The organism is Vibrio sp. 1069 (assembly GCF_033340555.1).
The window spans coordinates 1-55,257 of sequence record NZ_JAWOWP010000021.1 but is presented as its reverse complement, the minus strand read 5'-3'; the positions used below and the strand labels follow the sequence as shown (position 1 = coordinate 55,257).

Below are 55,257 nucleotides of genomic sequence, written 5' to 3'. Positions count from 1 at the left end.
GTCGAGATCGTCAGCATGGACATGTGGAACCCCTACCGGGCAGCGGTCAAGGCTGTGCTGCCCCAGGCCCGTATCGTCGTCGATAAGTTCCATGTGGTGCGTATGGCCAACGATGCGCTGGAGAAGGTACGCAAGGGCCTCAGGAAGGAGCTGAAACCTTCCCAGAGCCGAACCCTCAAGGGAGACCGGAAAATCCTGCTGAAACGCGCTCACGAAGTCTCAGACCGGGAACGCTTCATCATGGAGACCTGGACAGGCGCATTCCCGCAACTGCTGGCCGCCTACGAGCACAAGGAACGCTTTTACGGCATCTGGGACGCCACCACACGACCCCAGGCAGAAACCGCCCTGGACGACTGGATAGCCACCATTCCGAAGGGCCAGAAGGAAGTCTGGAGCGATCTGGTCAGGGCTGTGGGTAACTGGCGCGAAGAGATCATGACCTACTTCGAGACGGACATGCCCGTCACCAATGCTTACACGGAGTCCATCAACCGACTGGCCAAGGACAAGAACCGTGAAGGGCGAGGTTACTCCTTCGAGGTGATGCGGGCACGAATGCTCTACACTACGAAGCACAAGAAGAAGGCTCCGACTGCGAAGGTCTCTCCGTTCTACAAGAAAACCATCGGTTACGGACTGCCGGACTTCGCAGAGGAACTCAACTACGGGGTCGATCTATCAACCATCTGAGGGTGGTATCAGGTTGGTGGGGTGAAGGTGCCCCATCAACCATTAAATCCGTATACCCTTTCTTTATAGCGTTATTCGCTATACCTGCAATTGCAGAACACCCCACATCGTTCAGTCAGGCAAAACGATTTGCCCGAGAAATTTACCAAGACAACCAGAGTACGTTTTACTGTGGATGTAGCTATAGCAATGATGGTGCGATTGATGCTGCATCTTGCGGATATGAACCAAGAAAGCAACCGAAACGAGGTGAACGCTTAGAGTGGGAACATGTAGTCTCAGCTTGGGAAATTGGCCATCAACGCCAATGCTGGCAAAATGGTGGTCGTCGGAACTGCGAAAAGAATGATCCTGAGTTTTCTAAAATGGTTTCGGATCTCCATAACCTCGTACCATCTGTAGGAGAGCTCAATGGGGATAGGTCAAATTTTCGATTTGGCATGATTCCGAATGAACCAAGATCCTATGGTCAATGTGATTTCGAAGTTGATTTCAAAGACCGTCGAGCAGAACCACCAGCTAACCGTCAGGGTGATATTGCTAGAATTTATTTCTACATGCGAGATCAATACGGCCTAAGACTCAGTAGGCAACAAACTCAGCTATTTGAAGCTTGGTCAAGAATGGACCCTGTTGACGAATGGGAAAAAGTGCGTGATTTTAAGATTAAAACTATTCAAGGTAACTCTAACTGCCATGTGTCAAATAGCTGTTAATTGAAACTAGCTGAGACAAACTTGTTGGACAAGGTTCTTTTAGCGAAAATCAGATTAACATTACTAAAATTAATCTGATAGTCGGCAACTGCCAAAGTGGACGTTCGGATCTGACTCGCTTTTGAACCATCATCAGCTTTGTCGAATTAAGTCGAATTTTCAATCAATCGTAATTCCCCCAAATTTCTCTCGTATAGCGTCGTTAATATCTATGCATTTAATAAATTGTCAGAAAGGAACCCTAAGTCACTTTGGAAAGTACCCGTTTATCGAAATTAGCGTAATAGCCTATTGATTCGCACACCACTAATAGTTCACGCCACTCATCGCTTTGGAAAAAATGCGCCATAGAAAGTTAATCTTATTCGTATTGTTAAGCATCTATTTGGCGCTAATTTGGCTGGTAAATTAATCTCTGTTTTGCCATTCTTCAACGATTGGCTGCCAGTTTACTTCACGAGGCTCACCTGTGGAGTTAGACCATACGTCCCAAAAGTCAGGATCATCAGACTGAGGCCTTTGCTCTTCACTAAGTTCTTTCATTCGAACTAACACCGGTAGTTCTGAAGCCCATCCGAGTAAAATTGCATGTCGAGATGGTAGCGATGGTAGCTCTCTTAATAGCCCCCTCATGTTATCGGGAACAAGCCTATGAACTTGTTCTTGGTCTCTATCATTGCTAATTCTGTGCAGTAAAAAAGTATTACATTGAGAAAGAACAGTAGGAGATAACTCAGAAGGTCGTTGGGATGATACTACTAGTCCCAAACCAAATTTACGCCCTTCGCGAGCGATTTTTTCAAATACTTTGCAGCACACATCAGAAACTGATTGACTCTCACTTTCTTCTTTGTATCGTTTGATAAATGTATGAGCTTCCTCTGCAACCATTACTGTTGGTAATGGTTTTCCATTCATCTTCCGATATCGTTGAAGAGCTTCAAAAGTCACTCTAGAGATTACTGCTGTTACAAGATGGATAATTTCATTGGGAACTAGTGATAGGTCGATAACAGTGATAGCACCATGAGTATCCTTCCCAAGAAAAGTATCTAGCCAATCAGTTAAACTTATTGGTTCCTCAGAATCTTTAGTAACTGCACTAATTCGGGTGTCACCTAGCATTGTGCGAATTCGAGTCAAAAGAAATTCCATGAACTGCTCAGTTCCCGTTTCTTGTGCTAAAGCTTCGAGATAGGCGACGAAGTCATCACCTTCAAAGCGAATAGGCGTATCTTCACTTTTCGGGAGAAGTTCTTGTTCATCACCACCAAGTGCAACATGAGCTTCTTTTAACTCAGAAATCAACTTATCAGTATCACTGACTTCAGGCTTAGCAGGCCACTGTGCTCCTCTTCTGGAAGATAGGTAAGTATTTATCGTGCTTATTACACTATTGAAAGGTTGGTTGTGGATTTTTTCGTTTAATGTTATGAGGCTAGTTTCCCATGACGTTAAACTTTCAACTAAGCCTTTGGCATGACCACCATTCACATATATCTGCCCTTGACTTGCTAGTTGCCTTATTGAAACTAAAAGTATTCCGCAAAAATGTTTTGCTTGAATTGTCACATCATCTTCTGACAACACATCATTTCTCATCGCCCTCAAAGCTCGTCGTAGTAATGGGAGTTGAACTTTTGAACTTGCCTGAGTGAACGCCCCCCATTCTGAACTGTTCCATAGCCATGATGGTACTTTAAGTTCTAACTCACCATAATCAGAGTTAGCCTCTACGCGCAATAAATTCCCCTTATATTTTGACTTTGGACCAAATGCTCGGCTGTACTCCCCGTTAGGATCAAGTATTATAAATCGAGCGTTCGGAGTTTGGCCCTGTTGTAAAACTGCGTCCAGTGACCATTGAATTAGTCCCGCCACAGAGCAAGATTTACCACTACCTGTGTTGCCTAAAACAGCTATATGTCGCCCAAAAAGCTTATCGGGGTCGATTTTTATTTCTGCATTGTTAGCTAGAGGACTATCTCCTATTTTAACCCTTCTGTTTTCACCTGATTCGATTATTGAGTTTAATTGTTGGTCAGTAGGTAAAAGCACTGAATCACCAACTGAAGGAAATGCATCTGTTCCTCTGGTGAATTTGAAACCATCGTTTTTTCTATCGCTTCTCAATGTACCAACGGGGTTGATACTGAGCTTTTTTAGAGGAAAAGGTAAGTCTATCAAGCCAAAATCTTGCAAGCCTCTTCTTTTGGGGTATGGCGAGTGTTCTACTGCGATCCACTCAACTTGACCAACTAGAAATCCATCATCACTGTTTATAAGCACATAACTGTTGATTCGAGGAAAGTTGCGAGGTGAGCCTCCTTGAAGAGAGACTGAGTCTGGGGAATCAATTTCTAAGGAAACTCTAATTTCACTAGGCGATACAAAACCAACGGTTCCGATTCGTAACTGTTCCAGTCTTTCTATAGGCAAGTAACTCATGATGTTACCTCGGTGGTAGTTGCATTACCTGAGTGTTCTGACTGGATAAAGCCTCGCTGTTTTAGTAATTCGGCCATCTTTATTGATGCTTTATCTATGGCTGGTTTAGGTAGATAGTTATCAACCAAAGTTTTTAGATCCCCCAAATGGTCACCCATTAGTAAAGTGATTTGAGCTTTTCTTCCACTTTTACCAATGAAGTTCATAATTCTTTCTAGCGGATCTCCGAAAGCAATGATGACTAGATGGGTAGATGGAACGGTAAGCATATCTTCAATTACTCTGTTTATATGCTCATCACCAAAGCTATAGCCATACGTGACTAATGTACTGTTTGGACGGCTAGTCGCTGCTGCTAAGTCTCTAAATAACTCTACATAGGGGTACTCAGCGGTTTCTCTATCTTTGACTGAATTAGGGTAAATCATAAGTTGTTCATAACTATCGCTTTCGTGCCCCTCTGCTTCTAGAAACGGTTCAACAGAGCGAGCTCCAAAAGGTAGGCCAAAGCGCCTAATCGCACCATCTTGTTCGTGCCAATCTAGAGAACCGTGAAGTTTGGTAAAACGTGCCACTCCTTCCAAATATCTTGGTTCACCACGTATTCCCGGAGGGTTATAGTGATAATCAACTTCTAATCTTGAGGATCTAAAAACGGGAGCAATACTTCCAACAAAACGGTCTATGAGTCTTAAACCAGCAAGTTCAGCACCAACCTCGATAATTCGGTCATAGTTCGTTGTAAAAATATGCAATCTGTCGCGTGTAGCGGTTCTACTTGCAAAGCTCATTAAGAAACTCACAAGATAATTGAAAGTTTCCTCTTTTCGTTTTTTTTCAGCACTTTTAATTAAGTGTTCTCCTGTACTGACAGATTTTGAAAACTCACCTAGACATCGAGACAATTCCCCCTTAATTGCAGCTAAATCAGCTTTTAGGTCTCTATAGGCTGCATATGGAGCCGGGGGGTTTTCAGGTTGCGGGCTATCCAACACTGTTAAAATTTCAAGACCTTTGATAAGTTCATTAATAGCTCTAATTTGATCTTCTATATTTCCTTGTGCGCGACCAGCCGATTTGGCAGCTTTTGTAGCGAATTCATTTATTTCGCTTTGACAGACCGCTAGATCACTGATCCACCCCATTCCAACGGGTGGCACGCCTGTAGCCGACATTTGAATAGACGTACTTAAACCCGCACCGATCAATAGATTTAAATGTTCGGATTGAAAAAGTGCTGTTAACCAAGGCTCAATATTTTGGCGTAATTTCTCTATTGATATTTTAGAACCCTGTTCTCCCCATGAAGTATTCGTTGATAGGATAAAAGGATAAGAATCACTTTGCTCATTGGAGTTTGGTGTTAGCTCAATAATATCAGGAACACTGCCAACTTTAATTTGCTGAATAGTCATAAATACACTTCTCATATTTGTGTGAAAGATATAGCGTTGGGGACACAAACGTCTGCCATGAATATTTACAACTTAAGCCGTTGGCATTGAATCATCCGTCACAACTATCTGAAATCCTTAGTACATCTTCAATCTCGACACCAAGGTGTTCAATCGTGCTTTCGAGCTTAGCATGACATTTTACAATACAGAACGTTTGCATACATATTTGAGGTATCCAAGCCCAAATATGTATGAATTAAAAATGAAGATATTGAGAAAAGTGGCTTAGCTGGGTTGGTCGATTTTGGTTGGCCACGTCAGTTCCTCGCTCATAGCTATCTGTCCGATGTCCAACTCTATTTATCGAAACTACTACAAACACATTTTTGCAAATTTGTCGCAGTTACATAAATGCATATTGATTATTTTTTCTGCTCCATTAGTCCTGCAAAACGGGGCTAACGGAGCAATTTATTCTAATTGTTCCCCGAGACTTCTTCCGTTGCCTCCTGGCGAAGTTTCTGGGCATCCATTCCGTTTAGCCGTTCAATGGCTCTATCTGCGGCACTCTGACGATTTCCATCAACGTTTAGCGTACTTCCTGAGCCTGTGAGTCGTTCCAGATCCAGTGACGGTACTTCGGGTAGGTTGCCTGTTATCGACAAGATACCTATCCATTCATCGAGATTGACTTGGCTCCAATCTACCTGGTTTAACTGACTCGCGGTCAAACCTTCACAGTTTGGTGACTTGGCACTGCCCCAACCAAGGCCCAATTGAGGGCGTACTTGTTCTTGAATGATCCGTGAAAGTGGCGAAGTAAAACAGCAATATGACTGCCGTTTTTCAACACAGGCACCTAAGAACTTAGACTTGCAGTAAGAGCCTACATAGTGGCAACTCTTCAATACCCGCTTGGCGTTCATTTCAAACTCGCTCTGCTCACATTTCCAGATAAGCTGAATGAGGATCATAGTGACTGAATAAATCATGTAGGCCGTCATAACCGTACTCAGAACCGCGCCCGCAGCGCCCCCCAGGGCAAAGTTACCACCCGAAACGACACCATCGGCTCCAACCGCACCACCAACGTTACTAAACAGTGCCGATTGCGCCCCCGAACCAAACGTAGAGCCTACCCACTCAGCCGTTTTGTTGGTCAACACCTGCATAAAGCCAGTCGCAGCTTGCTCCGCTCCCGCGCCAGCAGCCGTTGATGGCCCAGCCCCCATGAGAGAGTCCCATGCAGACACAAAAGGCTCTTTAACCGCACTCCAGGTACTGGTGATTGGTTCCCTGAGCGTATTCCACGAACCATAGATTGCCGAAGACGGATTCATGGCCATGACTGCCGTATCAAGCTTGTTGACCGCAACTATCATCGTGATGTAATCCGATAGCGACACGCCACTTGGCTTTTCACAGCAATCCACTATGCCGCCAACGGCTTTTTTGCACTGGCCAGCATTACCTTTAAAGACCGTACACTCGACGTTATCTTGGCCATCAGCTCCTGTGCATGACATATCATTGGTCATAAACTGCGCCGCATTAAGCATCGCAGCGGCCTCTGCAAAGTTAGCCTGCTTGATTGACTCTGGCTCTAAACAATCTGTGCCCATACAGCGAACTGGCCCCTCACAGTTGTATTGAGTTTCCATTCGAGCGTTTTGCACTTCAACGCTTTGTCCGCAGTCATACACCAAACTTTGGATATAACAGAAGCCTTCATGACCAGCCCCGCCCTCAGTACATTCGGTTCTGACGTACTGGCAGGCCGGATTTTGCTCTAGCGCGGCACACGTATTGGTGGTCGTGTTTTGTCCGTTATTGACGATGGTTTGTGTATTACCATTGGCATCTACCCAGCTATCTGAGCTGCCCATGTTGAACTCTGGGTGAGCAGTCGAGGCATTATAGGTCGCTTTTGCCCTCCAGCATGAGAGCCCCAGTCCATCAGAGCTGCCACGACTGGTTAAATGAGCAGGAGACGAAACAACAGCCGGATAAAGACTTCCAAGCTTCGCCAACTCGCTACTACCAACCGTTAACCCGTCGATTCGTTTTGTGCCCGTATCCAAACACTGCCACTGCACCGCAGTAAACTGATCCGTTTGCATCAAGCATTGGTCTATGCCCGGATCACTTGATTGATGAACAACGTCTTGCTCTAAGTACTTGCCGGAGAAGGTCAAGGAAGCACTCAGTTTCGCAGGAGCCAAACACTTCTGAACTTCTCGGCTGCAAGTGTCGAAATCGACTTTGTTCCAGCCGGAATCGCATCTGGAACGAGTGACCTCCTGGGGTTCATGCCACGAAATAATCGAACCATTGACGACTTTACACAATGAGCCAACCAAGGTTCCTTTTGGACAGGTCATTTCAGGGTATTTAATGGACGGTTTCGTCTCAGTCACCGTCTCCTTATTGCCCGTCAATGAGAGTGTCGTTTTCCAGCCATTTGCCTTGGATGGCGACTCGGTGATTTTTATCTCAGTATTTTGATTATCAAAAATCCTCAGCGTAGCGTTTCCAGTTTGCATAGTACTGCTGTGCTGTGGAACAAAACTGAGCGTTTCGGAGCTAAAGCAACCACGCTCAATGGACCAGCTTTGTTGATGGGTTTCAGCGGATACACGTCGCTCTAACTGACACTGAGTAAGCGTGCTGATCTTCTCGCACACCTGGTAATCGGGTACATGCTTGGTTTCAGTAAATGGCGTAATCGTCTGAGTAGGCTCACAGGCCTCAAAACTACTTGGCATAAGGTTAGATACCACACACTTTGGATCGCTGGTTTGCAATCCACAGTCATAGGTATCGGTAAAACGAATGCATTCACCTTTATCATTGGTCTCGGCACATTCTGACGACATGAATCCACAGGAAGGATTCGCTTCAAGCACTTGGCAGGCCTGATTTTCAATCCCCTTATAGCTTTCATCATCCACACTGACTTGTACACGCCGACACAAAGGCGATATGCCAGCCACAGGGCTAGGGGCAAAGTAGGATTCACAAACTGAAACACCATTGACCACCGTACATCCGTTGGTTGAAGAAGGCTGATCCGTGCATTGAATGCTGTAGTCTGAAAACTTCGTCGGGATATCCGCTGCTTGTTCGATACAGGATTGTGGCGACCAACTATCATTCATCACCACCTTGGTTGGATCAAAGCGCACCTTGATGCGTGCATACCCCTCACCACTACCCGTAACCGATACGCGAATTTTTACCGGCACTTCTAAACCGGGTTCTACCGCTTTTAGCCTGGCAGTGAGATCGGTATTTGGATTGCGCTCCCAACTGGTACTGAGCTCGCAGCGACCTGACGTTTCTGGTGGAAAGTTATTGTTCGGCCCAGACCAGACTTTCTGATCGCCAAGCCAAACTTGCATGTAGTCATCCCATTTGGCGTATTCAAGAACGGCTGAGGTAATCGCATCGGGGTTCACGACTTTGAGTGTGATGGCCTGTTCAAACACTTTACAACGGCCACTCCAGTAGTTGTCGCCAATTCGTCCAATCCAAACTTCAAGACACCCCTCACCACAAGAGCGAAGGTTCATCGGTCCAGAAACATGCTCAATAATGCCTGCCGTGTAATCGTGAGTAATAGTGCAGCTGTTAACCGCTGTATTGAGCCTGTCACATTGCTGGTAATTTGGGCTGCCTTCACCTTGAGACTCACAGCCGGGGAAGCTTTGGGTTAATAGATTGGGGTCAGTTTGAACCGCATCAGTTAATGCCCAAAGCGGATCATTGACCATATCTGGCCGAGACCTGTCTTTGATTTGCTGTAGCGAACGAAATGCTTCACCCGTAGCGCCACTTTCGGATGCCATGCTCTCTTGGCGCTGTGTCCCCAATTGATTCATGCTGGCATCAGAGCCATAAACGCCCGTTAAGACATCCAATGAGCCCTGATCCATACCAGGGAAAAGCTCTTGCAAGTTAATGGACTCATTACCACTGCCATTCGGCACCGACAATGTATTGCCATTGAGTGCGGGCATCGTCCAGTTTTGCAGCAATTGCTTACCTTCTTGTTGTCCGCTTAGGCCGGATTGGCGCTGCACATCAGCGGCCACACCATGTAAGGGCAGGCACGCCATAGTGATTGATAAAATACCCGCTAAAACTCGGGTAAAAAGTGTTGGTTTCATGGTTAACCTCCCGAGTTACAGCAGTCTTGCCAGCGCCACAAAATGTAGAGCGCATCTTCACCGGCACCGGGGATCGTTCGCCACTCTCCCCATTTCATGGTGCTTTCACCGATGACATGCGCACTTTCAGTTTCCGGTACAGGGAAGAACATACTCATCTTGTATTGGGATTTCGGCAGCATGGGTTCGATAACAGGTCGGCATAGCGCACTGTTCCCCATTGTTCGCCTAGCAAGACCACGCCTGTGTTGAGCCGCGATTGCACGCGCCGCTAAATGGCTGGTGTTTTCTGCTAATGAGCCAAAGGCTAAGGTGTGGCCAGATAACGGGTAGAGATGGCCCCAACTGCCAGCACACCAAAACAACTGATCGATGGGTTTACCAAGCGTTGATGAAGCAGCGTCAGCGGTACAAGCCGAAATAGCCAATGGATTAGCAACAGCAGCCGCTTCAGGCTGAGTAAAAAAGGCCAGTTCATCGTTAAGCCATGTTGGGTCCAATTCCGACAAATACATCAAGTCAAAGTCCATGTAACCATCAGCATTGCAATTGCCATCCATGAACAAATCGAGCATGACCAAAAGCGGAAAGGCGTAATAATGGTAATGGTAGAAAGCAAGATCACCGGTATCGTATTCACCCTCGCCATGACCACCTTGCAGTCGTCTATCACCTAACGGTAAACGAATCCCTCCCAGGGAAGGCGAACAACCTGGCGTTCTGACCAGTTCAATCAAACGCGCTGGCTCCCACATGCTGGTAACAATACCTGGCCTTGGCACACCTAAGTTGTCTTCACATAAGCAAAATGACTTGTTTGATGCGCCGCTTGGGACATTGCCAGAGCCAAGAGGAAGACCGGCAACCCGGATAGGAAAAATGCATGACCAGCAAACATCCGTCAGCAACTTGCCGGACAATAACCCCGCGTCTGGGCAAGTCAATTCGGCTTTTGCAGGAATAAATGCGCTTAGGGCAAACATGACAACGAGAGTCCGCATCAGACGATACGTATTATTGAGCTTTTTCATGAACAAGCTCCTTTGCTGGAATTTCTTCTATTTCAAACGCGAGCCCCTTTGCTTGAACAAACGATGGGGTGACTTGCAAATCAAAGCGCTGCTTTAGCGAGGCATTGAGAAGATAAACCGGACTGTCCAATGTCTTTTCGATCGCATTGAGGCGATTCCAACCTTGAGCACGGTCGAGCTGCGTGGTGATAAGCGTAATGCGGCGCAGCGTCCTATCTTGGCCCTCAAGCCAATGCGCTACTGCGTCCACTTCTTCAGCGTTCGACGCATTAAACACCACGAGCTGCTGAGTAAATGGCAAGGCTTTTAGCGGGTTAATACGCGTTCCTGCTGGGATCAATGTTCGGCCATTGGCATCCAATAGTGGCCGCTGCATGACGATGGTTGGATCAACCGTTCTTATCCGATACTGCGTGGCTTTGGGTAACTCAGTAAATGTTTGGCGAGACCAGAAACGCTCAATGGCTTTTTTCTTTAACGCGCCCAAGTCAATCGACTGTAAACGCTGCATCGCTACTTGCACCAAATCCGGTTCTAAAATCGAATGAATAGGACCGCGTTGACCCAATGAACCGGTATTGCCTGTTTCAATTTGACGCTGCAACCAGTCCTTGCTGTAAACCCCTAGTGCACTTGCAGTCACCTTGTCATCTTCTATGCGGAAAATAGCAGGCACGCTAGTCACCCGCCAGTGCACAAAGGCTTTCGGATCGATTCGAACCTGAGGAACAGGATCAAGCCCCGTCATCAGCGTATGCCAATCACGGATAGCCGCCCCCAAGGTCTTTCCTTCAGGAATTCCCCGAAACAACACAATAGCGCCGGTAGCACTGGCCTCTTTAAATAGCTGCTTCAGTGAGGAATCTCCCAGTGAAGACGACGCAAAAATCAACCATTCATCGTTATGTTTGAGCGACGCAGGTTGTTCAATCGGTGAAAAAGGCTCGATAAATTCAGATGAACCATCCACAGCACTTTGTAAAATGCTGCGGCTCATTTCAACGATCTTTTTGTCCTCATCAGACAACGGATAAGGCTCTTGTGCCCAGGAAACTTGAACCCAAGCCAATGGAGCAACCAACAAAAATAAGAGGCATAGTCTTCTCATCATCCACCTCCTACCAAAGCGGCCAAGCGCGACCGACAATCTGCTCGCGCTTAACGGCATTCCAATAGCGGGAGTCGAAACTTGTTGCAGCCTCACCGGAAAACCAATATTCGTTTTCTTGCAGCGTCAATGAGCGGCTAAATTGTGATTCCGCCACACCAAGACGCTGGGCTAATGCCATGCCGGTAGAGACTTCAGCACCGTTCACCAGCACATGCTCAGGCGTCACATTGACTTCATCCCCAGGCATCCCTGTTAGGCGTTTCAGCATACGAGTACCGTCGTTATATAACGGAGCAAGTCCTTTTGAGTGGAAGGCATACAAACCATCCTTAACGGGCTCTTTATTCCATAGGTCAATCAGATACACCGTGGTATCAGGCAGGCAGCGCTCTTGCTGGGTATCAATACCTATTCGGTAGCGCATCATGGCGTAGGTGCCTACCAAGGCCATGATTAACGCAAGAACGGTCAACCGAATGAGATATGGCCGCCAAGGCATTCTTTTACGGAGTATCTGCATGAGACACCTCCTTTGAGCCTGCTGGCACAAATACGGAATCATCAGCACCCACCACCGCTTGGGCATCCAGCACGATAAAACCGGCTGCTTTTAACTTTTCAATTTGCTGATTGGTCTGAAGCAACCTGGATTCGATGTCTTGTTCGCTGGCATTGGGGCCCAGTGACAACACCGCCTCCCCAAAATCGACGACTGCAATGGGCGTACTTAACGCCAACTGGCTGTGGATGGGTTCGAGTGTTTTCATTAAGAGCCAGCTGGTCATTAAACCGCTACCAGCAATAGACAAAGTAATAGAGGCCATAAATGGCCAAAGCGTGGTCTTATTCATAGCCTCGCTCCTTCAACAACTGAGAGATGGCATCAGCAACAGAAAGGCCTTTGCGCGTTAACTGTTTAATCGCGTTTACATCTTCTGCACGGGACGAGTACAACAGCTTGTGAAACGGATCGACAATGAGGCGGCCAATCCCGGTACCCATTTCGGTAATAAAGAAAATTTCGGAATAGACACCCGTGACGGTATGAACCGTTTTTAGGTACTCATAACCGCCTTCACCTAGTGGCAAGCGGCCTTCTTTTTTGAGCGCGTTGATGGTTTCAGCTTTTTGACCAAGCAGGTACATATTGGCCGAGTTTTCAGCGATGGCTTTACCTGTAGGGCTGTCATACAAATCGTTGACCGACTGCGTTACCGTTACAGCACTGCCGCCATATTTTCGAAATCGACGGTAACCCGTCTCGATGAACTTACCGACATCACCTTGAGTCAGCAGATCCCAGGCTTCGTCAATGAACACAATCTTGCGACGATCACGCTCACCTAAGTACATCTCTTGTTGGATTTGGTAGATAAGCTGAAGCAACACCACTTGTTGCAGGTGCTTGCGTCCCTTGAGCTCTTCTAACTCCAGAACGGTGAAACGGTTTTTGAAGCGAATATTGTTGTGGCCATTAAAGAAACGGCCATATTCGCCCTGTGTCGTAAACGGATAGAGCTGCTCACCCACGTCCTGCACACGTCGGTCTTCATGATTTTTTAAAGCCTCTGCCACATCATCAACCAACATGGCACGACCTTTTTTCTCCCACAGTTCACGGGTCTGACGCTTTAGGTTGGCCATCTGAAAATCAGTTAATGACTGCGTAGGCGCGGCCATTGCGGCCAATAATCCAACCAGTACATCCGCTTCTTCGTCATAGTCCTCAACGATTTCAAACGGGTTTAAGCAAATGCCACTATCCCGCCCGAACTGTAAGAACTCTCCGTCATAAACTTCACACAGCTTTTCATAAGAGCGGCCAACATCAATCACCCAGCATTGCCCGCCTTCAGATAAGTAGGAGGAGATGATTTCGTTCACCAGGAAAGACTTGCCCGACCCCGATTGCGCCGCGATGCAACAGTTGTAATTACTGCCCGAGTCATAAAGGGACACACTCATGATCTGACCATTACGGGAAACAAAGTTAATCACTGGCGTGCCCGTGCCTTTCCAATCCGCAAATAAAGGCAACAGAGGGATGACATGCCGTGTCGCCATGGTCTTGAATCGAAACAAGTCGTTCATCGCCTGGCGGTCAGCACCAAATGGCAAGGCATTCAGGAAAATGGGCAAACAGAAGTACTTGTCTTCCATCAGCTCAAATCCGAGCTCTTTGAAATAAGTTCGAGCATTTGAAACAGAGCTGATGGACGCCTCTTCCGTCGGGGAAAACAGCGTTAAGGTCATATTTGCCCGAATAGGACGATCACCTTCTTGCAAAGCTTCAAAAAGAACATCAAACCCCTTTTTCTTGGCTGCAAGCACCGGCACAAACTTGAGCATCGGGCCATAGGCCTGATTGACCGCCCATTGACGCTTCGTCTCTAACCGAGATCGCATCGCCTCAGCTGAGGGAAAGTGAATGGTGACATTTAGCAAAAAGCTGCCGCGTAAACCGCGACTGCCCGTCATCATATCGCCCGCAAAACTTGCGGCATGACCAAACCAGATCCGCTCAGGCAAGCGCTTAAACGATAAGGTTTTAACTCGGTAATCACCCAACATCAGACCTTGGCTATCCACCTTGATAGCTCGGTCATAATCCAACACTTGCTCTCGAAGTGGTTTATCAGCCTCACTGCGGATTGGTGATGGATTGCGCCAGGAAGCATCTTTTCCCCAGTTAAGCTGCGCACTTAATGCTGCGAGCCAATTTCGGTCAGTCATCTCAGTGACGCGAAAACCAACCGTTGCCAGCGCTTGCGAGAAAGAAGCTCGAAGCGCGGATGCTCGACTCAACTCACGCTCCGTCGGAATAGGACTTTCCAAAGGCAATTTGCAGGTGACGATCAGTTGAAAGTTGCGTACCTGAGTCTGGGTCGATTCTTCTATCGGTTGAACCGTGCCCCCTTCGAGGAAATCCGCACGTTTGCGTATCGACGCCCTAAGCAATGGATCGGATTGACGATGCCGTAAGCCCATCATGCGCTGAAGGTCGGTTTGAATATCAGGGGATGCGTACAGGCCAAATTGCAGCAAAGTGTCTTTTGGCCAGTCGTTATTGAGAAGAACATTAACCCTGTCTGCAACAGACTCATCACCACCCGGCAATGGGTCACATAGAAAACCAAAGCCAACACTCTGGTCTTCCATGAAAAAAAGTTGCTCATCGTCTGAATAGGCCAATACTGGCAATAGCTCAGAAGCGCGTTGCCCTGAATACAGAGAGGCTTTCATTAACGCCCCTCCAACCAAGCAGAAAGATCATAAGGACGGCCTCGGCTGATGCGACCATCATTGGCGACGATGAAAGGCACACCTTGAATTCCAAGAATTTGAGCCGTCACCAAGGTACGCTGCATTGGCTCTAAGTTGCAGGCATCATCCTGCTCTAGGTTACCAATCCGGCCATTGAGCAATGCATCGGCGGCCGCTTTCTTGTCACGCGCACAGCCAAGCTGGCGAACCTGACGCTCTGAATCAGGACCAAGCACTGGCACAGGGAGAATTTGGAAGGTGTATTCCTTGGTTAGCGGTAGGGCTTGTTTCAAAAGCTCATGGCAATGCGGACACCGGGGATCAACAAAGACCACCACTTTCTTTTTGCCTTCACCCAGCGTCAGTGGATTCAAATCATCCATTTTTAAGCCAAGACGACTTAAGTCCAGCGTGTTACCCGCTTCACGAATTTCTTCAAGGCTGGTAAGCGGCTTTTTCGACCAGGCATCATAGAGCGTGCCATCAATGACGAACCGGCCACTGTCTGACATGAAAACAATACGGCCATTGCTTTCGACCGCTTTCATACCGGTGACCGGCAAAGAAACCATGCCGTCAATTTTGCCAACGGGCGACACTTCAGACACAGGTTCAGCTTGAACCAAAGGAGACAGCGCAAGCGCCAGAATAATTGGAGATAGTTTTCGCATGAGGAGTCCTCGTTAATGTAAATCGAGGCTCCAGTCTATGCAGTTGTCCTATGTGGACTCGGTTAGATAGATTGAAGAAATCGCAATCTAACTAGGGGGCTTATAGCTCGTTTAGGTTTGTTATAAACGAATTACTCGGCGTTTGCGTTAACAAGCCAATCATCAAGCACTTGCTTCAATTTATCTAATTGCTCTTGATGTTTTGCTTGATTCTTTGCCAATTTGTTAATGTTCTGCAACTTCCAACGAATCGCTGGCAAGTCTGCTGCATTAGGATAGTCAAACAATGCCCAGTCAGGTTGCCCTCTTTTGAATGACATAAGGAAAGCATGATCCCTTTCTGTGAAATGTTTTTGAAGTTCAATTAACATCATGGGCCTAACAGAGGCTAAGTCTTCGCATTCAACTTTTTCAAAAGTCATTCCGTCAAATTCTGCCTGAAATTTCTCATTCAGAGGCTGCCAGTTTGGCGACATGACTTCATTAATAGGCCGAGGGTGACTTAATGTATAGGTTAAAAAACCCACCAAAATCTCTCTCGAAATCCCTTCACTACCAAGTAACATACGCACATCAAATAAGTCGCGAGGATGTTGGCGATCCATTGCAGCACACAATTTCCCACCATACAGATCGGGAAGACTGACTACCTGAATCTCAGCATAACCAAACTCGTCTTCAACAGACTCTTGAACTGGCATTATTTCTGCACTATGCAATGTACCTCTGGCGACGGGCGACACTTCAATTTTGATCGTCGCAACCTGACTTGATACAACTATTCTCAGTTCATCAGCTTTATTATCCTGAAATGCCGCTCGGATATCTGGTTGAGTATTGATTCTGTCTGTAATCCGTTGCAATGCAGCCCTGACATTAATCAAAGCCTCATCTCTTGGTTCAAGTGGAAGATAAGCAAGATCAATATCTACAGATAACCGAGGAAAATCTCTCACAAATAAATTAATGGCGGTGCCACCTTTAAGTGCAAAAACCGTCTCTGTTGCTACCACAGGCAGCATTCTTATGAGCAAAGAAACCTGTTTGTAATATGGGCTATCTTTATCCATTATGTTGTTCACCTTTTTTGACGCTTAATATCTCTGGCACTGTGATTTGATATCGCTCATCAAAACGTCCTTTTTCGACAACCTGCCGCTTTCCTGCCCCCAATTTAATTCTTGTTTCATCTATGCGATTGACCCACTGGTGATCGTAGTATCGACCCAGAAATAGAAATATTCGGTTTGCCTGAACAGAGCTGCTTCGTTCAAGAATATCTTGTACTTTTCTAGGGCTAAGATTGACTAAACCCTGAAATAATTCTGCGACATGCTCAAATGAAATCAGCTTTCCAATCGCATCTACCACTTCATAGGCAGCAAGTTCTGCACAGCTGACAGTGAGTTCTTTCTCTTTAACCGTGATCCTTTTCAAATCTTTCTCGGGATTCACTTCAAGCTTATGGTTTCCACAGTAAAACCAATTCTGATAAGGGAATTCACGAAACCATTTCGGTAAGGACGACTTGTTTTTAACGCAAATCCAAACTTGCTCTTTGTTCAGCTGTAAATAGTGACTCAGTCCCTGGTGAGTTAAGCTGCTCAATCCAGCCAAATGAACTGAAACGCCCAATTGCACATCCAATGCTTGAATGGCATCAACCCAAGTTGGCTTTATATCGCCCTGCGCATTTGGACGATAGTACACACCAGAACTAAGCTTCTTTAGCCAACCGTTCTGCGCGTACTTTTGAGCCAACGAGTAGCTCACACCGTTTTCAGTCAGCCATTGCTGAAGTACTAGCGCACCAGGAGAAGTATGAGCAACAAGCCAGTTTATCTTAGATGACATTTTAACACCCCAAGTGTGAATATCACGAACAGTATAAACCATTTAGTTTATTACGATAGGGATTTTAACACTTTAGGTGTTAATATACCTAATACTGTAAACCAAGATCGCTAATGTGGCGTTGTTGAAATGAAAAAGTCTACCCAACATCACCAATAACCCGATGTTGTGTAGACCTAAGTTTGATTGCCTTAAGTGAACTGACTACTATGGCTCACATTCAGGTGCCCAGTAAAACGGCGCTGATTGCTGGAACGGTTGTGCCAATGACTTCTTGAGTGCTGGCAACGACAGGTAAGGTTGCAGACATAACACTTTCAACGACTGTTGGTGTGTTGTAGAGACCCATACCGCCACCAATGCCCAGAGCGAAAGCCATCAAGCTTTGGCGAGCGATACCGCCCACAATACCCACCAGAACCATGGCTCCCGCTACGATCCGTCCCAAAGTACCTTGGGTCCAATCTTTTAGGGTATCCCACACATCAGTGAAAGCATCACCGCCGGTGCCCGCAAATGAGGGCTCCGAAATCATTAACGCCATCAAACCAAGCGCACCAATGGTCATTAGGCGCTGAGTTTGAATGGTGCGAACTGCATTTGTCATTCGTTAGTTTCTCCGTAGATACTCAAGTTATCGCGCTTACCATCAGCTCCCGCTGAGGCAGAATCGCTTTGAGTCTGAAGTGGACGTAGCACTGGCGAAACCGTTCGAGGTGCTGACACCCCAATATCCCACCGGCGCGGTTCAATTTCGGTAAACACGTAGCTGGATAAATTCAGATCTCCACGGTCATCCTCCCAAGGCGCAATCCAAATTCGCATCACTCTTGAAGGAATGCGAAGAGGTGCAGATTGCTGCGTCTCAGGTAATGCTGGATGGCTCAGCAGTCCTGTCTCTAAATCAGATTGTGAATACCCAGAGGGAGAACCAATTCGAGTCGCCACAGCATCAATCGTCTTGGGTGCAGCCCCATTACTTGTAAGCTCATAGACTTCACGAGCGGATAAACAGCGCACACCGTCAGGCATACCTGGACATCCATATTCACTACTCCCAAGACCCAATGAACTACAGCCAGACAATAAGGTTGAGCCGACTGCCAATAAAAGTAATCCAGCTTTAGACCACTGTTTTGAATGGTGCTTTGGGTTGTTCTGCATTGATGTCGTCATGGTTAACTCTCCTCTGGATACACATCTTATTGTCTGAAACGGACTTCGATCGGTTAGCAACATGCAGGATTTTTTCATCTTCTTGCACCTCCCCCTTGCGAAGTGGCCAACGACAACGAGGCACCACGAGTGACTATGACTTCAATTTTCCTGGCAGCGTCTACCTCTATGACTGGGAACATATTTTCAGCCATGTCCAAATAGAACTTGGCCACTCGATCCAATGCTTTACCGGTGCCTTTAATCGCAGCACCTTGTAATGCTTCTTGGCTCATGACTTGCTGGTAAAGCTGAGTATCACCGGCATTACCCGTCTGAATCGTCGGAACAGGATTCACATCAAATGCGCCTGCCAAGCCCTGAAGGAATCCGGCCATCATTGATTTGGCCACCAGTTGGCCTTGTTTCGACACTAATCGGCCACGAATACCGGCTTTGCCGTCTTCACCCACGGCATAAGAATCCAGTCGCGTTTCAATGACGCCACCATCTTCTCTCACACATGAAATGGTCTCGCCTCGCAAATAGGCACGCTCAGAGCTCAAATCACCGTAACCTGCGGCGATCAAGAAACACTCTTTGATATCCGCTCTAAATCGGTTAGGTAAAATGGCTTCCTTTTGAATCCTCAGCAATGCAGGAAAAGGTTCGCGTCTTGCGGACTCGTGAGTAGGAGCATCCAAACCCGTGATCAAAGTACCCGAGATGATGCTGCCTGCCGGTAGGTACAAAGGCGGCGCTTCTTGCACAACAACCTCTGGTTCAGCAACCACTTCAGGCTCAATCATACGAATCGTGATTGGCGGCAATGGAACATCTCGTGCTCGTGTGCCTTGGCCATTGGCTGGCTGCTGATAGAGCGGATCAGGCAGCGGCGCATTGGCAAAATAGTCGTCTGGGTTAGACGGCAGAGGCTTTTCTTCTTTAGGCAATTCCATGGCAGATAAAGGCACGTCGAAACGGCTATTTGTGCCTTCAACTGCTGCATCACCTCCAGCGCGAACATCATCAAGTTCCGCTCGAAGGCGAGCCAACTCCGCATTGACCTCACTTGGTATAGAAGGCGAACCTGGGCTTAGCCGTCCTGAATCGACGTCACGACGCAAGCGCTCAACTTCACGACGTAACTGTTCATTGCGCTCACTGAGTAGTTTTACGTTCGCAGCCAAACTATCGACCCCAACATCACGAGTATTGGTATCCGTAAGAATGTGCCGGATCGTTTCCTGTCGGTTCCGACTGCTTGAGCCATCGTCAGGAGTAGGTGAAAACACCATCACCATAAAGATGAGACCACCAGCAATACCGGCAACCGATAGGCCCCGCTTCATGTTCGGGCTCATTTGTTCCCATTGTGCTTTCATCGTTATTCACCTCCCACAAGAAGCGAAGGTCGCTGACTTTCCACCGCTTCTTCACGATGATTGCGAACAACCACATACAACTCAGTCTTTTCACCCGGCAACAAGATATTGCGAGGCCAGTAGGCGCTTGCCACTATATCTGGTGCATGACAGGCTATTTCACTGGCTTCTATCGGCTCATCGGCAAAGCTTTCAACCAGTCCTACATAGACGGTGAAGTAATGTCCCGTCACAATTTGCCCCTGCTTAAAACCAAAATTTAAGCCCGGCTGAAAACATTTCGGGCTTGTGTCAGTTTGGCCAGCTAAACGGATGTCATGGCCTTGTGGTAACTCATTTAGTGCAAGGCGTCTGAGTAAATCACGTAAGCTATCGACGTATGGCTGAGCCGTTTCCCAAGTGGCGGCTTTTCGGTTCACGACGCCCTTAATAGGCCACTGCTGACCATCAATAGCTAAGGTGATTTCACGCGGTGGAATACGACGAGGTACTAAGGTGACAGATAATGCGGGCGCTTCCTGACCAGGCGGAGTGATGTAAAGTGAAACCGGTGATTCTTTGTCCGTGGCCACATATACAACATTCCCCTTTATTTGCGTCTGAGCATCACTGGTTGTTCTCACCTGAGGCGATTCAAACGGCGTCACAATCCGGTTCAGATGACCAATACCTACAGGGATCAGCTCATTAACACCCGGTGTCATCAGCAGCGTTGTTGGCACATCCGTTGAAGCCGTATTGGTTTGAGTCGGTGGATTTGCAGTAGCAGACTGCTTCATTACACTGGCAGGCACAATCGGCAATTCCACGTCTGCATACGACGCTTGAGATAATAGGACGCCACTTAAGCTCATTGCGATTAAGCTTGGTGTTATCCATCGACTAATTTTGGTTCGCATCATTCACCCTCCGGTTTTGCTCTTGGGTCAACTTTTCACGAACTCGCTTCGTTCTAGCTTGCCCCTCATACGTATCCATCCAACTGAGCTTTGGACGGTATTGCTCAATATCGATGTCAAACTCATAGGTGCGAGTTTGGCGCTGTTCATCTCCAGATGGCCCAGAGACCAAGGAATAACCGGTCACAAAGACATGGCCGGTTTCATATTCATACTCCACTTGTCTGGGTTGGAATTTGAGCGTGACTCGGTCTTCGCGGATTTGCCTTGCCTGAATCTCCAGTGCATCGACCACTTGCTGGTACACCGCTGGAGAAAGCAGCGGCTCGATAGCAACTCGGATGAAAGACACATTACCCGGCGTCACGTTGCCCATAAGCTCAGCCAGGTAGAGTCCCCAGGATTCAAGGTAAGGCTGAGTGGCCTGGTTTCGTGACACTTCAGCCGTTTCAGACAAAGTTGGTGGTTGAATGGCTACCACGGTATTGCGAGAAAATGCCGCAACCGCAAGCAGCAAGTTAGATAGCACCAGCACTGCAATCAGAAACCGTTGCCATCGGTTCTCTAATTGCGTGCCTTGCCATGATTTTAAAAACACGTCGAACTTCACGGCAGATAGCTCCTGATAAATGGGTTAGGGATCGTCTTGGCTTTGGTTGGCAACAGCCCAGCCCAGTAGATGGCGTGAAGAATAAAACCATCAGGGCGACCATCACGAAAACGCCGATAGAGCTTGGTTGTCACCAACCCCAACAGGCATAAAACCAAGGCATTACCGGTAAAAATGCCGATCACTAGCCCCAACAGAATGGGAGCCATCTCATCGGCACTCCAAAGCAGGAAGTGCGGCGGGTCATCGATATAGGATGGAATACTCACAGGTTCCATAGTCACTCCTCGTTGTTTGAATTGAGAAGTGAAGAATGCCTTGGGATTGGCAGGTTCAGTGGTCAGCTAGATGCCGAATTCTTGAATGTTTTGAGGGTTCTATTCAGACAATACTAACAATTGATCTTTTTGATGCGGTTGATATGATGAGGATATTGGTCGTGTCGAGACCAGCTGCCCACTTTAGCAAACCCGGACGGGACGACATGCAAATCAAATTTATTTTTTGCTTAGGTTTTTTCTGCGACCTCGGCAGTGGGCACCGTATTCGCTAATAGGAGAAACTCAATGCAAATTACTAAAATCATTTCCTCTGCCACGGTTGAACGTTTAAAGCAAAAAGCACGAAAGCTTAAACGTGAAAAACCCATTACACACACTCAAGCACTTGATGAAGTTGCAGTATCTGCTGGTTTTAATCATTGGCATCAAGTTGTGCAAGCTAATGACTTACTTAAACCATCAGAAGTGGCGTTATCTTCTGGATGTATCATGGCTTTTGATGTCAAAGATGGTATGGATGTCGATACCAGTGATGGGGTCTTAATTGAAGACCACTTCTTGGAAATGCTCACTGAAAAGCAGCTATTTGAAATTTATGCCAATTCCCCTGATGAGGAAGATGAGCAAAACAGGCCACTAAAAGAAACGCTATCGGATTCAGAGCTTTATGAGTATTTTCGAGATGATTGCTCATTCATGTACTTTCGCCTAGCCGAGTCTCATGCAAACAAACCGTTAAAAGAAGTATTGACTCTTATACGACAGTACTCGTTTTGGATGCCGCAATATATTTGGCTTCAAGGTCACCTTATTGATACTTATCATTTGCCAGCGGAAGACGAGAATGGCAATACCGTAGGCGTCAGGTTTTAGCTCTACAAGATGAGGCCTAACTGGCCTCATATCTTCTTCTGCAAGTGACTTAACGCCAACCCCGCCATCAATGCCAAACCGATGATCAGCGACGGTAACACCACCGGTGGAATAGCCAGCGGGGCGAACAATCCCATAAACAGCAAAATGACACCTGAGCCCAGGATAATCATGCTGTAGCGGTGAATGATTGGGCTCGAAAAATCAAAGGTTGTCTTCTTAATCTTCCAGGTCATCAAGCCGTCCCACAGCGCCGGTAACATGAGAATAAGCGCAAAGGGCAACCAGACCATCAGCAAAGCAAATCGAGTGAACACTTGGTACAACACATCAAAAAATGCCTGAATACGGTCTTCTACCCACACAAACCAAAAGCCTCCCATGTTCTCCATCCCTTTAGAGCGCAGTCGTTGCTCTTCAGTGGGGATTAGAAAATCACGCACAGATTGCTCCATCTGTGTATCCACAATCCATGACTGATACCAGCCATGGCTAGTTTGACCAATCCAATAGCTTGTTTGTGCGCCCAATTGGTTTTGAATCATCTGCTTCTCTTTATTAATAACCCGGCCAGTCCAATCACCGGGCACTAACACGCCAATGGCAATAATCTCCAGCATCAGTGCCAGACACAGCAGCCAAACCGACTTATGCTTGCTCATGCCAAACATCCTCTTCTACTCGCGCCAGCATGGCTGCAACGGTTGGCGTCATAATCCGGGCTTTAATCACTTGTTGAAGCCGCTTTGTCGTCGTATGGCCACTGACATAACGCACATCGATGCGTCCTTCAGCCAGATACCCCATTCGATTTGGACGATTACGAATCCAGGAGTAGAAATACACACCATCCACGGCGGCCCACTCGAAATGGTCAGGATCACGCAGGCGAATCCCCGTTAAAGCACTGGCGGCAGTCCAGGTCAGTGCCTCAATGAAATGCCACAGGCGTACACTGTCATCATCACAACTGACTTCTTCATAACTGCCCAAGCCATTACACAGACACAAATCAAAGATGGAATGGCCATCTAACGTGAACGCATCCGTTAAGTAGTCCGCCAAGCAATACACCGAGGCCAAAGCATGAGGCCAGTCGGTTTCAAGCAGTCTTAAGGTTTCCTTGAACTGGGGGTTATGTTGCTGCCACTGAGCGAGCATTTCTTTACTGGTAAGTGTTGTCATTTTCAGACAGACAGAATGATGCATACAGACTCCTTATGCTGCCTGTGTAGAGCTGGTTAAAATAGGAATGCGGCCTTTGATCACGCGGCCACCTGAAAGCTTGGCGATGTACTCCAGGTTGGGAAGCTGGCCTAATAACTGCGGTGGAAACATATCGCCTTCTTCCTCCATCAAGCGTTCGCCATGATTGCCGGTAAACAACGCGGGGCTGTCCGAGTTGGACGACATACCTTGAGTTTGCATGATGTACTGCAACCGAGTCTTAGGCAGATTGTCGGTAATGTACTGCTGCGTTTCGGCATCCATCACCCGAAGAGCTATCAGGTTGTTGATGTTACCTAACACCTGACGGGCCTTAGCTTCGCTGCCTGTACGAGCTGAAAAATCAGCAAAGGTCTGAGTAGCAATCACACAACGCATTTTTGCGCCACGGCCTTTGTTGAGAAGTTGAATGAAGGGATCGTTGACGACTTCAGCCGCCTCATCGATGAAGATATTTACGGGACGATTTTCAACACCATAGTTATAGCGGTCACCGGCCACAGCAGTGAGATCCGATAAAAGCAACGAACCAATGGCGCTGCCAACCATGGCGTCGGTTAATGAATCCAAGCCGATATACGCCACTTGGGCATTGTTGATAATTCGACCAGAATCCGTAATTAACCGGCTGTCATCCACATCGTTTGCAATCGGTGATAACAGTGGGCCTAATTCACTTGAGGTGAGCATATTGAGCACCGGCATCAGTGAAGCCACCATCTTGGAATAGTGGGTTCTGTCATGCTCAAACATACTCAATAGCCCTTCCAAATCGGTATTGGCGGCAACGGGCTGAATGCGTTCGTAATAAAAAAGCAGCATCGCCATGGCTTGTTTTGCCAAGGTATTGGCCTTTTCGGTAAAGCGCTTAATCTCCACACTAAAGTTCGGATATACCTGCTCACCCCAAGCCGTGACGGCTTTTACTACCAAACCTTCTGGGCCACCTTCCAAGAATCGTCTCAGTGTTTTCAGATCAGGACGTTGTGAAGTAAGCAACAAACCTTGCACGATGTTATTCAGTGCCATTTGGCCAAAGGCTTTAAATGGATCAGCACCGGTTTCGGATGGGATTAAGGCCGCAATTCGGCTGGCAATTTCAGTGCCACGGTTAAAGTTTCTAAGAGGATTAAGACGTACAGAATGCTCAGGAAAACCCGGATGAAAATACACAAAGCGCTCAGGACTACCGGCGGCAATACAGGCTCGCTGTGCATTATCCTTAAGTTCCTTGTCTCCCTTAGGGTCAATAATAATCACGGCTTCATTACGCAAAATGGCCTGAGTGATCATCGCATCAAAGCATCGGGTTTTTCCGGCACCGGTCGTACCGACAATTAATGTATGCCCCTCAGTGTGACCAACTGGCTGGTACACATCTTCTTCTTTGGGCTCAACACCATGAATCCAGGTCGAACCCATTTGGCTATTCTTTCGATAAGAGGCGTGACCCTGGTTAAGCAAGGTTTGCTTATCCCGCTTTAAGATTTCATAAGCACGTTGGGCATGACGTTGGTCCCACTCAAAGCCATACCCTAACCACAATTCATCAGGATGTTTTGCCATCACCTTTTGCAAATGCGACAGCGCCATAAATGCCAATGGTTTGCCTTTTAGCCCCATCTGCAACTTATAAAGGCGATAAGCCTCAGGAAGGCGATACAACGCCATGCCCGAGGAAATCCCTGTCATCCACCAAAATGGTTCGGGCGGTAACTCTGTCAGCATTTCTGCGGCAATCGCCCCAGTGGCTCCAACCAGCCAACCAGCTGCTGCCATGGCTTCATAGTTCGTGCGCCAGGGCATCTCATATGCGTTTTCTTTCATTCATGCTCCGCAAAATAACCGTTTGCAATCCGATTAATTTCAAATGGATTAACGCTTAGCGTGAGCGGTAAACAGAACCGTTTCCCCCTCATCAAACTGGCATTGGTCACTGGCCGAGATCCCCCGAAGCAGCTGTCCGGCTGGAATACCATGCTCATTGGCGACTTGGCGTAAGGTTTGAATCGTGACGCGAATACCATCGGCACTATGATCCACGTCTGGGTAATCACCATCGGTCAGTAAGATGGGCAAATCTTTCACAAAATTAACCATCTGTTGCCGCTGCGCGTGTTTGGGGTCGGTACTTGAGTTCGCATTGGCCGCAATCGGCTTTTGCTTTCGCTCCGTTCTTGTGGCGGGTTCTTTTGCTTGGGCATTGGTTGTCTCAGTTCGACTCGGTCGCGGTGAAGCCTCTTCGTTCTGAATTGCTGCCGCCGGTTCTGCGTCTTGTTTGGGAAGGTCAATCAGTGCAGTAAGCCCTTTAGAAATCGATATTTTCAGCAGCAACCCTTGCTCCTGAACGCCATCTTTCGTAGTAATAGTTCTAGCCTTACGTGTCGGGTTTGCGGGATCTAGTTCAAGCCAATCTAATCGACTGAGTTCAGCAAGCAGTTTTCGGGGAGCACACCAAGGTCTTACGGCATCGGGATAGCGGATCAGTATCTGTTCACCAACCACAACCAGCGCGCTACTGGCCTCTGGGAGCCATGCCAAAGATTCAGGCAGATTCAATGCTTCTGCATCGTGCTGGTTTACGTTATTTGAGATAGCGCCATCATATGAATTGTTAGGCTTTTCACATCCATCAGCTGGAGCATTTTCATTTGCCTGAAGGTGATTAACATCACTGGCATGACGAAGTTCATCATCTTGTTCGGACGGTTTTGTCGATGGCGACTTAGCCGAATTGCTATGTTCGATTGATGATGACGCTTCAGACAAGCCTGGCTGCTCTCTGGAACGACTCTGAGGCTCTGCTTGTGTTTGCTGTGTTGCTTCCCACTCAGATTTGCTAAACAGTCTCACGCTACTTGGTACATTCGAGCTGAACAATAAATCGGCCTCAGATATATGAAGCATGGGTAACCAGATTGGCTTGTCGTCTTTGATCAGCACTTCAGGGGCAAGACTTTCATATCGCTCATTTGAGACGGATTTAGTGGCCAATCCTCGCTCAATAAGGATGTCCGCAAGGGTATCGGGGTCTCTTGGGATGCCAGGTATCTTGTCTTTGGCCAATAGCTCAATGATGTCCTTAGCCGCGCTTTTCCAAACCAGGTAAAGATTGGTTGATTGATTCGATTTTCGTACCCAGACTCTGGCGTCTCGCTGATTGACTAACCACTGGGAACTGGCAAGCAATCGCCTCATGGCATCAAGTAGATAGCGTTCAACTGGAACACCAAGGGCATTGTCGTCAACGGAAATGCGTTGAGCCTTCAGGTCTCGCTGTACACTGGTTTGGTCGGCTTCAATGACCAGTTTAGACAGGACATGCTCTGGATCGGTATTGCCAATTGCCTCCAGCATGGCTTGCAAAATTTCAGGGCCCGGTTGGGTTAACCAGGCGAGCAACTCAGGTGTCATCACCCGGTTTAACACCAGAATTGAGAATTGCTCGTGCCGCTTGCACCGTCCGTCGCGCCAGCGAATGAAATAGCGTTCAATGCTGTTATTAGTGGTCCACTGAGATAAGGTTTCTAAAAACGGGTTCCACTGATAGCGTCCATCTTCGTCTGTGATGGACAGATCTGAAACGGGCTTACCAATATCATGGAACAAACCGCCAAGAGCCGCCGCGACACGCCACCTTGGTTCAAGCTCTTTTTTCTCAACCGGTATGCCACTGGCAACAAAGATGATCCCTTCAGCTGCTTGTGCCGCCCAGAAAGCAACTTCCAACGAATGACGTAATAAACCACCCGCACCACTGTGATGATGATGCTCAGAAGCCGGCAACAAATGAACATAAGCAGCCAGATGATCAATGCAGGGCTGGATCAGCTTTTGAAAGTCACGCTGGTTAAAGCCAAGTACTTGGCGCAGTTTGGCAATTAGCTCGTCTTGTGTGGACTGCAAATCCTCGGGTGACGCAGCTGGCAATCCCTTCAAGAATGGCGGATAGCGTGGAATGTCTGTATCCAGTTGAGATGACAGCTCTGGTAATGCTTTGGCTTGAAAAAATAGGTGTTTGAACATAGTGAACCTCCGACACTATAGTGTGAAGGTTCACTTTGAGCTGGTGAGTTAGGAAGATACAAAAAAAGCTCATCTAATCGATAAACATTGGCATCGCATCGAGTTAAGTCAACGCGCACTCAGAAGCAATTTCGAAATTGCGTCTACGATAAACGACCATTGCTTACACGGCAGTCAAAGTATCCCCACCATGCTTAGTAACTCTTGGGCGACACTGAATCTTCATTGCGTCGCTGACAAATGCGTTATCACTGGCTTTGCTAGACCAAATATATGCCTCACCTGGTTTTAACGCTCCAAGCTTCTCAGGCGTTAGTGATTTCAAACCGATACAGGCTTTTTGAATATGCTTTAACCAGTCCGGAGCGTTGAACTTATGCAGAATAATCTGTGATGAAAGCTGAATAAGTTCCACCGGTACAGACGGTGGATCTTGGCTGGCAATCATGACACTGGTGCCCTTGTGGCGCATTTCGCGTACCGTTTCCACAAGCCCTTTTACTAGGTCTGGACTATCGATGTATTTATGACATTCATCAAACACAATTAGCTTGTTAAAAGATTGCCCTTGGTACTTGGCTTCCGAGAATATTTGCAGAAGCACCACAAATAAGCCTAATGCCTCATCTTTTTCGATGAATTCGTCTCGAACATCTACAACGATCATTCTGCCTGGTCGAATCAGCGAACCAACGTTTAATTGGTCATCAATGTACTGTTCAGCAAAATCCAAACGCATGTCTGCTAGGTCTTTAAGTGAATCCGAAAGACTAGAGTTTTGTATTCCATCCCTTATCGCTTGGATCGAGAGGTTATTTCGATTTTTACGCATAATATTGCCTAGTTGGCGGATATATGCGGCTTGGTTGCCGATAGCCCCCATCAAAAATTTCCAGTGCCCAGCTTGCAATTCAGAAGAACAAAACTTCAACGGATGTACCTCAATTCCAGGGTACTCAGCACGACGTTCGTTTAACTTGTCTTCAGGAGCTAACAACACAACATCATCTAAGGAAGCTGGCTCCGCACCATATACTTCTTTAAGCTTAGCTAACTGCGTAACATCGTCATTTGGGGCTATCATCGACGTAAACTCAGGTTTATAGTCCTGAGTAGCACTGTAATGGAATATCACACTGGCCAACTCTTTATGCAGCGTATTGATCGATGGAATTGATTTAGTTGCCATCTCCACAACTGAGCCTAATGTATAGCTTTTGCCCCCACCTTGAACACCAAATAAACTTAGTGTGTGTGTATGGTTTAAATCTAAGGCTATTTTCCGTCCATGGACCTCTCCCAATAGGCCAAACTGAGCAGAGTCACCGTTGACACCAAGAACAATATCGTGGGGAACGACCTCAATTTTATTACCCGTTGTGATGTTAGGGATGTGCAAATTTTCGTCAGGCTCTGGCTCTGGCTCTAGCTCTACAGTATTAGTTATTGCAGGAGCTGGATTACCAACAGGTTTTACTTCTTCAACGCCCTGATTAATCGACGGCGAAACAGTAGCTGGCTCATCATCATTAAAAGGCAGTACTTTAATCGTTTCATCTTTCGAAGTATCTGGCCGCTCAGGTAAAGTGATCGCAGCTTGAGATACTAATTCAGCCCAAGATACGGTTCTATCTCGCTCTTTATGTAAAAATTCGGCCGAAGTTAACTTAGGCAGCGTTAGCTCAAGTGAATCCAACGTTCCTTCACTGTGTTCATTATCCTCAGGCACTTTAGCGGAGAGCAATTCGTCAATATGGTTTCGCCCAACACGATGAAACTCGATACCAACTTCTTTTTCAACGCCGGAACTATTCTGACCGAAATCAAAAATAACTGCACTTCGGGTAATTGAAAGCTTGTATCCCTGTTCCAAGGTCCGAAGCAAAAATCTCGCCTCCTCAACAACCTCAGAAGTCAATAAACCAAAACGTTCAGATCGTTTAAGGTAATGTTCAAGAAGGACACAGAGCTTTTGTGTTTTAACCAAGCGATCAGGTCTATCCGGTGTTGTACGAGTCAAATCAAAATGACGCTGAAGAACACGTTCAGATTCCGAGATTTGCTCAGCAATACTCTTTTTTAAACCTTCGTACTTCGTCATATCGCCGACTTCTGAATAACACTTAACTTCGACTAAATTACAACGAATTGTGCGTGATGAAGCATCTAAATCGAACAATGCTAAATCAGTTCTTTTAAAGCTAACGTCAGCACCAAGCTCCCCATCTCCTTTTTGAAGCTCGGAATATAGCTCTAGGTGGGCATCTAAAGGAACAATGATCTGATCTTTGAACACCCCCTGGTATTCAAGATAAAGTTTGGATAGCGCCAACCCTAAGGCTTCCGACTTTGAAGCGCTATTTGAAGCCAGTTTTAGTGCAAGCCTGCCTGACAACGCTCTAAGTGAGTCTAAAACCCTCGTCGCCTTATTAACATCAGGAACAATTTGATGCTGTTCTAAGGTCCCTCTCAATAATGCTTCTATTTCTGTAGTAGAACGCGAAGTAATAACAAAGTTGTGCGTGTTTGAAGAAGCCATTTCAGGGCTGTGATCAATCAGATAATCTGGACGACCATCTTTACCACCGTGATCAAAAAATTCAATGCCCAAGTTTCTATCCACAGTGAATACCCAATCACTGACTTCGTGTAATTGATTTAACAAAGCTCTTTCAGCGCTATCAAGAGCCAACCTGACTACAGGCACCTGTTCTAAAGAAAAGTCGCCCGTCGCTAATGATGCGGTTATTCCCGCCATCATTTTAGGCAGTTTTGCTATAGCCTCCGATATCTGGCCACCAAAAAGCATTTTCGCAGCACCATGTCTCGTGTGACGATCCCAAGCAACAACCCCATTCTCATCGAAGTAATCAATGCAATAGTCCTGATACAACCCATATATAGGAGCAACTTGTTCATCTGCCTGCGGTTTTACTACCGATAACTCTTGTGCAGGGAACACATCGAATAACATGCTTAGATGAGACTGAAACTCATCAGGCGACTGCTCAAACTCAGAGCTAGCTCTGAGCGAAATGCTTAACTTTGGCTGCAAGTGATTTTCTGCTGAATGAAATAGCTGATTTTCATTCTCACTGTCTTCGCCACTATTTATCAGCTTAAATAAATCAGCGCCTACTTCTGTCGCGTATGGGTCAGCTACGAATAGACGAATATCAAAACTAATATGCTTTAGCTCCGGTTTCTTTCTCAAAGCCAACAACATGCCCGCTACGGCTCCCGCAGACCCCGCGTTAAACACATTGATCGATAAACAATTCACATAGGGGTGTTGTATCAGATATCTTTCGACTTTTGTGGCGAGAAAGGTACTACTTTGCTTACCAACTTGCTGGTAATCATTTTTAATACCAAATGCAGTTTTAATTTTATCAATGAGTGCTTGTGGCTCTTTTTCTTGTGCAGACGACAGAATACTCCAAAATGGATGAATACTATCAAGTGCGACCATCAACTGGCCTTGAGAGTCTGGCAGAACGTAAGGAAAATTGGTTAATGCGAGTTCTTCTAATAAACTGTTTTTAGTTCCTACCGCGATTTCCTTACCAACCTTCTCACTCTGTCTTGCCCAAGCTTCCGCAAGAGAAGCCCATCCACCTAGCCATAAAGCCCTCAGTGGATGTGTAGGCCCCAGTAACATGGCTTTTTTATAGCTGCCGTCATAATTCCATATCACGATTGAAAGTGAATCCAAGCGAAGTAACGCGGCTAATTCAGTCGAATAGTCATGTCCATTTTCAGTTTCCTGAAATACCGCTGCTAGGTATTCTAAATAGCTGCTGGAATACAAGTAGGCTTCATGTAATGAAGACACATGATCATGAGCGACAGAAATTAGCTCTTTCTCATCTTGATGTATAATTTGAAAGTACGTTTCACGTGCCACTTTAAACTTTTCAAACTGGCTTTCTACACCCTTTATTGGCCAATCTACAGCATCGGCACCAGACTCACTTGCTTCTTGATTGCGAATTTCTACACGCCAAGTCAAAGCGGCCATTGGATTAGCTAGAATTTTTTGCTCAAAGTCTTTTAAGTAAGTGGTAACGGGGATTTGAATACCACTTCCTTTCTTGAATTTCACATTGACGATCGACTCAGCCTTACTCTTACTATCCTGCCAAGTCGTTTCCATTACTTCAGCATTGGCAAATTTCACAGTTTCGATGACGTTGGCAAATTCAGCTTTAATCTTCGCATGCGCTAATGACGCCTCTCTGACTTTTCGCCCCTCAATTGGCTCAACCTCTGCATCTGCTGCTGGCAATACATAAAACAGATCACTTTCATTAATTCGTGAGCCAGCTTCCTCCGCACTGGACGTACCCCACGGTATTGGACACTGTTTGTCATCAACCAAAGGTAGTAATTCATCGTTTTCATCAAACGCTTGAATTCGAATGTAATGCCAACCTTCTTCCCATTCGATTCCAGTCAACTTATTAAACGTGATTGTAACTGTGGATTTTGATGTAGCTTTACCTACCTTAATTAACCCAACAAAATCACCTTGTTGAGTAAACACCTGAGCTTTATATTTCGCTAAACCATTAACTTCACTAGGCTTTGGTGAAACAGAAAAAGTCACAGAAAACTTTTTCAAACCACCTTGGCCAGTAGTTAATACTTGTTGGCCAATCAGTTGTTGCAAGTTTGGGTCTGTTTCATCTTCAGGAATAAGCGGCAAACCAACCTCAGTCACCATTAAACAAACTGCATCAGTGGCATCTTCCTCATATTGAAAGCGCCATTTATCAAAAGTGAGTGCCCAGTTGCTGCTATCCACCACTAATTGCTTGCGCCAACTGCTATCGAGTAGATTTTCCTGATCATTTAAAAAGAGCGCTAATCTCTTGTTAAAATCTTCACCTTCTAGCTGTAGGTCATAAACGGTTGCAATCGCTGATTTCTCAGAGCGGTTTATAATTTGTACACACTCACGATTTTTAACTAATTTGCGTACCAACATAGAATGATCTTGATGCAACTCAAGATCAGGAATCAACCCCAACTCGTAAAGAGCAGCACCAGCAACACTTGGATCAAAGCCATTAACCTTAATCGTTAACGCGTATCGCAACCATTGATAAGCACTGAGTTTTAACGCCGCCTTTTCTTGAAGAATGAAGTAAACTTCGTCCAACAACCGCTTAATCGGATCAGGAGATTCAGCCTTTACTTGATTAAACGCAAGCCAATAAGCATCTGAAATATCAATTTGTTCAAAGGTCGCAGCACCAAAAGAGTCTTCAGAGGACGTTTTTAATTCATTGGGTACAAAAATCAGTAATGGCTGGCGAAGCTGGCCGTGTTCATCAGGGTTTCGCAGTTCAACAAGCTTGGTGCTGGTAACCGAAAAATTACGCGTCGCTTTCTCTGCCAATACGGCAACCTGGGCATACTCAACCGCACCTGATACGACTTCACTAAGCTGATACATCAGCTCTGTTTCTAAATCAGATACCTTCATGCAGTGGCCCGCACCGCGAGTTTCTAATAACAACTTAAACTTAGGTACAAGGACACTGATTAAGCTGCCGTCAATATCTGACTTAATAACGGTTTGAATTCCCTTAATCATGCGTTATGTCCTTTCATACTCTCATTTTGCTTACTATTTATCTGATACCTTGGAGTAACCGTTTGTGTTACATACGCATCAGAAAGATCGCGATAAAAACCAATTTCTCGTAACCGGCGTTTAAAACCAGATAAGTTATCTCTAAGCGCTTTATTCACATCAATTGATGACTCACAGAAAGCATCTGTATCGGGTAACGAATCAATAAAAATGCCATATCGTTCTTTTAAGAAAATTAACAGCTCATCAACTCTTAACTCCTTAGTGTGAAAACCCAAGTCACCACCTTTGGTGAGTACTGCCAGCTGTAACAACACTTCTAGCAGTCGTCCATCAACGCTAAATCGACGCCCACCAGTGCTACCACTTTGTTGTTCTAACAAAGCACCAGGTTTATTCTTGAGCATAAGACTATCTAGGTTTTTGACTAAACCAGAGCGAATTGCATTACCTTGAACAAACAACAAAATCTCTATGTAGGTTTCATACTCAGGTAAGCCGAGCTGGGTAATAGCATGAATCTCTGGCGGAATTTCCTCTGACTCATGTGCAGATGACACTGACGCATCTAAAATTCCAGCGTTACGTTGACCAAAAAACTGATCGCGCTCTTGCTCTAACGGCGACTCCAGCAGAGTGAACAAATCAGGCACTGACATTTGTTTTATCGATTTTGCCCCCGATAATTTACCTTTTTTCGATAGATACTCTGCAAATTCATCGAGTTTTTTAACGCCGAAATAGGCTTTAATAAAAGCTGGAATACGCTTGTAGTGTAACGTCGCACTTTGCTCAGCCATCGATTCACTCAAGCTATTAGCGCCATTTGTCATGTCCACATAGAGCGCCGTCTTTTGTTTATTGCTCTCTTGGAGATTACGGCCCTTACTCTTAGCCAAAGCCGGTAGCAACTTAAACAATTTCAATTGGTATAGCGCCAGGTGAAAGGCTAACAATATCTTTATGTACTCAACCATCACTGAACGAGGAATATACTGGCGATACGTCAGAAGCTTAATGATATCTTCAGCTAAAATATCCGCAGCTTGTTGATTAAGCGGCGCAAACCGTTCTTGTAAGTCAGTATGATCCGGCGCGTCAGACTTTACTTGATCAGACAGTCTTAATATTGCCTGCGTTTCAACATCTACTTGCGACGAACTATCATACTGACCTGTCGTAGAATCGACACCAGCAAAGAAAAACTGTTTGAGTCGGTTAATCGCGGTCTGACCATTATTGGCATGGTAAAGCAACTCATATACTTGCTTAGAGGCACCATAATCCCGGCAATTTTTAGGATTTCGAAACAAATAAGTATTGCCGTGAAGTGGTCTCGGCGCAGCAACCGCTTCGTTAGCCTTGCCACGATTAATTAAGTCCACCAAGTGGGTTTCAATCCACTTTTCAATAGTAATAGGGGCTTGAGAGAAGTTTTTAAAATGTGTTCCATTACGAGAGTCTAGAAACTCGTCTTTAAACAACTCAACCGTCATACCTTTAGCACTTAGTTTACTAGAAGCGCCATTGTGCTTTAGCCGAGCGAATAGATGAGTTAAGACCCTATCCATTTCAACAATTTTGTAATCAAGATAGCTCACTTTATTGGTGCGAAAAGCCTTATCTTTTTTACCTAACTTCATGGCTGAACCTCCGCTACCAATCGTTCTAATTGCAACACACCACCTTCGTCGCGGGTTATTTTTTCATACTGTTGGCCGTTGGTAGTTAACAAAACCTCTTGATAAGGCGCTGAAGCCAGTACGTTCTTAAATACGGTTAAACTTAAATAAAAACTCTGCTCCGCTTGCGCCGAAGGCACGTAGCCTTGATTAAGACGATGCAGCATTTCAAACAAGTCTAAATCTAATTCCAACTCTGCGGTAAGGCCGGTTGCATCTTGGTACTTGAGCAATAGTGACTGCGGACTATGCTCCACAAATGACGAGTTCATCGCTGAGTCTTTCACTTCAATGGAAAAAACATCCGATGGGAATAAGCGATAACTTCTAATAGTGCCTAAGTGTACCTTACGTACTTGCATCGCCAGTTGACCATTAAAATACATCGGGTTATGTAAACCTTCACCGCGGTTAATTGCATTAATGGCAAGCGATTTCGCTTCATTTAGTAACGTACTGTCTTCGAGGTAACGTACTAATAACTTCGCTGAACGATAAGGCAGTAATGTTTGCCAGTTTTCTCCACGGCGCTCAAAGTAGGCCTTTCTGCGTAACATCCCGACCACATTACGATGAGATAGATAGCGTTCCTTACTCTCACTTAGTGCCGTGTCATTGGGTAAGCTCTGATGAACATTGGCTAGCAGCTGAGTTTCGTGTTCACTACGCTGATCAAACTGCAACCAATCAACAGCATCTAAGCCTAAAAAGTCCAGCCCGCGATCTAAGCGAACGTCAGACCCTTGAGCAATGTCGGTTTCCCTCAGCAGCTTTAACAATCTATCTTGGGTATTGTCGTTACCGCACCAAGCGTTAAAGTAATAACCGTGAAGAATTTTGTCGGCTTCGCCATTGGCATAAATTTCTTTAATTTCGTTACAGGAGTATTCACCAACTAGCGTATAACTCAGTGCCGAGCGTAAATCTCGCATCGTGATATGTAGCTGATTGCGTAAACTGGTCAGTTTGTAAATATACTTCAAACGCTCGATGACTTTAGGGCCAGTTTGCTCGTCTTGAAAGGTAGCAATATTGTGCTTAACGTAGCATTTGTCTTTTAGCGCACAATAATCACAGCCTTGCCAAACCTTGGCCGAGGTCATTTTTCCGATGATTCGCTCAAAAATAGACTCAGGTTGACTTTGCGTCGAAGCCAGCACATCGCGCATATTTAGGTTAACTACCGCCACGTCATTTTGCACTGAGCCATCTTTTAAACTTTGTTCAACTACGGCTTTTAGAGCAGAAAAACTTTCTGAATGTTGGGTTAAAAAGTCGACTAGCCGACCTTCGTTAATGGCAATTAACCGGGTCTCGTGATGTGGCCATGCATTTGAATCGTTACCTTGATAGACGCTAAAGAACTCTTCGAGTACCGCGTCATTATCTTTGTTACCTTCGTCTTGACTACCATCGTAGTTAGTCAGGTATTTATGACCATTTATTTCAAACCAGCTACCATTCCCTTGTGGGTTTAAGTGAACGCTTGTTCCTTGCACTTCAACTTGAGCCTCCAATTGCTGCAAAAATGCGGTTTTGCCATCACCTGCATTACCGGTAATCAGTACCAAGCGCAGTTGCCCAGCCAGAATTGCAGGAGCAAGCTCGGTATCTAAGGCGGTTTCAACGTAAATTAACTTTGCGTAATCATCTAAGCCACGGGTGCCGGCATTTGAATGCCGACTTTGGCTATACAGCGTCAGCATAAAATCATGAAACGCAGATTTACTTGGGTTAGAGCCATCCGCAAGTGGCGGCAAATGAAACTGCGAAGTACTTTCTTCCGATAAAGTTTGCGCCTTTTTCAATTGCTGGACTTTATTCAGTGCTTTCAGCAATTGTTCGGCAGATTCAAAACGGTCAACTCGTTTTGGGGCGATCAGTTTTAGCAGGACCGCCGAAACATCATCGGTTAAGTTAAAGCTCTGGGTAAACTCACTAGGGTGACGAGCTAACTCGTCCATAGGTGGGCACTGCACATTGGCCCATGGGTATTCACCGGTCATAGCTCGATACAGGGTAATGCCCAAGGCATATAAGTCCCTATCTACCAAATCAGAGGCTTGCGGTGTTTCAGTAATGCTTAAATCTGGGGGTAAATACTTCCGTGAACCGCCCCCTAACGTTAGGTCTTCAGCATCTACCGATACATTAAAATCGATGATACGAACTTTACCGTCTTTCCAAATCAGGTTTTGTGGCTTGATGTCACAGTGGAAAATATTGTGATCGTGTAAATGCTGTAAACCTTCCGCTACCTGCTTAGCCATGGTCCACACTTCGTGTGCCGTTAATGAACGTTGCTGGATCAGTTCACTGACATCTAGGCCTTCAAGGTACTCAAAAACAATATAAGGAGGACCTTGATTAGGAAGTACGTCTGCATCGTACACCTTTACCACATAAGGGTGCTCTGGCAGTTTAACCAAGGTGCGGTATTCCTGCTTTAAGCGCTCTAATACCGATTCTCTATCATTCAAAATCAGTTTCACTGCGCGCGAAACATCACCAAAGGTATCCGTTACCTTATAAACGATACCAAAACCGCCAGGTTTACCCAGCGGTTGCTGTACGACGTATTTATTAGTTAGCTGGTAGCCGCTCGGTAAACGCTTGTAATTGACTGAAAGCTCATGGTTATTCTGCGTTTTAACACTCAGCTGTTCGGGTTTATTAGGCTCAATTGTTTCTACTGCTGCTTTGGGTTGCCAGAGTGCATTAAATTGCGCCAGCGCATCTTCAGGGCTTGGCCGTTGCAGTGCATCTTTGTGACATAAGGTTTGCAGCCAATCATCAAACTCTACTGGTAGCTGTTTATATCGCTCACTCAACTTTGTACTGAGCAGACACGATTTCTCAATAGCTTGGGTGACCGAATCAAAGGCCGCATCACCACTAAACAGCTCAAAAATAACCAGACCTAAACTGTACATATCCGAGGCGCAGCTCGCTGCATGGCTATCAACCCAGAGTTCGGGGGCTTTATAACGGTTTGAGATCCGCTGCTGTACTTCGTCGGCAATCGTGGTGGTGTTTTCACTCCCTATCCGAGCGTAGTCAAAATCAATCAGCCTTGGCTGACCATCGGCCCCCATTAAAATATGCTCAGGGGTAATATTGCGATGCACAACGCCATTGCGACATACATGCGCTAACGCCAACAACAAATCATTAACGATGCGCTTCTTTTGATCTAATGTGAGCAGCGAGTTTGCGTCTTTAAGCTTTTTGCTAAGGATTTCGCCAGGAATATCATCGGTTAATAACAAGTATTTATCTTGCGCTTCAGTAACAAAGAAGTCTTTCACACCAATAATGGCGGAATGCGAGGGCATTTTTGCAATGGCACGATACGCATTTTCAATCAGGCGCTTTTGCTTGCTGCGTTCTTCATCTGGCAGGTAAGGGTCGGCTTTATAGGCTTTAGCTAGCACAGTGCCGCCTTTGCGACCAGCGGTAATGTTAAATACACGGTATTCCGTAAAGTACTGATTATCAACCAAGGTTTCAGCCACTTCCCAGTTACCAAAACGTACACCATGGCTACGCTTTTTGGCCGATTTACCCAAGGCCTCTGCGATAATCTGAATGTACTTAGTCACATTGCGCTCAAAGCGCTCTGGAATACGTTCACTGTCGGTAAAGAAACGGGTGCTGTTTTTTAGTGCCACTACATGGCCGCGCTCGCGATCTTCTGGGTCCTTGAACTCGCAATCATCTATGGTGAGCACCACAGCGGTATCCACATAGATGTTTTTTAAATCTCTATTTGCGCGATTTTGCTTACAAATGAGACCCGACAAAGACTTCGCATTGCCGCGTAATTTCGGTAATGGCGAGCGATAGCTGTTGTGGGCGGTGTGCCACATGCTGCCGTCCACCTCAACTTTTCCGTGGATGCCCTTGGCATCCACTAAGTAAATAGCATGGGGCGCAACAACACAGATATCCACTTCAAACAGCTGGTCATACTGTTCAACTTCAAAGCTATGAATAATAAAGTAATCGTCGGGTAACTTTTCTTTTAACCAGGCGATGGCTTTGCGCTCTTCATCGTTAACCACATCACCAATTGCAAATACCTGTGCCATAACCTCTCCTTAATGCTTTGGTGCTGCAGCTTCTATTGCGTCTTCAACCATTTTTACAGCTTCTTTCTCTAGCTGTTGGGCTTCAGCGGCCAGTCGACCAGCTTGACGAACCATTTCTCCGATTCGGGCTTCTTCATCTGCGCTCATTCTAGGTAGCTTTATGGCTAGAATGTCATTTATAGACAGAAATGGAACTGAGCTACCTGCTGCACCACGAATTAACTGACGATACCCAACATCTGTGCAACACAAAAAGGCATAAAGATAGCCAGCGTCGACGCTTAGGTTTGTAACTCTTAACTTAAGTACGTGAGGCGATACACAAGCTCCATCAAATCTTGAATCTGCCCAAACTCCCGTACCAATAATCCCACCGACTTGCCCGCTTCTTGCGATTAACAAATCTTCTTCTCGAGTCTGCCACACCTCATCACCTTTCAATGATTTTCTTAGCAAAAAGCGCTCTGGTGTAACATCTGCTCTGAATATCTCTCCACTTGTAAAGAAAGGAACGCCGTAGTCTTCACCGGTGAATATTTGCTTCATCCGATTACCTTCAAGTGCTTGGATACCCAGCTCTGCAAGACTATTTTCAGCACCAGCTTTTTCAATCAGCTCATCACTCAATTGAGCAATTTGGTCGTGATAAGTTGCATCCATACGTTTTTGAACTAACGACGATGAAGCTGCTGAATGAGTAAAAATGCGATGAGATAAGGCGAGTTTATTTGGAAAACTAAAATGTTTGTTGATAAGCTGCCCTGCTTTTTTCAATAATGCATTAGATTCAGTTCGATTATCACCACACTTATTTATTAGCTCATGCGCTTTTTCCTCAAGTTGCTTATCAACAATTGGGACAGGCAAATTAATTACGTGATGAGGCTCAATATGCTGAATAATTGCTCCGTACGTCGAACTGACTACAAGTGGGACACCGAATTTACTTCTCAGATAGCAGTACAGATATCCAGGGAATATTTTCTCTGGATCGGGAACAACCCTCATAACATGCTCTGAACAAGCGTGGCCATCCATTTCCTGTCTAGCTAAAGTCATTCTCCCGATGGTTCCAGACCTAGTGATCAGAACCCAATCTTTGAAAACTCTGAATAATGGTTTGCGACTTACCTGTTCTTTGGATATCAAAGGTAATCTATCTAAATTGGCCTGAATAATATCCACACTTCCCATGAAAGGAACGCCATAACGCTCTTCCTTTACCCAAACTCGACCTTCTCTCCCCGCATGAAAAGCACCTTTAGCTCCATTTACTAAAAAGTCTTTTAATTCCTTCTTAGGCAATAAGCAGTCGTCAATTATTTTTTCCGCCTCTTTAGCTCCAGTCATGTAAGGACCACAATCTAGGCGTCGCCCTTCATCACTCAGCCAATTACTTGGTATGGTTTTTATTCTCATGCGTAAATCCTCGGATACCAAGCCTGAATCTGATGCAATAAGCCATTAAACGACTCATCTTCACAACCACGGAAAGACACGTCTTTGGCAATGCGCTTAAACAGCTGCGAGTGGGTCTTTTTCCGCCCCCAGTTTTGACCTCTAACTGCATCAATCGCCGCTTTTGGATCGGCAGGTTTGAGCGCTTCCGCATCCCAAAGGTTTCTTTCTTGCAACCAAGCTCTCAGGCTGCCACTAGCACCTGGATAATCAAATACTGACTCAATTCGTCGGGTATCCGCTTGCCACATTAATACTTCCAACTCTGGGTTTAACGCCATGACAAAAAAGCGCTCGTCAGGCCAACCTGCGGCACGCATATTGGCTTTAATCTTTTCACAGAACTGCTGGTAATTCATTGTTTGTAGGTTGTCATTAAACGCAAAATCGACCATAACAACCGCGTAGTTATGGGTATCAACATAGCTTTTCAGTAGGTTATGACCATCTTGATAAACACCCGGATCTTTTCTTGGGTGTTTGATTAAATCTTGCTTAGTGTCGAATTCAAATCTGGCGCATTGCAGTCGTGTATCAAACGCCGGATTTTCGAAAAAGCCTTCTACGGTGGCTTGCATTTCACCGTCGGCTACTAAAAAAACAATATCTCTCATGATTATTCCAACACTCCGGCCGCAAATAGGGTTCCTAAATCCACTTCGCCCTTCCATGTTTTTAGGCGGGGGTGTTCATGGCCTTTTAATACTTCTGTTGCGCCGTCTTGGTTAAAGCGCATGGTGATGATTTGCTCTACTTCGGTATTGGCGAGCACCACAGGTGAGTGCGTTGATAACCACAATTGCGTATCAGAGGTGAGCTTTAACGCTTCTAACACCGCATCAATTGCCTTAGGGTGAATACCGTTTTCAGGCTCTTCTAAGGTGATGATCTTAGGTGCATTTTGCAAATACGGGATAATTGTCAACGCTAATATATGCAAAGTACCGTGCGACAAGCCACTCGAAGGCACCACCATACCGTTGCTATAGGTTACTTCTAGGTAACAAAAGCTATCATCGATACGTTGCTTGGCTTCAATTTTAGTAATAGAGGGCAGCGCCATTTGCACCAACTCTAACCATTCGTTTAAGCCTTCGGGATCGCGCTGCTGCAAGGCATGTACTTGCCAAGGTAAACTACTCCCGTCCGCTTTAAAGGCGTGTTTATCTCTTGGCGATGCAGCTAATCGCATTGCAGGCCATTGTGGCTCGTAGCAATGTGAGCCTTGTATAAGAAACTCTTGAAGCCATAGCGCTGCGGGGTATAAATCATGGTCAGCAGGTAGCGCAGCCAAAGCCAATTGGCTATCTCGTAGTCCAAATTCAAGGATGGATGATTTTCCAGCTTGATACTCTGCCTGGTATTTAACCTTGGTACCTAAACTGCGCGATAACACCTTAAACCAAGGCGCACTGCGCCTGAAATCATCTACGCCAATAAGACCCATGCCATGTTCGGGGCGCAACTCATTATTTGGAAAAAGCGTTAAGTGCTCTTCTGTAACTTGAAATTTATGCTGGTTGATTCTGAACGATATTTCGTATCGCGCAGTATCGGGTCTTAATTCACTTTTCTGGAACTTATTCTGCCAGGCGTCGCTCGCGCCTCTTAACAGTTCCTCAATAACTGAAGGAGGCAAGCTCACTTCTAGTGCCAAGATAAAGTACTCGCCTCGAAGCTGATGAACGACTTCTTTGGCTGCTTCTGCGCGAGCACGCTCTCTACCGTTGGTTGGTTTAAAGAACGCATCGTTTATATCCGACACATTCAGTAAATCACCAAACAAAGCTGGGATATCAAGTAACGTTGTTTTACCTGAACCATTAGAGCCTGCAAATACATGCTGCTGCTCTAATGCTAGGTCCAGCGTATTAAAGCAACGGTATTTGTAGGCCTCTATTCTTGAGATCATACTGATGGCTCCGGATTGCTAGCACGAAACTCTTTCCAGGCTTTAGCAATTTTTGGCAGGTCGTCATCTAAAATTTTGCTACGACGCTTCAGCTTACGCACCACATTGTGGCCGTTGATGCGAATACGCTCTTCAACTTCTTCTTCGATAACTTTCTCTTCGCCGTCTGGGTGACGCTCATACAGCGTATTACCACGACGATCAAAGCCTACTTTTTCTGCAACTGCCATAAATACCGGGTATTCGGGCTCTCCACCGATGGCAATAGCATCTTTTTCAGTATCAGTTTTCTTTTTCAAGAACAGCAGGCTAGTTAAGATGTTTACGTTAGCTTCAACGATAAATGACTCAACAGGTAAGTCGACACAACCAAGCACCCAGCACTCTTGCATTAACCACCAGCGAATATACTCGTCACCTGGGTTACCTAGAATGCCGTCGGGTAACACGATACCCATACGTCCGCCTTGCTTAAGCCATTGCACGCAACGCTCAATAAACAAAATTTCGGGCGAAACTGCATCTTTACGGCGCTCTGTTTTTCTAAAGCCGCCGTTTTCAGTGCGCTCCCACACATAGGCAAGGTCGTATTGCTCTAGAATCTGCTTGTCGGTAACTGGGATATCGGAACCAAACGGTGGGTTAGTTAAGATCACATCAACACTGCCGTCTTTACCGCTGGAATCGCCAACAGGAATCGTTTTCTTGGCGGGGTCTACGCCCTTTAAATGTCCGTGTGGGTATTCCAATGAGTTCATGTGGTAGATGTTAGCCATGGCATTACTTGCCATCACCACGTTCATTTGCGATGCACGGCACAGGAAGGGGTCAAAGTCACAACCAAACAGATTGTTTTCGGCAAACTCTTTAATTTGTTGCTGAATAGAAATAAATTCTTCGGTGGTTTCAGCTGCCAGGCTAATAGCTTCTTTTTCTCTTAGCTGCTTGTTGATGAAGCTCAGGGTCTGCTCTAGGAAACCACCTGTACCGCATGATGGGTCCAGCACTTTTTCATGTGGTTGCGGTGCCATCATTTCGACAATAAGCTTGATTGCACCGCGAGGTGTAAAGTACTGACCACGGTCACCACGTAGGTTATCACCCACCACTTCTTGATAGGCTGCACCTTTGGCGTCCATTTCAGTACGGGTAAAGTCGTACTTAGCAAGTTCAGAAACCATGAATGCCAAAGCCCGATCTGACAAAGTGATATCTTCGTTGCCAGCAAAAATTTCTGGATAGGCTTTTTTTACCTTTTCAAATAGGGGGTTAATGCGTGCTCTGATTCTCTTACGACCTTCGTCGTCAAACTGCTCAGTTGGTGATGCCCAAAACTCACGGTCTCGATTGCCGATGCGCTCATCATACATTTTAGAGAATATAAGGTATAAGAACTGCCAGAATGCCGCATCTTTAGGCATACCTTCGTTACCGTGAATAAAATTATGACAACGACGGAATGCAGTAAGTAGCATCTCACGGTCAGCGGTTCTTAGCTGTGCGTTTGATGCAACGTCTCGACTCCCCAAAGTCTCATCTGCTAATGGCCAATCGCCAACTGCGTTGAACTTGGTATCGAATCGCGACTCTTCTTTTTCAACAAAGAAAAATTCGATGCCGTTGGTCCATAAACCCCACTGGCACTTTTCTAGCAGGTACTTATCACCAACCTGTTCACGCATCATATCCTCCATCAACTGAAGGTCTTTATGCGCTTGATCGTGATCACGCATTTTTACTGCGGATTTTTTGCCTTTTTTCGGCTCTTTATCACAGATAACAATGCGGCGGATATTTTCAGGAATATGCTCAGAACCATGCTCGAAAATGGCGATATCAATTTTCTTCTGCTTACCATCAATCTTAACTTTTACATCAAGCTCCATATCTTCAGCGCTGATGCCGTATTCATGGAACAAGGCGCGTAAGGTTTTTTGACGAACCAATTCTTTAGGTGTTTCTTTGATAGGATTATTCGTTAGGTAATCCAGCATCATGCCATCTTCGATGGCGAGTACTTCTGATGGCTTTTTATCGTTGGTTGTTGTCATTACTTGTTCTCATTAAATTCGGTTTCTGCTGGCGATTTTTGTAATAGATCTTGGATTTCACAATCAAACAAATCACACAGCTTATCGAGCGCCTCTAAGTCCACCTTGAGCGCGGTTTCTTTGTAAAGTAGCGTGACTGTTGTGCGGCTTAGGCCGGTTTCTCGCATCACGTCGCTAATGCGCATTTTTCTCTCACCCATTAATCGGGCTAGGTGGCAGCGGATCATGCTCTCTCCACGGTGTTTTCTTAACCATAAAATTGGGGCTTTATCACTGTGCACAACCTACCACAAATATGATTTTTCTCAATTTATTTGAGTTAAAATCAAATAATTGAACTTTTCAAACAATAATCTTCATGATTTACTGGTTCGATTAACTTGTTCTTCCCGGTGCAATGCTTAAGTTTGTGACACCATAAAGTGCTTGGCTGTTACGCAACCAAAGCTGATACTCAAAGCCAATTAATGAGTGCTCCGTAGAACAATCCACATGCCATTGGCGAAGCAAATACCCAGCAGTTGCCGCTCTAATCTCAACCTTTAGAACGCCACCCGTCATGCCATAATCCAGTTCAATCGCTTCGCTGTGCTCTATGCGTGGGTGCGGCACTAACTCAAGCTCTACAAAGCGATTCCATTGCCGGTCCTGGGTTTCTAGTTCAGCTTCAGATAACCTTGAGTCTTCAAGTACAACCGCTGCTTTAATTCGGGTCAGCACAAAGTCACGGAACTCAGCATGCTTGCGGTCAAAACCACGAACATGCCAACGCAGGCCATTGTCCACCAGCGTATGCGGAACAATTTCACGCGTAGTTTCACCACTCGATAACGACACATAGGTGATGCTCAAGGCTTTGCCTTTGTGAATGGCCTCGGTGACTTTCGCTACTATAGATAAACTGGGCTTGTTAAGGTGATAAGGCGCTTCACAAGCCAGTGGTGGTTTTACCTTTCCAGTAAAGCCATCTCCGTATCCTTGGCTAATGGTTGCCAGTGTTCTCACAACGTCATAGTCGAACAATGGGGCAAAAGCTTCACCACGCTTATGCAATTTGAGCTTTTGGTCATACTCAATGTTGCCTGGCGCAAGCTCTCGGTAAAGGGTGAAGTCTTTCGTTGCTTGTGCAGCGGCTATGCTGAAGCGATCGACTAAATCCGCCCGTACCGCTTCTCCCTTAAACAATAAGGTGAAATCGATGTGGGCAATGCGATCCCTGGTTGCTTGTGGCAACTGCGCTATCTGTGAAAGCCTATCTGACTTCGCCACTACCGTTTGTTTCAGACCATCATTTGTCATGCGTCTTGTTTATCCAATTCAACCAGTTTCTTAAAACTCTGTTTATAAAGTACGGTCAGACATCGCGTAATCACATTGAATAGTGTCACTCAATGCTGCTCTTTATCCGCAATGACTTAGCAGTCTCTACCGGTTGAAGCTGAACAGATGGCCATAAAACACTGAATAGGCTTCAACCTAATAAATTTTATCAGGTATCATCCTATCACAAATTATTTTGTAGGGAAGACTAAGCGGCAACTTTTTGATCTAGATTGCAATTGCCGCTCAGGTATGGGCGTGAAGAAATTGTTTCATGCCATTGCTGATAGCCGCTATCAATGCGCTACCCGAACCAATGGCACCACGATGTTACCGCGATGAGATACCCCTTTGTCCGTCTCTGTAGACATCAGGGCTCGTTGCTCACTCTCCCGAATGCGCCTGGCAACTTCTGCCTGGGCTGGTAGCAATGGCAGCATCCCTTCAGCAATCGCGTCTGGGGCAGACTCTTGGCCACAGGAAATTAAGTGCTTCCATGGATCTTTAAGAAAGCGCTCGAACGTGATGCCAAATTCAATGATGCGGGCAGAGACGAAGATTTCGCCCCAGTATTCAATGTAGGTGTCTTGGTACATGGAAAGATTCCTCTTGTAGGTTATATACCCTGCCTACTTGCAGCCGCAGCGGTGTTACCTGCATTCGCTCACCCCAATCACATAGAAGATCTATGCTCATGGGGACTCGCTCACTTGCCGCCTAGCTGCAACACCAAGTAGTTTGGGTATAACGTAAGTTCACTTTCCATTTTCCAGAGGTTTTCAAATATGCAAGGCTTGCCTTATAAAAAGCTAAAGCGCTTTAAATCGATTGCGGGCATCTTTGTAGTCATAGTGGGCATGTTCTGAGCCACGATGGTACAAATCATCCAGGTAAGCTTGCTCCAGCGGCAGCTCGTCTTCGCTGATTTCGCGCCACCAATGTTTGTTGGCACCTTTAACACCGTCATGCCAACGGTAACCGCGCTCTTTTAAATAGTCCTTTACGTCAAACGGCGCACCAAACGCACGAACTAATACAGTTCGCCTGTCTGCTTCAGACAACAAGTTTGCAACGGACTCGGGCAACAAATAGAACAACCAGGCCATCGCCAAACAATCGGTTGCAGCTCGGTGTCCTTCATAGAACCAACCTAAGCGAAGCAGCAGGTACTCAAGCTTTCTACTTTCAAAGCCCAGTGCTTTCCAATCTATGCCACTGGCTGAACAGGCCCAAGATAGATGGCCTAATGCAGCAAACCGCTTTTCAAAGAAAGGACGATCAAACTGTGCATTGTGTGCAACCACCAGCGGATCATCGGATAACCAACTCGCTACAATTGCATCATCAATGCGCTGGCCTTGCACCATATCATCGGTGATACCGGTTAACTCGGTGATCAGCTCGGGGATTGGCTTGCCGGGATCTTCATACAGGCTGATCACATCAACAATCGACACAATCCGCATAGCTGATGGGCTGTAAAGCACCTTAACCATACCAAGCTCAATAATGGACTCGTCATCGGCAGACAGTCCGGTTGTCTCTGTATCGAGCAGCACCATTGGCTGTTCATCACCGACCACAGGAGAAAGTTCAAGTGGCCAGGACTGCGGTTCACGCGTTAATGGAATGCGCTCCAGCAATCTAAAATCTTCTGGTCTTTCTGGGATCTCCGCGAGGCGCTCTAGCGGAAATGGCGCAGGGGCTCTTGTCATTGATGGTTCCTCTTCAATTCTATTGTTCGCTTTGGGTTATTTCACTGTGCCACAGGTTTTTCAAAATGCACCTTGGATACCTCAGCGTTTTTTTAATCTTTCTACTGGGTGAACCCATGTATGAAGGCTTTGGCTAAGCCTTTCAGAAAGCCTTAGCTAAACCCTTTAGGTAACCCTTACCAATACCCTTTACGTATGGCTTAGCCAACCCCTTTTCAAACGGTTGAAAAAGGCTTTAACTGAGTTCGACTGAGCATTTTAATGATGCTCCTGACTTCCCTTTAAGCCAGTAAATTCAATACGAAACAGAATTTTACTAACTGTTTTGAAACCCTTTGCGAAGGGTCCAACAAGCCTTGTCTGACGGTTACTTGACCCATGCGTTAACCAGTAGCAGTAACAGGATCAGTAACAGAAACAAGAGCAGTAGGCAGAAGCAGTATTGTCCAAGCCTTGCAGGCTTTGACGAGGGCGAGCAATCCCCACATCAAGCTTTTCAACACAAGAAATAAATCACCCACGACACAACGTCTTACTCGAACAACTACAGTTTTACCTACAATTTTACTTGTAGAAATCAGCATAGCATTAGATACTGTATAAACAAACAGTATTAATTATGATTTTTCGAGGTTCGTCATGAGTGTCTCGCTGATAGGCCGTAGCGGCGCACTTGTCTTCATCAAAGCCAAGCGCCTTCGTATTCCATTGTTCATGGAACGTGTTTCTGCTGGTTTTCCTTCACCAGCGCAGGATTATGTTGAGCAAACGCTCGACCTCAACGAGCTGTGCATCAAGCGACCGGCTGCAACGTTCTTTGTGCGTGTTGAAGGTGATTCAATGATTGATGCCGGGATTCACCCAGATGATATTCTGGTGGTTGATCGCTCTGTCCAAGCCGAACACGGTGACATTGTCATCGCTGGCATCCATGGTGAACTCACGGTAAAGGAGCTTCAACTAAGGCCGTGCGTCATGCTGATCCCAAGAAACCAGGTGTATGAGCCCATTCATATTCCTGAAGGGACAGAGTTAGAGATATTTGGTGTGGTCACCAATGTGGTGCGAAACATACGCCGTAAGTCGTGACTATCCCATGCCAGTATTTGCCTTGGTGGACTGCAACAACTTTTACGCCAGTTGTGAGAAGCTGTTTCGTCCTGATTTAAAAGATACGCCGATTGTGGTGCTGTCCAACAATGACGGCTGCGTGGTTGCACGGTCGCGTGAAGCTAAGTTACTCGGTATTAAAATGGGCGTACCCGTCTTTCAAATCAAAGCTGAAATGCAGCGCCATGGCATTTTGGCATTCTCGTCCAACTATGCGCTTACAGTTGGGAAATACTTTAGACATCACATGTTGTAATGTTTCAGGTTGTATAAATTAGACGTCGAGATGAGGGGTGGTTACAATTTTTACTATTGGTTAAGAAATATCTTGAAAAAGTAGATGTATGAACGCGTAACCCCCTGGGGGAAGGCTTAGCAGTGTGAATAACGGATGATTTAGGTGTTAATGTGATTGAACAAAATAGGTCGTTTCCAGATGACTTCGGCTTTGACTATTGTCTTATGTGGATTAGTACGGAGAAATATCCCTCATTTATAAGTAGGCCACACCCTGACAGACAGTGGCGAGATCATCCATGACGTTAGGGACAACTCAAAACCATTTGCTCATAAACTTCCAATTTTAATAGACCCCGATGGTATCAATGTGGTGCCAGTGAATCTATATCTTCACTCTTTGTTGGCAGATCCAGATATATCCTCCGATAAGACGATTCAATCCCATGCAGTTGCGTTATTGAGCTTCTATCGGTGGTTGAGCACGGAAATCCCCGAACATACACACCCAAGGACTGGCCTTCTGGTTGATGAAAAACCTCCGTTAACAATATATGACTGCACCGAGAAGGTAGAGGAAAGTCCAATCGTGAGATATCGAGACTATTTATTGGAAAACCTTTATACCAAGGATGAAACTGGAAAAGTCGGTGGTTCTCCAAGTACAGCCTCTAACTATGTTTTGAAAGTTGTCAATTACTTCATCTTCCTTCATCGCCAGCGGATCATTTCAATCAGCAAAACCTTTCGACCATTTGAGTTTAAGGCAAAGACTGTTCGCATAAGCAACAAAGGAAACAGAGCACAACATGAAATGCTCTCACATCTCAATCGCAGTCACAGTAAGGAAATTATTGTATACACCACAGGTCTCACTAGACCATTTAAGAACATAAAAAAACCTCAAGATGCTGATATTCGAGAGCTTAACCCACTTCGTGAAGATGAAAAACAAGAGCTTTATAAACACCTTGATATTGAAAATTCATCTGACACTAAAGCCCTAATGGTGTACTTAAAAACTGAAACGGGATTGAGATTGGAGGAATTAATAACATTTCCTGCCTCTGTCGTGGACAAGCCAAAAGCTAAAGTAGTTAAGGTGCAAATTGGTGAGAATATTAACGGTTGCTTAACCAAGTTCAAAAAAAACAGAACAATTGAAATCCCAGCCAGTGTCATGGATCTGTTGTACGAGTACAAGTTAAGTAAGGCGAGGAAGAAGGCTATTGAAAAAGGATTACTTCGCCATAACCACTTATTCGTTAAATCGAATGGCAATATCTACGCTCCAAACACCATTCAAAAGTATGTGGAAACTATCCGCAATGATTTGACACACTGTGGGCTTGATATTTATTTTGCCCCTCATGACTTACGAGCCACTTTCGCAACCGACTGGCTGTACAGCAAACATATGGAAACAGGTAAGCCCTTCGAGGCTTTGTTACAGGAGCTGGCTGATTTGATGGGGCATGAAAGCACCTCTACCACTCAAAAATACGTTAACTACATGAATGACAATAAAACATGGTTGGAATTCGCTCAGCGTAAAAATCAATTCGCACAACAATCGCTGAGGTGATGATATGGCAAAAAGTCGATTAGCAGCATCGAGAAATCAAAATAAATCACCCGCTCCGCCGATTACTAAGAAAAATGTTACTTCATTAGATTTGATCGTTGATATACGGCCAGAAGGGGTGCTAAACAGCACAAGACACAATTTTATTTATTGGTGTCATGAACAGTGTGATCCCAAAAAACCATTAGCTAAACCCTCTCGACTGGAAAGAATGCAAAAGCTAAAAAGATGGGTTGATCAAGAGAAGAAAAATGAAACCAATGCATGGTCTCTAGTAGTTAAATTAAGCGCCTTAAAGACTTACATTGCATTTTGCGACATTAAGAAGTTCGACCCTTTTAGTCAGGCTGGATATCTTTATTACGCTGGTAACTCAGGTGAGTTACGGCGCTTAGTTGACATTGCTAGTGAGCCTAAAAAATACCAATTTCAGTATCATAATGGTGAAGAGTTTGGTTTGTTGGAATCCTCAGCTCTTCAAAAAAAGATGAATCTCGACTCGATGCTTCCAGTGCTTGATTTTGATGTGTCAGTCCGCGGCTGACTGCCAGGACAGGAACACTGCTTGTTGTGCAAAGGTGTTGGCAGCTTCTTGTTGCTTGCGGATATGGTAAATGAACCCATCAGTTAACCGTTCCAGTGCCAGTTGTATCCGCTCTGTCAGGTGACATAGCAACCATAGATGCTGCTGTGCGCGTTTGAATCGTTTGAGTTTACTACCGTAATAGTTGATGAGCTCACCGAAGTGTTGTCGATTTTTAAGAGACAGATTAAGCCCATCGATAACGCCATTGATTTGCGTGCGCCATGGCGCTAACTGATGATAAAGGGCAAGCTCTTTTTTAAGTTCAGGTACGGTCAGACTTTTTGCACCGCCTCTGAGCTGGTTCAGGCTTAGTCCGTCATCAATGGCTGTTATGCTGTCCAGAAAGACGTGAAGTTCAGGACTGGTGAGTTGATTAAGTTGGTGCGCCAGGTCTTTTCTGACCTGCTGCATCGCTCTGCTTATCAGTCTCTGGAGTACGGTGTACCTAGGGATAGCAATGCTGTGACTGGTTAGGAATTCAATAGCAGTATCAAAGAGGTAACGCGGCTCCAGCCAGGCATTGCCCACCTGAACAAGGTGGTCGAAAAGAGAATTGAAGTGCTGACTTTCGTCCCATTTGTGATAACCAGCAAGGTCTAATACTTTTGCGTAGAGTCGATCTTTTTGTTTTTGTGAGGGAGTGAATGGTCTGAGCCCCTTGCCGCCAAGCAGCTCTTTACTGATGAACATTAAATCCTTAGAAACCTGCGAGTAAGCGATATCTAGGATGACGGGCTTTGATTTGAAGTATCCCAAAATCGCGACAAAGTAACATCTATGAGCTCTGAGACGAATTGACCGAAAAACTGCCAATTCCGCATCGTTCAGAGAAAAGTACAGACGTTGTTCTTCGATTGAAAAAATGGGTGGGGAATAAAGATCTGCCTGTTCTGCTCTCGTGAGAATAGTAATTTCGTTTTTGATGGCCATATCAGGGCTGTTCCGTATTAAATGTACGATATTTACCTAATTTGCCACACTTATAAGTAGTAACCCACCTCCGCAGCCATTTATTGGTGTGGTCTACAGAGGATTAAGTCTTTTTAGAGGGGAAAATCCCTAGAACCCCATCTCCAAACATATCAAGCGTGTCTGTATCCCACTCTATTGTAAACAAGACATTTTTATCTTTTATATTCAATGGCTTATTTTCCTGCTAATTGGTAATACCATGAAAAATACCATGCTCAGAAAAGGCTTAACAATATTTTGAAAAATTGCCTACTGAGCGCTGCCGCACAGCTCCATAGGCCGCTTTCCTGGCTTTGCTTCCAGATGTATGCTATTCTGCTCCTGCAGCTAATGGATCACCGCAAACAGGTTACTCGCCTGGGGATTCCCTTTCGACCCGAGCATCCGTATGAGACTCATGCTCGATTATTATTATTATAGAAGCCCCCATGAATAAATCGCTCATCATTTTCGGCATCGTCAACATAACCTCGGACAGTTTCTCCGATGGAGGCCGGTATCTGGCGCCAGACGCAGCCATTGCGCAGGCGCGTAAGCTGATGGCCGAGGGGGCAGATGTGATCGACCTCGGTCCGGCATCCAGCAATCCCGACGCCGCGCCTGTTTCGTCCGACACAGAAATCGCGCGTATCGCGCCGGTGCTGGACGCGCTCAAGGCAGATGGCATTCCCGTCTCGCTCGACAGTTATCAACCCGCGACGCAAGCCTATGCCTTGTCGCGTGGTGTGGCCTATCTCAATGATATTCGCGGTTTTCCAGACGCTGCGTTCTATCCGCAATTGGCGAAATCATCTGCCAAACTCGTCGTTATGCATTCGGTGCAAGACGGGCAGGCAGATCGGCGCGAGGCACCCGCTGGCGACATCATGGATCACATTGCGGCGTTCTTTGACGCGCGCATCGCGGCGCTGACGGGTGCCGGTATCAAACGCAACCGCCTTGTCCTTGATCCCGGCATGGGGTTTTTTCTGGGGGCTGCTCCCGAAACCTCGCTCTCGGTGCTGGCGCGGTTCGATGAATTGCGGCTGCGCTTCGATTTGCCGGTGCTTCTGTCTGTTTCGCGCAAATCCTTTCTGCGCGCGCTCACAGGCCGTGGTCCGGGGGATGTCGGGGCCGCGACACTCGCTGCAGAGCTTGCCGCCGCCGCAGGTGGAGCTGACTTCATCCGCACACACGAGCCGCGCCCCTTGCGCGACGGGCTGGCGGTATTGGCGGCGCTGAAAGAAACCGCAAGAATTCGTTAACTGCACATTCGGGATATTTCTCTATATTCGCGCTTCATCAGAAAACTGAAGGAACCTCCATTGAATCGAACTAATATTTTTTTTGGTGAATCGCATTCTGACTGGTTGCCTGTCAGAGGCGGAGAATCTGGTGATTTTGTTTTTCGACGTGGTGACGGGCATGCCTTCGCGAAAATCGCACCTGCTTCCCGCCGCGGTGAGCTCGCTGGAGAGCGTGACCGCCTCATTTGGCTCAAAGGTCGAGGTGTGGCTTGCCCCGAGGTCATCAACTGGCAGGAGGAACAGGAGGGTGCATGCTTGGTGATAACGGCAATTCCGGGAGTACCGGCGGCTGATCTGTCTGGAGCGGATTTGCTCAAAGCGTGGCCGTCAATGGGGCAGCAACTTGGCGCTGTTCACAGCCTATCGGTTGATCAATGTCCGTTTGAGCGCAGGCTGTCGCGAATGTTCGGACGCGCCGTTGATGTGGTGTCCCGCAATGCCGTCAATCCCGACTTCTTACCGGACGAGGACAAGAGTACGCCGCAGCTCGATCTTTTGGCTCGTGTCGAACGAGAGCTACCGGTGCGGCTCGACCAAGAGCGCACCGATATGGTTGTTTGCCATGGTGATCCCTGCATGCCGAACTTCATGGTGGACCCTAAAACTCTTCAATGCACGGGTCTGATCGACCTTGGGCGGCTCGGAACAGCAGATCGCTATGCCGATTTGGCACTCATGATTGCTAACGCCGAAGAGAACTGGGCAGCGCCAGATGAAGCAGAGCGCGCCTTCGCTGTCCTATTCAATGTATTGGGGATCGAAGCCCCCGACCGCGAACGCCTTGCCTTCTATCTGCGATTGGACCCTCTGACTTGGGGTTGATGTTCATGCCGCCTGTTTTTCCTGCTCATTGGCACGTTTCGCAACCTGTTCTCATTGCGGACACCTTTTCCAGCCTCGTTTGGAAAGTTTCATTGCCAGACGGGACTCCTGCAATCGTCAAGGGATTGAAACCTATAGAAGACATTGCTGATGAACTGCGCGGGGCCGACTATCTGGTATGGCGCAATGGGAGGGGAGCAGTCCGGTTGCTCGGTCGTGAGAACAATCTGATGTTGCTCGAATATGCCGGGGAGCGAATGCTCTCTCACATCGTTGCCGAGCACGGCGACTACCAGGCGACCGAAATTGCAGCGGAACTAATGGCGAAGCTGTATGCCGCATCTGAGGAACCCCTGCCTTCTGCCCTTCTCCCGATCCGGGATCGCTTTGCAGCTTTGTTTCAGCGGGCGCGCGATGATCAAAACGCAGGTTGTCAAACTGACTACGTCCACGCGGCGATTATAGCCGATCAAATGATGAGCAATGCCTCGGAACTGCGTGGGCTACATGGCGATCTGCATCATGAAAACATCATGTTCTCCAGTCGCGGCTGGCTGGTGATAGATCCCGTCGGTCTGGTCGGTGAAGTGGGCTTTGGCGCCGCCAATATGTTCTACGATCCGGCTGACAGAGACGACCTTTGTCTCGATCCTAGACGCATTGCACAGATGGCGGACGCATTCTCTCGTGCGCTGGACGTCGATCCGCGTCGCCTGCTCGACCAGGCGTACGCTTATGGGTGCCTTTCCGCAGCTTGGAACGCGGATGGAGAAGAGGAGCAACGCGATCTAGCTATCGCGGCCGCGATCAAGCAGGTGCGACAGACGTCATACTAGATATCAAGCGACTTCTCCTATCCCCTGGGAACACATCAATCTCACCGGAGAATATCGCTGGCCAAAGCCTTAGCGTAGGATTCCGCCCCTTCCCGCAAACGACCCCAAACAGGAAACGCAGCTGAAACGGGAAGCTCAACACCCACTGACGCATGGGTTGTTCAGGCAGTACTTCATCAACC

The 55,257-nt window shown here is 46.3% G+C and carries 42 protein-coding genes and 3 pseudogenes; 10 read left to right on the top strand and 35 right to left on the bottom strand.

What is annotated here, in order from left to right; translation table 11 throughout:
* On the top strand, positions 1-693 hold a 693-nt coding region (locus tag R7040_RS21690; RefSeq protein WP_318097030.1), incomplete at its 5' end, for a transposase.
* A 41-nt stretch (positions 694-734) separates the two neighbouring features.
* The gene (locus R7040_RS21685) at positions 735-1,409 is read left to right on the top strand and encodes an endonuclease (RefSeq protein WP_048608563.1); all 675 of its coding nucleotides are present in this window, start codon (positions 735-737) and stop codon (positions 1,407-1,409) included.
* Between the two features lie 408 nt (positions 1,410-1,817).
* On the opposite strand, the gene R7040_RS21680 is transcribed toward R7040_RS21685, so the two are convergent.
* The 18 genes and pseudogenes from R7040_RS21680 to traL form a co-directional block, all read right to left on the bottom strand.
* Complete coding sequence (locus R7040_RS21680; RefSeq protein WP_004249372.1) at positions 1,818-3,857, bottom strand: ATP-binding protein; 2,040 nt, start codon at positions 3,855-3,857, stop codon at positions 1,818-1,820.
* Entirely contained in the window at positions 3,854-5,272 is a 1,419-nt protein-coding gene (locus R7040_RS21675) for an SIR2 family protein (protein WP_004249371.1), read from the bottom strand. The genes R7040_RS21680 and R7040_RS21675 overlap by 4 nt, the downstream gene beginning before the upstream one ends.
* A 91-nt stretch (positions 5,273-5,363) precedes the next feature.
* Positions 5,364-5,447: pseudogene (locus R7040_RS30625) on the bottom strand (integrase); the annotation flags it as partial.
* 283 nt (positions 5,448-5,730) lie between these two features.
* Positions 5,731-9,423: a conjugal transfer protein TraN gene (gene traN, locus R7040_RS21670; protein ID WP_318097028.1), complete on the bottom strand. Its 3,693-nt coding sequence runs from the start codon at positions 9,421-9,423 to the stop codon at positions 5,731-5,733.
* 2 nt (positions 9,424-9,425) lie between these two features.
* Positions 9,426-10,454, bottom strand: coding sequence for a TraU family protein (locus tag R7040_RS21665; RefSeq protein ID WP_193285809.1), 1,029 nt, complete (start codon positions 10,452-10,454; stop codon positions 9,426-9,428).
* Positions 10,438-11,562, bottom strand: coding sequence for a TrbC family F-type conjugative pilus assembly protein (locus R7040_RS21660; protein WP_193285827.1), 1,125 nt, complete (start codon positions 11,560-11,562; stop codon positions 10,438-10,440). The genes R7040_RS21665 and R7040_RS21660 overlap by 17 nt, the downstream gene beginning before the upstream one ends.
* 10 nt (positions 11,563-11,572) lie before the next feature.
* Positions 11,573-12,085, bottom strand: coding sequence for a S26 family signal peptidase (locus R7040_RS21655; protein WP_188708039.1), 513 nt, complete (start codon positions 12,083-12,085; stop codon positions 11,573-11,575).
* The gene (locus R7040_RS21650) at positions 12,069-12,416 is read right to left on the bottom strand and encodes a plasmid-related protein (RefSeq protein ID WP_193285811.1); all 348 of its coding nucleotides are present in this window, start codon (positions 12,414-12,416) and stop codon (positions 12,069-12,071) included. Before R7040_RS21650 ends, R7040_RS21655 begins: the two co-directional genes overlap by 17 nt.
* Positions 12,409-14,808 carry a type IV secretion system protein TraC gene (traC, locus tag R7040_RS21645; RefSeq protein ID WP_193285813.1) on the bottom strand — a complete coding sequence of 800 codons (2,400 nt, stop codon included), beginning with the start codon at positions 14,806-14,808 and terminating at the stop codon, positions 12,409-12,411. Before traC ends, R7040_RS21650 begins: the two co-directional genes overlap by 8 nt.
* Positions 14,808-15,500, bottom strand: coding sequence for a DsbC family protein (locus R7040_RS21640; protein ID WP_024008832.1), 693 nt, complete (start codon positions 15,498-15,500; stop codon positions 14,808-14,810). Before R7040_RS21640 ends, traC begins: the two co-directional genes overlap by 1 nt.
* Positions 15,501-15,631: 131 nt before the next feature.
* Positions 15,632-16,570 carry a nucleotidyl transferase AbiEii/AbiGii toxin family protein gene (locus tag R7040_RS21635; RefSeq protein WP_193285815.1) on the bottom strand — a complete coding sequence of 313 codons (939 nt, stop codon included), beginning with the start codon at positions 16,568-16,570 and terminating at the stop codon, positions 15,632-15,634.
* On the bottom strand, positions 16,563-17,354 hold the full coding sequence (locus tag R7040_RS21630) for a type IV toxin-antitoxin system AbiEi family antitoxin (RefSeq protein WP_001896349.1): 792 nt from the start codon (positions 17,352-17,354) through the stop codon (positions 16,563-16,565). The genes R7040_RS21635 and R7040_RS21630 overlap by 8 nt, the downstream gene beginning before the upstream one ends.
* 220 nt (positions 17,355-17,574) lie before the next feature.
* Positions 17,575-17,961: a TraA family conjugative transfer protein gene (gene traA, locus R7040_RS21625; protein ID WP_000180225.1), complete on the bottom strand. Its 387-nt coding sequence runs from the start codon at positions 17,959-17,961 to the stop codon at positions 17,575-17,577.
* Positions 17,958-18,530: a type IV conjugative transfer system lipoprotein TraV gene (gene traV / locus R7040_RS21620; RefSeq protein WP_148039504.1), complete on the bottom strand. Its 573-nt coding sequence runs from the start codon at positions 18,528-18,530 to the stop codon at positions 17,958-17,960. Before traV ends, traA begins: the two co-directional genes overlap by 4 nt.
* A 74-nt stretch (positions 18,531-18,604) precedes the next feature.
* Positions 18,605-19,894, bottom strand: coding sequence for a TraB/VirB10 family protein (locus tag R7040_RS21615; protein WP_226083517.1), 1,290 nt, complete (start codon positions 19,892-19,894; stop codon positions 18,605-18,607).
* A gap of 2 nt (positions 19,895-19,896) precedes the next feature.
* Entirely contained in the window at positions 19,897-20,793 is an 897-nt protein-coding gene (locus R7040_RS21610) for a type-F conjugative transfer system secretin TraK (RefSeq protein ID WP_193285829.1), read from the bottom strand.
* Positions 20,777-21,403: a TraE/TraK family type IV conjugative transfer system protein gene (locus tag R7040_RS21605; protein ID WP_000667170.1), complete on the bottom strand. Its 627-nt coding sequence runs from the start codon at positions 21,401-21,403 to the stop codon at positions 20,777-20,779. The genes R7040_RS21610 and R7040_RS21605 overlap by 17 nt, the downstream gene beginning before the upstream one ends.
* Positions 21,400-21,681 carry a type IV conjugative transfer system protein TraL gene (gene traL / locus R7040_RS21600; protein WP_000433891.1) on the bottom strand — a complete coding sequence of 94 codons (282 nt, stop codon included), beginning with the start codon at positions 21,679-21,681 and terminating at the stop codon, positions 21,400-21,402. Before traL ends, R7040_RS21605 begins: the two co-directional genes overlap by 4 nt.
* A 288-nt stretch (positions 21,682-21,969) precedes the next feature.
* Here traL and R7040_RS21595 point away from each other — a divergent pair, with 288 nt between their 5' ends.
* A complete protein-coding gene (locus tag R7040_RS21595; RefSeq protein WP_193285819.1) occupies positions 21,970-22,557 on the top strand; it encodes a plasmid-related protein in 588 nt (195 codons plus the stop codon).
* Positions 22,558-22,583: 26 nt separating this feature from the next.
* Here the strand turns inward: R7040_RS21595 and R7040_RS21590 are convergent, their stop codons facing one another.
* From R7040_RS21590 to R7040_RS21520, 15 genes are all read right to left on the bottom strand, one after another.
* Positions 22,584-23,219: a DUF4400 domain-containing protein gene (locus R7040_RS21590; protein WP_025611033.1), complete on the bottom strand. Its 636-nt coding sequence runs from the start codon at positions 23,217-23,219 to the stop codon at positions 22,584-22,586.
* Positions 23,206-23,766 carry a hypothetical protein gene (locus R7040_RS21585; RefSeq protein ID WP_025611032.1) on the bottom strand — a complete coding sequence of 187 codons (561 nt, stop codon included), beginning with the start codon at positions 23,764-23,766 and terminating at the stop codon, positions 23,206-23,208. The genes R7040_RS21590 and R7040_RS21585 overlap by 14 nt, the downstream gene beginning before the upstream one ends.
* Positions 23,767-23,775: 9 nt before the next feature.
* Positions 23,776-25,611 carry a conjugative transfer system coupling protein TraD gene (gene traD, locus R7040_RS21580; protein ID WP_318097025.1) on the bottom strand — a complete coding sequence of 612 codons (1,836 nt, stop codon included), beginning with the start codon at positions 25,609-25,611 and terminating at the stop codon, positions 23,776-23,778.
* A gap of 48 nt (positions 25,612-25,659) precedes the next feature.
* Complete coding sequence (mobH, locus tag R7040_RS21575; RefSeq protein ID WP_226083520.1) at positions 25,660-27,810, bottom strand: MobH family relaxase; 2,151 nt, start codon at positions 27,808-27,810, stop codon at positions 25,660-25,662.
* A 163-nt stretch (positions 27,811-27,973) separates the two neighbouring features.
* Positions 27,974-33,412: a methylation-associated defense system ATP-binding protein MAD8 gene (mads8, locus tag R7040_RS21570; protein WP_226083527.1), complete on the bottom strand. Its 5,439-nt coding sequence runs from the start codon at positions 33,410-33,412 to the stop codon at positions 27,974-27,976.
* The gene (mads7, locus tag R7040_RS21565) at positions 33,409-35,055 is read right to left on the bottom strand and encodes a methylation-associated defense system protein MAD7 (protein ID WP_138944037.1); all 1,647 of its coding nucleotides are present in this window, start codon (positions 35,053-35,055) and stop codon (positions 33,409-33,411) included. The genes mads8 and mads7 overlap by 4 nt, the downstream gene beginning before the upstream one ends.
* A complete protein-coding gene (mads6, locus tag R7040_RS21560; protein WP_318097016.1) occupies positions 35,052-39,185 on the bottom strand; it encodes a methylation-associated defense system protein kinase MAD6 in 4,134 nt (1,377 codons plus the stop codon). Before mads6 ends, mads7 begins: the two co-directional genes overlap by 4 nt.
* A gap of 9 nt (positions 39,186-39,194) precedes the next feature.
* Positions 39,195-40,604, bottom strand: a complete 1,410-nt coding sequence (gene mads5, locus R7040_RS21555; RefSeq protein WP_248364594.1) for a methylation-associated defense system restriction endonuclease subunit S MAD5 — start codon at positions 40,602-40,604, stop codon at positions 39,195-39,197.
* Positions 40,601-41,257, bottom strand: coding sequence for a methylation-associated defense system protein MAD4 (gene mads4, locus R7040_RS21550; RefSeq protein ID WP_248364596.1), 657 nt, complete (start codon positions 41,255-41,257; stop codon positions 40,601-40,603). The genes mads5 and mads4 overlap by 4 nt, the downstream gene beginning before the upstream one ends.
* 2 nt (positions 41,258-41,259) lie before the next feature.
* Positions 41,260-42,555 (bottom strand): methylation-associated defense system AAA family ATPase MAD3, encoded by a 1,296-nt coding sequence (mads3, locus tag R7040_RS21545; RefSeq protein WP_153644075.1) that lies wholly within the window; start codon positions 42,553-42,555, stop codon positions 41,260-41,262.
* Positions 42,552-44,606, bottom strand: coding sequence for a methylation-associated defense system DNA methyltransferase MAD2 (gene mads2 / locus R7040_RS21540; RefSeq protein ID WP_153644074.1), 2,055 nt, complete (start codon positions 44,604-44,606; stop codon positions 42,552-42,554). The genes mads3 and mads2 overlap by 4 nt, the downstream gene beginning before the upstream one ends.
* Positions 44,606-44,833, bottom strand: coding sequence for a helix-turn-helix domain-containing protein (locus R7040_RS21535; RefSeq protein ID WP_041588353.1), 228 nt, complete (start codon positions 44,831-44,833; stop codon positions 44,606-44,608). Before R7040_RS21535 ends, mads2 begins: the two co-directional genes overlap by 1 nt.
* Before the next feature lie 148 nt (positions 44,834-44,981).
* Positions 44,982-45,905, bottom strand: a complete 924-nt coding sequence (locus R7040_RS21530; RefSeq protein WP_153644073.1) for a WYL domain-containing protein — start codon at positions 45,903-45,905, stop codon at positions 44,982-44,984.
* 317 nt (positions 45,906-46,222) lie between these two features.
* Positions 46,223-46,522: a hypothetical protein gene (locus R7040_RS21525; RefSeq protein WP_153644072.1), complete on the bottom strand. Its 300-nt coding sequence runs from the start codon at positions 46,520-46,522 to the stop codon at positions 46,223-46,225.
* Between the two features lie 213 nt (positions 46,523-46,735).
* Positions 46,736-47,641 carry a 3'-5' exonuclease gene (locus R7040_RS21520; protein WP_226083532.1) on the bottom strand — a complete coding sequence of 302 codons (906 nt, stop codon included), beginning with the start codon at positions 47,639-47,641 and terminating at the stop codon, positions 46,736-46,738.
* Between the two features lie 639 nt (positions 47,642-48,280).
* Here R7040_RS21520 and umuD point away from each other — a divergent pair.
* The 4 genes and pseudogenes from umuD to R7040_RS21500 all read left to right on the top strand — a co-directional run bounded on the left by umuD (position 48,281) and on the right by R7040_RS21500 (position 51,117).
* Entirely contained in the window at positions 48,281-48,730 is a 450-nt protein-coding gene (gene umuD, locus R7040_RS21515) for a translesion error-prone DNA polymerase V autoproteolytic subunit (RefSeq protein WP_226083534.1), read from the top strand.
* A 7-nt stretch (positions 48,731-48,737) separates the two neighbouring features.
* Positions 48,738-48,971, top strand: a pseudogene (locus R7040_RS21510) (DNA polymerase V subunit UmuC); the annotation flags it as partial.
* A gap of 387 nt (positions 48,972-49,358) precedes the next feature.
* Positions 49,359-50,573 (top strand): tyrosine-type recombinase/integrase, encoded by a 1,215-nt coding sequence (locus tag R7040_RS21505; protein WP_008844762.1) that lies wholly within the window; start codon positions 49,359-49,361, stop codon positions 50,571-50,573.
* Positions 50,574-50,577: 4 nt separating this feature from the next.
* Entirely contained in the window at positions 50,578-51,117 is a 540-nt protein-coding gene (locus R7040_RS21500) for a hypothetical protein (protein WP_180824602.1), read from the top strand.
* Here the strand turns inward: R7040_RS21500 and R7040_RS21495 are convergent.
* Positions 51,106-52,089, bottom strand: a pseudogene (locus R7040_RS21495) (DUF4158 domain-containing protein); the annotation flags it as partial. The gene R7040_RS21500 and the pseudogene R7040_RS21495 overlap by 12 nt on opposite strands.
* Positions 52,090-52,559: 470 nt before the next feature.
* Here R7040_RS21495 and sul2 point away from each other — a divergent pair.
* Genes sul2 through R7040_RS21480 form a run of 3 tightly spaced genes read left to right on the top strand, consistent with a single transcriptional unit; the run spans position 52,560 to position 55,075 of the window.
* The gene (sul2, locus tag R7040_RS21490) at positions 52,560-53,375 is read left to right on the top strand and encodes a sulfonamide-resistant dihydropteroate synthase Sul2 (RefSeq protein ID WP_001043260.1); all 816 of its coding nucleotides are present in this window, start codon (positions 52,560-52,562) and stop codon (positions 53,373-53,375) included.
* Positions 53,376-53,435: 60 nt separating this feature from the next.
* On the top strand, positions 53,436-54,239 hold the full coding sequence (gene aph(3'')-Ib / locus R7040_RS21485) for an aminoglycoside O-phosphotransferase APH(3'')-Ib (protein ID WP_001082319.1): 804 nt from the start codon (positions 53,436-53,438) through the stop codon (positions 54,237-54,239).
* Positions 54,239-55,075, top strand: a complete 837-nt coding sequence (locus R7040_RS21480; protein ID WP_000480968.1) for an aminoglycoside O-phosphotransferase APH(6)-Id — start codon at positions 54,239-54,241, stop codon at positions 55,073-55,075. Before aph(3'')-Ib ends, R7040_RS21480 begins: the two co-directional genes overlap by 1 nt.
* Here R7040_RS21480 and R7040_RS21475 read toward each other — a convergent pair.
* Positions 55,047-55,257: hypothetical protein (locus R7040_RS21475; RefSeq protein WP_206926156.1), on the bottom strand; the 211-nt coding region annotated here is incomplete at its 5' end. The genes R7040_RS21480 and R7040_RS21475 overlap by 29 nt on opposite strands.

Excerpts from the sequence above, each read along its gene's own strand:
- R7040_RS21680 (WP_004249372.1), bottom strand. The coding sequence starts at position 3,857 with ATGAGTTACTTGCCTATAGAAAGACTGGAACAGTTACGAATCGGAACC.
- R7040_RS21675 (WP_004249371.1), bottom strand. The coding sequence starts at position 5,272 with ATGACTATTCAGCAAATTAAAGTTGGCAGTGTTCCTGATATTATTGAG.
- traN (WP_318097028.1), bottom strand. The coding sequence starts at position 9,423 with ATGAAACCAACACTTTTTACCCGAGTTTTAGCGGGTATTTTATCAATC.
- R7040_RS21665 (WP_193285809.1), bottom strand. The coding sequence starts at position 10,454 with ATGAAAAAGCTCAATAATACGTATCGTCTGATGCGGACTCTCGTTGTC.
- R7040_RS21660 (WP_193285827.1), bottom strand. The coding sequence starts at position 11,562 with ATGAGAAGACTATGCCTCTTATTTTTGTTGGTTGCTCCATTGGCTTGG.
- R7040_RS21655 (WP_188708039.1), bottom strand. The coding sequence starts at position 12,085 with ATGCAGATACTCCGTAAAAGAATGCCTTGGCGGCCATATCTCATTCGG.
- R7040_RS21650 (WP_193285811.1), bottom strand. The coding sequence starts at position 12,416 with ATGAATAAGACCACGCTTTGGCCATTTATGGCCTCTATTACTTTGTCT.
- traC (WP_193285813.1), bottom strand. The coding sequence starts at position 14,808 with ATGAAAGCCTCTCTGTATTCAGGGCAACGCGCTTCTGAGCTATTGCCA.
- R7040_RS21640 (WP_024008832.1), bottom strand. The coding sequence starts at position 15,500 with ATGCGAAAACTATCTCCAATTATTCTGGCGCTTGCGCTGTCTCCTTTG.
- R7040_RS21635 (WP_193285815.1), bottom strand. The coding sequence starts at position 16,570 with ATGGATAAAGATAGCCCATATTACAAACAGGTTTCTTTGCTCATAAGA.
- R7040_RS21630 (WP_001896349.1), bottom strand. The coding sequence starts at position 17,354 with ATGTCATCTAAGATAAACTGGCTTGTTGCTCATACTTCTCCTGGTGCG.
- traA (WP_000180225.1), bottom strand. The coding sequence starts at position 17,961 with ATGACAAATGCAGTTCGCACCATTCAAACTCAGCGCCTAATGACCATT.
- traV (WP_148039504.1), bottom strand. The coding sequence starts at position 18,530 with ATGACGACATCAATGCAGAACAACCCAAAGCACCATTCAAAACAGTGG.
- R7040_RS21615 (WP_226083517.1), bottom strand. The coding sequence starts at position 19,894 with ATGAAAGCACAATGGGAACAAATGAGCCCGAACATGAAGCGGGGCCTA.
- R7040_RS21610 (WP_193285829.1), bottom strand. The coding sequence starts at position 20,793 with ATGCGAACCAAAATTAGTCGATGGATAACACCAAGCTTAATCGCAATG.
- traL (WP_000433891.1), bottom strand. The coding sequence starts at position 21,681 with ATGGAACCTGTGAGTATTCCATCCTATATCGATGACCCGCCGCACTTC.
- R7040_RS21595 (WP_193285819.1), top strand. The coding sequence starts at position 21,970 with ATGCAAATTACTAAAATCATTTCCTCTGCCACGGTTGAACGTTTAAAG.
- R7040_RS21590 (WP_025611033.1), bottom strand. The coding sequence starts at position 23,219 with ATGAGCAAGCATAAGTCGGTTTGGCTGCTGTGTCTGGCACTGATGCTG.
- R7040_RS21585 (WP_025611032.1), bottom strand. The coding sequence starts at position 23,766 with ATGCATCATTCTGTCTGTCTGAAAATGACAACACTTACCAGTAAAGAA.
- traD (WP_318097025.1), bottom strand. The coding sequence starts at position 25,611 with ATGAAAGAAAACGCATATGAGATGCCCTGGCGCACGAACTATGAAGCC.
- mobH (WP_226083520.1), bottom strand. The coding sequence starts at position 27,810 with ATGTTCAAACACCTATTTTTTCAAGCCAAAGCATTACCAGAGCTGTCA.
- mads8 (WP_226083527.1), bottom strand. The coding sequence starts at position 33,412 with ATGATTAAGGGAATTCAAACCGTTATTAAGTCAGATATTGACGGCAGC.
- mads7 (WP_138944037.1), bottom strand. The coding sequence starts at position 35,055 with ATGAAGTTAGGTAAAAAAGATAAGGCTTTTCGCACCAATAAAGTGAGC.
- mads6 (WP_318097016.1), bottom strand. The coding sequence starts at position 39,185 with ATGGCACAGGTATTTGCAATTGGTGATGTGGTTAACGATGAAGAGCGC.
- mads5 (WP_248364594.1), bottom strand. The coding sequence starts at position 40,604 with ATGAGAATAAAAACCATACCAAGTAATTGGCTGAGTGATGAAGGGCGA.
- mads4 (WP_248364596.1), bottom strand. The coding sequence starts at position 41,257 with ATGAGAGATATTGTTTTTTTAGTAGCCGACGGTGAAATGCAAGCCACC.
- mads3 (WP_153644075.1), bottom strand. The coding sequence starts at position 42,555 with ATGATCTCAAGAATAGAGGCCTACAAATACCGTTGCTTTAATACGCTG.
- mads2 (WP_153644074.1), bottom strand. The coding sequence starts at position 44,606 with ATGACAACAACCAACGATAAAAAGCCATCAGAAGTACTCGCCATCGAA.
- R7040_RS21535 (WP_041588353.1), bottom strand. The coding sequence starts at position 44,833 with ATGATCCGCTGCCACCTAGCCCGATTAATGGGTGAGAGAAAAATGCGC.
- R7040_RS21530 (WP_153644073.1), bottom strand. The coding sequence starts at position 45,905 with ATGACAAATGATGGTCTGAAACAAACGGTAGTGGCGAAGTCAGATAGG.
- R7040_RS21525 (WP_153644072.1), bottom strand. The coding sequence starts at position 46,522 with ATGTACCAAGACACCTACATTGAATACTGGGGCGAAATCTTCGTCTCT.
- R7040_RS21520 (WP_226083532.1), bottom strand. The coding sequence starts at position 47,641 with ATGACAAGAGCCCCTGCGCCATTTCCGCTAGAGCGCCTCGCGGAGATC.
- umuD (WP_226083534.1), top strand. The coding sequence starts at position 48,281 with ATGAGTGTCTCGCTGATAGGCCGTAGCGGCGCACTTGTCTTCATCAAA.
- R7040_RS21500 (WP_180824602.1), top strand. The coding sequence starts at position 50,578 with ATGGCAAAAAGTCGATTAGCAGCATCGAGAAATCAAAATAAATCACCC.
- sul2 (WP_001043260.1), top strand. The coding sequence starts at position 52,560 with ATGAATAAATCGCTCATCATTTTCGGCATCGTCAACATAACCTCGGAC.
- R7040_RS21480 (WP_000480968.1), top strand. The coding sequence starts at position 54,239 with ATGTTCATGCCGCCTGTTTTTCCTGCTCATTGGCACGTTTCGCAACCT.